This is a genomic window from Mucilaginibacter corticis, assembly GCF_007558865.1.
Lineage (GTDB): Bacteria > Bacteroidota > Bacteroidia > Sphingobacteriales > Sphingobacteriaceae > Mucilaginibacter > Mucilaginibacter corticis.
The window spans coordinates 1,035,278-1,092,948 of sequence record NZ_VLPK01000001.1; the positions used below are offsets into that span (position 1 = coordinate 1,035,278).

58 protein-coding genes (1 of these 58 cut by a window edge) are annotated in these 57,671 nt (G+C 43.8%); 22 read left to right on the forward strand and 36 right to left on the reverse strand.

All coding sequences use genetic code 11. From position 1 onward, the window contains the following. Positions 1-14 precede the first annotated feature (14 nt). The 4 genes from FO440_RS04450 to FO440_RS04465 all read left to right on the forward strand — a co-directional run bounded on the left by FO440_RS04450 (position 15) and on the right by FO440_RS04465 (position 3,352). Positions 15-1,130, forward strand: coding sequence for a DUF6515 family protein (locus tag FO440_RS04450; RefSeq protein ID WP_144247013.1), 1,116 nt, complete (start codon positions 15-17; stop codon positions 1,128-1,130). A gap of 138 nt (positions 1,131-1,268) precedes the next feature. Then, positions 1,269-2,045, forward strand: a complete 777-nt coding sequence (gene modA / locus FO440_RS04455; protein WP_144247014.1) for a molybdate ABC transporter substrate-binding protein — start codon at positions 1,269-1,271, stop codon at positions 2,043-2,045. Positions 2,046-2,066: 21 nt separating this feature from the next. Next, on the forward strand, positions 2,067-2,738 hold the full coding sequence (gene modB / locus FO440_RS04460; protein WP_144247015.1) for a molybdate ABC transporter permease subunit: 672 nt from the start codon (positions 2,067-2,069) through the stop codon (positions 2,736-2,738). Then, positions 2,735-3,352, forward strand: a complete 618-nt coding sequence (locus tag FO440_RS04465; protein ID WP_144247016.1) for an ATP-binding cassette domain-containing protein — start codon at positions 2,735-2,737, stop codon at positions 3,350-3,352. The genes modB and FO440_RS04465 overlap by 4 nt, the downstream gene beginning before the upstream one ends. 115 nt (positions 3,353-3,467) lie before the next feature. Here the strand turns inward: FO440_RS04465 and FO440_RS04470 are convergent, their stop codons facing one another. The 4 genes from FO440_RS04470 to FO440_RS04485 form a co-directional block, all read right to left on the reverse strand. After that, positions 3,468-4,046: a peroxiredoxin-like family protein gene (locus FO440_RS04470; protein ID WP_144247017.1), complete on the reverse strand. Its 579-nt coding sequence runs from the start codon at positions 4,044-4,046 to the stop codon at positions 3,468-3,470. Positions 4,047-4,098: 52 nt separating this feature from the next. Further along, a complete protein-coding gene (locus tag FO440_RS04475) occupies positions 4,099-4,323 on the reverse strand; it encodes a hypothetical protein (protein WP_144247018.1) in 225 nt (74 codons plus the stop codon). Between the two features lie 67 nt (positions 4,324-4,390). Continuing rightward, the gene (locus FO440_RS04480) at positions 4,391-4,666 is read right to left on the reverse strand and encodes a hypothetical protein (RefSeq protein ID WP_144247019.1); all 276 of its coding nucleotides are present in this window, start codon (positions 4,664-4,666) and stop codon (positions 4,391-4,393) included. Position 4,667: 1 nt separating this feature from the next. Continuing rightward, positions 4,668-5,231: a sigma-70 family RNA polymerase sigma factor gene (locus tag FO440_RS04485; protein WP_144247020.1), complete on the reverse strand. Its 564-nt coding sequence runs from the start codon at positions 5,229-5,231 to the stop codon at positions 4,668-4,670. Between the two features lie 149 nt (positions 5,232-5,380). Here FO440_RS04485 and FO440_RS04490 point away from each other — a divergent pair, with 149 nt between their 5' ends. Genes FO440_RS04490 through FO440_RS04500 form a run of 3 tightly spaced genes read left to right on the forward strand, consistent with a single transcriptional unit; the run spans position 5,381 to position 7,643 of the window. Further along, positions 5,381-6,166 (forward strand): DUF1223 domain-containing protein, encoded by a 786-nt coding sequence (locus FO440_RS04490; protein ID WP_144247021.1) that lies wholly within the window; start codon positions 5,381-5,383, stop codon positions 6,164-6,166. Positions 6,167-6,184: 18 nt separating this feature from the next. Continuing rightward, entirely contained in the window at positions 6,185-6,883 is a 699-nt protein-coding gene (locus tag FO440_RS04495) for a cytochrome b/b6 domain-containing protein (RefSeq protein WP_186292565.1), read from the forward strand. Continuing rightward, positions 6,864-7,643 carry a molybdopterin-dependent oxidoreductase gene (locus FO440_RS04500; protein ID WP_144247022.1) on the forward strand — a complete coding sequence of 260 codons (780 nt, stop codon included), beginning with the start codon at positions 6,864-6,866 and terminating at the stop codon, positions 7,641-7,643. The genes FO440_RS04495 and FO440_RS04500 overlap by 20 nt, the downstream gene beginning before the upstream one ends. Before the next feature lie 8 nt (positions 7,644-7,651). Here the strand turns inward: FO440_RS04500 and FO440_RS04505 are convergent, their stop codons facing one another. From FO440_RS04505 to FO440_RS04520, 4 genes are all read right to left on the reverse strand, one after another. Next, positions 7,652-8,773, reverse strand: a complete 1,122-nt coding sequence (locus tag FO440_RS04505) for an alpha/beta hydrolase (RefSeq protein ID WP_144247023.1) — start codon at positions 8,771-8,773, stop codon at positions 7,652-7,654. 118 nt (positions 8,774-8,891) lie between these two features. After that, positions 8,892-9,503 carry a SprT-like domain-containing protein gene (locus FO440_RS04510; protein WP_144247024.1) on the reverse strand — a complete coding sequence of 204 codons (612 nt, stop codon included), beginning with the start codon at positions 9,501-9,503 and terminating at the stop codon, positions 8,892-8,894. 130 nt (positions 9,504-9,633) lie between these two features. Continuing rightward, a complete protein-coding gene (feoB, locus tag FO440_RS04515) occupies positions 9,634-11,748 on the reverse strand; it encodes a ferrous iron transport protein B (RefSeq protein ID WP_144247025.1) in 2,115 nt (704 codons plus the stop codon). 10 nt (positions 11,749-11,758) lie between these two features. After that, positions 11,759-11,974 (reverse strand): FeoA family protein, encoded by a 216-nt coding sequence (locus FO440_RS04520; protein ID WP_144247026.1) that lies wholly within the window; start codon positions 11,972-11,974, stop codon positions 11,759-11,761. A 268-nt stretch (positions 11,975-12,242) separates the two neighbouring features. On the opposite strand from FO440_RS04520, the gene FO440_RS04525 reads away from it, so the two are divergent. Together FO440_RS04525 and FO440_RS04530 are read left to right on the forward strand one after the other, a co-directional pair. Next, complete coding sequence (locus tag FO440_RS04525) at positions 12,243-12,695, forward strand: 3-oxoacyl-ACP synthase (protein WP_144247027.1); 453 nt, start codon at positions 12,243-12,245, stop codon at positions 12,693-12,695. Between the two features lie 79 nt (positions 12,696-12,774). After that, a complete protein-coding gene (locus tag FO440_RS04530; RefSeq protein WP_144247028.1) occupies positions 12,775-13,425 on the forward strand; it encodes a YceH family protein in 651 nt (216 codons plus the stop codon). Positions 13,426-13,498: 73 nt separating this feature from the next. Here FO440_RS04530 and FO440_RS04535 read toward each other — a convergent pair whose 3' ends face one another. The 3 genes from FO440_RS04535 to FO440_RS04545 all read right to left on the reverse strand — a co-directional run bounded on the left by FO440_RS04535 (position 13,499) and on the right by FO440_RS04545 (position 18,479). Continuing rightward, a complete protein-coding gene (locus FO440_RS04535; RefSeq protein ID WP_144247029.1) occupies positions 13,499-16,417 on the reverse strand; it encodes a TonB-dependent receptor in 2,919 nt (972 codons plus the stop codon). A 26-nt stretch (positions 16,418-16,443) separates the two neighbouring features. Continuing rightward, the gene (locus FO440_RS04540; protein WP_144247030.1) at positions 16,444-17,235 is read right to left on the reverse strand and encodes a DOMON domain-containing protein; all 792 of its coding nucleotides are present in this window, start codon (positions 17,233-17,235) and stop codon (positions 16,444-16,446) included. 158 nt (positions 17,236-17,393) lie between these two features. Beyond that, entirely contained in the window at positions 17,394-18,479 is a 1,086-nt protein-coding gene (locus FO440_RS04545; protein WP_144247031.1) for a sensor histidine kinase, read from the reverse strand. 118 nt (positions 18,480-18,597) lie between these two features. Between FO440_RS04545 and FO440_RS04550 the strand changes: the two genes are divergently transcribed. Further along, positions 18,598-19,308 carry a LytR/AlgR family response regulator transcription factor gene (locus tag FO440_RS04550; protein ID WP_144247032.1) on the forward strand — a complete coding sequence of 237 codons (711 nt, stop codon included), beginning with the start codon at positions 18,598-18,600 and terminating at the stop codon, positions 19,306-19,308. A gap of 4 nt (positions 19,309-19,312) precedes the next feature. Here FO440_RS04550 and FO440_RS04555 read toward each other — a convergent pair whose 3' ends face one another. From FO440_RS04555 to FO440_RS04635, 17 genes are all read right to left on the reverse strand, one after another. Beyond that, positions 19,313-19,678: a response regulator gene (locus tag FO440_RS04555; RefSeq protein ID WP_186292566.1), complete on the reverse strand. Its 366-nt coding sequence runs from the start codon at positions 19,676-19,678 to the stop codon at positions 19,313-19,315. Between the two features lie 131 nt (positions 19,679-19,809). Then, complete coding sequence (locus FO440_RS04560; RefSeq protein ID WP_144247034.1) at positions 19,810-20,439, reverse strand: NAD(P)H-dependent oxidoreductase; 630 nt, start codon at positions 20,437-20,439, stop codon at positions 19,810-19,812. A gap of 68 nt (positions 20,440-20,507) precedes the next feature. Beyond that, a complete protein-coding gene (locus FO440_RS04565; protein WP_246104172.1) occupies positions 20,508-22,736 on the reverse strand; it encodes a transglycosylase domain-containing protein in 2,229 nt (742 codons plus the stop codon). Positions 22,737-22,826: 90 nt separating this feature from the next. Then, entirely contained in the window at positions 22,827-24,218 is a 1,392-nt protein-coding gene (locus FO440_RS04570; protein WP_144247035.1) for a hypothetical protein, read from the reverse strand. 84 nt (positions 24,219-24,302) lie between these two features. Further along, entirely contained in the window at positions 24,303-24,695 is a 393-nt protein-coding gene (locus FO440_RS04575) for an HYC_CC_PP family protein (protein WP_144247036.1), read from the reverse strand. An 87-nt stretch (positions 24,696-24,782) separates the two neighbouring features. After that, positions 24,783-25,451, reverse strand: a complete 669-nt coding sequence (locus tag FO440_RS04580) for an OmpA family protein (RefSeq protein ID WP_144247037.1) — start codon at positions 25,449-25,451, stop codon at positions 24,783-24,785. Positions 25,452-25,632: 181 nt separating this feature from the next. Next, positions 25,633-26,946 carry an APC family permease gene (locus tag FO440_RS04585; protein ID WP_144247038.1) on the reverse strand — a complete coding sequence of 438 codons (1,314 nt, stop codon included), beginning with the start codon at positions 26,944-26,946 and terminating at the stop codon, positions 25,633-25,635. 116 nt (positions 26,947-27,062) lie between these two features. Then, the gene (locus FO440_RS04590) at positions 27,063-27,902 is read right to left on the reverse strand and encodes an FkbM family methyltransferase (RefSeq protein WP_144247039.1); all 840 of its coding nucleotides are present in this window, start codon (positions 27,900-27,902) and stop codon (positions 27,063-27,065) included. Between the two features lie 48 nt (positions 27,903-27,950). Further along, a complete protein-coding gene (locus FO440_RS04595; RefSeq protein ID WP_144247040.1) occupies positions 27,951-29,495 on the reverse strand; it encodes a YifB family Mg chelatase-like AAA ATPase in 1,545 nt (514 codons plus the stop codon). An 85-nt stretch (positions 29,496-29,580) separates the two neighbouring features. Next, complete coding sequence (locus FO440_RS04600) at positions 29,581-30,930, reverse strand: glycoside hydrolase family 140 protein (RefSeq protein ID WP_222103927.1); 1,350 nt, start codon at positions 30,928-30,930, stop codon at positions 29,581-29,583. Positions 30,931-30,967: 37 nt separating this feature from the next. Continuing rightward, positions 30,968-32,551 carry a M1 family metallopeptidase gene (locus FO440_RS04605; protein WP_144247041.1) on the reverse strand — a complete coding sequence of 528 codons (1,584 nt, stop codon included), beginning with the start codon at positions 32,549-32,551 and terminating at the stop codon, positions 30,968-30,970. A 108-nt stretch (positions 32,552-32,659) separates the two neighbouring features. Further along, the gene (ffh, locus tag FO440_RS04610; protein ID WP_144247042.1) at positions 32,660-33,985 is read right to left on the reverse strand and encodes a signal recognition particle protein; all 1,326 of its coding nucleotides are present in this window, start codon (positions 33,983-33,985) and stop codon (positions 32,660-32,662) included. Between the two features lie 116 nt (positions 33,986-34,101). After that, positions 34,102-35,139, reverse strand: coding sequence for a DUF3078 domain-containing protein (locus FO440_RS04615; RefSeq protein ID WP_144247043.1), 1,038 nt, complete (start codon positions 35,137-35,139; stop codon positions 34,102-34,104). Between the two features lie 44 nt (positions 35,140-35,183). After that, positions 35,184-35,966, reverse strand: coding sequence for a hypothetical protein (locus FO440_RS04620; protein ID WP_144247044.1), 783 nt, complete (start codon positions 35,964-35,966; stop codon positions 35,184-35,186). 64 nt (positions 35,967-36,030) lie between these two features. Beyond that, entirely contained in the window at positions 36,031-36,912 is an 882-nt protein-coding gene (locus FO440_RS04625) for a glucosaminidase domain-containing protein (protein ID WP_144247045.1), read from the reverse strand. Between the two features lie 27 nt (positions 36,913-36,939). Further along, the gene (locus FO440_RS04630; RefSeq protein ID WP_144247046.1) at positions 36,940-37,500 is read right to left on the reverse strand and encodes a glucosaminidase domain-containing protein; all 561 of its coding nucleotides are present in this window, start codon (positions 37,498-37,500) and stop codon (positions 36,940-36,942) included. A gap of 2 nt (positions 37,501-37,502) precedes the next feature. Next, the gene (locus FO440_RS04635; RefSeq protein ID WP_144247047.1) at positions 37,503-38,141 is read right to left on the reverse strand and encodes an O-methyltransferase; all 639 of its coding nucleotides are present in this window, start codon (positions 38,139-38,141) and stop codon (positions 37,503-37,505) included. Between the two features lie 84 nt (positions 38,142-38,225). Between FO440_RS04635 and FO440_RS04640 the strand changes: the two genes are divergently transcribed. Then, positions 38,226-38,714, forward strand: a complete 489-nt coding sequence (locus FO440_RS04640) for a molybdopterin-dependent oxidoreductase (RefSeq protein ID WP_144247048.1) — start codon at positions 38,226-38,228, stop codon at positions 38,712-38,714. A 4-nt stretch (positions 38,715-38,718) separates the two neighbouring features. Here FO440_RS04640 and dinD read toward each other — a convergent pair whose 3' ends face one another. After that, positions 38,719-39,537 carry a DNA damage-inducible protein D gene (gene dinD, locus FO440_RS04645; RefSeq protein WP_144247049.1) on the reverse strand — a complete coding sequence of 273 codons (819 nt, stop codon included), beginning with the start codon at positions 39,535-39,537 and terminating at the stop codon, positions 38,719-38,721. 24 nt (positions 39,538-39,561) lie between these two features. Then, complete coding sequence (gene ruvX / locus FO440_RS04650) at positions 39,562-39,975, reverse strand: Holliday junction resolvase RuvX (RefSeq protein WP_144247050.1); 414 nt, start codon at positions 39,973-39,975, stop codon at positions 39,562-39,564. A 148-nt stretch (positions 39,976-40,123) separates the two neighbouring features. Between ruvX and FO440_RS04655 the strand changes: the two genes are divergently transcribed. The 6 genes from FO440_RS04655 (at position 40,124) to FO440_RS04680 (ending at position 46,140) form a co-directional block, all read left to right on the forward strand. Then, the gene (locus tag FO440_RS04655; protein ID WP_144247051.1) at positions 40,124-41,269 is read left to right on the forward strand and encodes a DNA polymerase III subunit; all 1,146 of its coding nucleotides are present in this window, start codon (positions 40,124-40,126) and stop codon (positions 41,267-41,269) included. Positions 41,270-41,271: 2 nt separating this feature from the next. After that, positions 41,272-42,633 (forward strand): PSP1 domain-containing protein, encoded by a 1,362-nt coding sequence (locus FO440_RS04660; protein ID WP_144247052.1) that lies wholly within the window; start codon positions 41,272-41,274, stop codon positions 42,631-42,633. 3 nt (positions 42,634-42,636) lie between these two features. Next, a complete protein-coding gene (locus FO440_RS04665) occupies positions 42,637-43,125 on the forward strand; it encodes a gliding motility lipoprotein GldH (protein WP_144247053.1) in 489 nt (162 codons plus the stop codon). A gap of 75 nt (positions 43,126-43,200) precedes the next feature. Further along, positions 43,201-43,461: a hypothetical protein gene (locus tag FO440_RS04670; protein ID WP_144247054.1), complete on the forward strand. Its 261-nt coding sequence runs from the start codon at positions 43,201-43,203 to the stop codon at positions 43,459-43,461. Positions 43,462-43,549: 88 nt separating this feature from the next. Then, positions 43,550-44,938: a DNA recombination protein RmuC gene (rmuC, locus tag FO440_RS04675; protein WP_144247055.1), complete on the forward strand. Its 1,389-nt coding sequence runs from the start codon at positions 43,550-43,552 to the stop codon at positions 44,936-44,938. A gap of 122 nt (positions 44,939-45,060) precedes the next feature. Continuing rightward, entirely contained in the window at positions 45,061-46,140 is a 1,080-nt protein-coding gene (locus FO440_RS04680; RefSeq protein WP_144247056.1) for a serine hydrolase domain-containing protein, read from the forward strand. A gap of 36 nt (positions 46,141-46,176) precedes the next feature. On the opposite strand, the gene FO440_RS04685 is transcribed toward FO440_RS04680, so the two are convergent. Continuing rightward, the gene (locus FO440_RS04685) at positions 46,177-46,659 is read right to left on the reverse strand and encodes a hypothetical protein (protein WP_144247057.1); all 483 of its coding nucleotides are present in this window, start codon (positions 46,657-46,659) and stop codon (positions 46,177-46,179) included. Positions 46,660-46,753: 94 nt separating this feature from the next. After that, on the reverse strand, positions 46,754-47,503 hold the full coding sequence (locus FO440_RS04690) for a zinc ribbon domain-containing protein (protein ID WP_144247058.1): 750 nt from the start codon (positions 47,501-47,503) through the stop codon (positions 46,754-46,756). Positions 47,504-48,016: 513 nt separating this feature from the next. Here FO440_RS04690 and FO440_RS04695 point away from each other — a divergent pair. The 3 genes from FO440_RS04695 to FO440_RS04705 all read left to right on the forward strand — a co-directional run bounded on the left by FO440_RS04695 (position 48,017) and on the right by FO440_RS04705 (position 50,150). Next, positions 48,017-49,105 carry an Mrp/NBP35 family ATP-binding protein gene (locus FO440_RS04695; protein ID WP_144247059.1) on the forward strand — a complete coding sequence of 363 codons (1,089 nt, stop codon included), beginning with the start codon at positions 48,017-48,019 and terminating at the stop codon, positions 49,103-49,105. A gap of 25 nt (positions 49,106-49,130) precedes the next feature. Then, positions 49,131-49,409 (forward strand): NifU family protein, encoded by a 279-nt coding sequence (locus tag FO440_RS04700; RefSeq protein WP_144247060.1) that lies wholly within the window; start codon positions 49,131-49,133, stop codon positions 49,407-49,409. 114 nt (positions 49,410-49,523) lie between these two features. Further along, positions 49,524-50,150, forward strand: a complete 627-nt coding sequence (locus tag FO440_RS04705) for a peptidase associated/transthyretin-like domain-containing protein (RefSeq protein WP_144247061.1) — start codon at positions 49,524-49,526, stop codon at positions 50,148-50,150. A 47-nt stretch (positions 50,151-50,197) separates the two neighbouring features. Here the strand turns inward: FO440_RS04705 and def are convergent, their stop codons facing one another. Both def and FO440_RS04715 read right to left on the reverse strand, forming a co-directional pair. Beyond that, a complete protein-coding gene (gene def / locus FO440_RS04710; protein ID WP_144247062.1) occupies positions 50,198-50,770 on the reverse strand; it encodes a peptide deformylase in 573 nt (190 codons plus the stop codon). Positions 50,771-50,788: 18 nt separating this feature from the next. Continuing rightward, a complete protein-coding gene (locus FO440_RS04715) occupies positions 50,789-52,018 on the reverse strand; it encodes a M16 family metallopeptidase (RefSeq protein WP_144248202.1) in 1,230 nt (409 codons plus the stop codon). A gap of 211 nt (positions 52,019-52,229) precedes the next feature. On the opposite strand from FO440_RS04715, the gene hpt reads away from it, so the two are divergent. Next, on the forward strand, positions 52,230-52,769 hold the full coding sequence (hpt, locus tag FO440_RS04720; RefSeq protein WP_144247063.1) for a hypoxanthine phosphoribosyltransferase: 540 nt from the start codon (positions 52,230-52,232) through the stop codon (positions 52,767-52,769). Continuing rightward, on the forward strand, positions 52,766-53,404 hold the full coding sequence (locus FO440_RS04725; RefSeq protein WP_144247064.1) for a hypothetical protein: 639 nt from the start codon (positions 52,766-52,768) through the stop codon (positions 53,402-53,404). The genes hpt and FO440_RS04725 overlap by 4 nt, the downstream gene beginning before the upstream one ends. Positions 53,405-53,448: 44 nt before the next feature. On the opposite strand, the gene mfd is transcribed toward FO440_RS04725, so the two are convergent. Together mfd and FO440_RS04735 are read right to left on the reverse strand one after the other, a co-directional pair. Beyond that, entirely contained in the window at positions 53,449-56,802 is a 3,354-nt protein-coding gene (gene mfd, locus FO440_RS04730) for a transcription-repair coupling factor (RefSeq protein WP_144247065.1), read from the reverse strand. 45 nt (positions 56,803-56,847) lie between these two features. Then, positions 56,848-57,671: the 3' portion of a tetratricopeptide repeat protein gene (locus FO440_RS04735; protein ID WP_144247066.1), read on the reverse strand. Its footprint extends 487 nt past the window's final position; the window shows 824 of its 1,311 coding nt (coding positions 488-1,311); its start codon lies beyond the right edge, outside the window — the gene reads right to left on this strand; it ends in the stop codon at positions 56,848-56,850.

Genomic DNA, 57,671 nt, shown 5'->3' on the forward strand with positions numbered 1-57,671 from the left:
ATCATAACCAAAACATGAAAAAGATATATAAAAACGTAATTGGGCTTGCCTTTAGCACTATATTGGGCTTAAGTGTGGCGCTGCCTGCAAGTGCGCAAAGGGGCAGTGATCATAGCGATAACAAATCTTCCCCACCGCCTGCCGCTCCGCAGCGCCAGTCGGCACCCGCGCCAGCTCCGGTACAGCGTTCTGCTCCCCAACAGCAGGTGCAACGCTCTGCTCCGCAGCAACAACAACAGCAACAGGTACAACGCGCTACTCCACAACAGCAGCAACGCCCAGTTCAGCAGCAGCAAACTCAATACCAGGGGACGCAGCAACAGAATAACTCTTATAACAGGCCGCAAAGAAACCCTAACGCGATAGGTTCTAATACGCCGCCATCTGCGCCACGAGGCATACAACACAGTACACCGCCATCTTTTGGCCGGGAAAGTCAGCAATCGCGCCATTTTCCGGCTATCGGACAAAGGCCTTATACCTATACACCAAGAGGAAATGGAAATTCATACAGTATCGGCGGTTACCGCAGCTATCCGGGCCTGCCATATGGAAGAAACCATATAACTGCAAGGCCGCAAGGCTTTTATTACCGTAACCGGGGTTATTATGCAACGTATTACAGGCCGCAACTGGGCTTTAGCCTGACTGTGTTGCCTACCGGGTATTATCCGTTTTACTTTGGCCCCGACCAATATTACTACAGCGACGGCCTGTACTACAGGCAGGAAGATGATAACTATACAGTAGTTGAACCACCTGTTGGCGCAACCATAGACAAACTGCCATCCAAAGCACAGGCCATCGCCATAAATGGTATGCAGTATTATGAGTTGAACGGGGTTTATTATCAGCCGATAACAAAAGATGACGGTACCCTGGTTTACCAGATCGCGGGTAAAGACGGCGAGTTAAATACCGATGATGGCGGAGCTACGGCATCACAGGATGACCTGCCACAGGTAGGCGACCTGGTTGATAACCTGCCTGAAGGCTGCAAAATATTAAAGCTGAACGGTCAAAAATATTACGTATCGCAGGAAGGCTATTACTTCCAGGACGCGGTTGATACCAATGGCGACAAAGTATTTAAAATTGTTGGTACCCCAACCGAAGAGCCGACAAATTAAGAATAACCGGTTTGTAAGAATTTTAAGGGAGAGGGCATTAGCTTTCTCCCTTTTTTGTTTTTTAATAGTATTTACCCTTAAGGATATGGCACTATTGTTTTTAATAATTCGTTTATATTTATAGCTTAAGTTTACTTTATGAATTTCAGAGCCTATTTTGCCGGTCCAATCAAACGCGTTTCTTTACTGCTGAGCTTTTGCCTTTTCGCTTGCATGGCGTCTTACGCCCAAAGTTTAAAGGTTGCCGCCGCAGCCAATCTGCAATCTATTATAACCGTTCTTCAAAAAGATTTTAAACAGAAAACCAACATCGATATCGATCCCATCGTGGGTTCGTCAGGTAAATTGGTGGCACAGATAAAGAACGGAGCACCGTTTGATGTTTTTTTGTCCGCAGATATGAGTTTCCCTGATGCTTTGTATAAAGATGGGTTTTCGGCAAAAGCGCCGGTTGTTTACGCTTTAGGCAACCTGGTTATTTGCAGTGCTACAAACATCGGTTTTGAAAACTGGGAGCGTACCATGCTGACCCCGCGTATCAAAAAAATCGCTATAGCTAATCCATCCGTTGCGCCTTACGGCCTTGCAGCTGAAGAACTTTTAAAGAAAAAAGGGGTATTAGATAATGTAAAAAGCAAAATGGTTTACGGCGAAAGCATATCGCAGGTAAATACTTACATCACTACAGGTGTGGTCGATGTTGGCTTTACCACCCAGGCGCTGGTTAAAGACCCGGCCAATAAAACAACGCTTTTCTGGAAACTGATCGACCCCAAAACATACACCCCTATACAACAGGGAATGGTAATTTTAAAACACGGGGAAACAAACCCTGATGCCGAAAAATTTTACCGCTATATTTTAAGCGAAGACGCTAAGAAGATCTTTGAGCAATATGGGTATCGTGTTCAATAAACCCCAGCCAACACATAACTGATGGACCTGTCACCAATTTGGCTCACCTTAAAGCTGGCTGCAATTACAACATCGTTGTTATTTATTGCGGGCTTACCTATTGCCGGGTGGTTGTCAAAAGGGCGGTCGTTTTTTAAAACCATTGTCGAGGCCATTATTACTATGCCATTGGTTTTGCCGCCATCGGTATTGGGCTTTTATTTACTATTGGCTTTTAGCCCGCAGCACGGTCTGGGCAAGTGGCTGCAGGGCACCTTCGATACGCAATTTGTTTTTTCATTTAAGGGATTAGTGTTAGCCTCATTCATTTACAGTATGCCGTTTATGACGGGGCCGATTAAATCGGCTTTGCAGCAGTTGCCTGTTTCGCTGACACAAGCATCTTACACATTGGGTAAAACCCAGTGGCAGACATTTAAAAGCGTTTTAGTACCCAATATCAAACCTTCATTGCTTACCGCTATAGTGCTGACCTTTGCCCATACGCTGGGCGAGTTTGGCGTGGTGCTGATGATAGGCGGCAATATACCCGGGGTAACACGCGTGGCATCGATTGCTGTATACGATTCGGTAGAGCGGATGGATTACGCGGCGGCCAATGCCTATTCGCTGATTTTGTTCGGCATCACCTTCGTGATGGTGATAAGTGTGTTTGTTTTTAATAAATACCAGGCTAAATCCCCCTTAGAATGATAGACCTGTCGATAGAGAAGAAGCTAAAGGTTTACCAGGGGAAACAGGTTTTAAAAATAAGCCATCAGTTTGACCCCGGTAGCATTACAAAAGTCTATGGGCCGTCGGGAGCGGGTAAAACCACGCTGTTAAAGATCATTGCCGGGCTGGTATCACCCGAAAAGGGGAAAATAGTGGTGGATAACAAAACATGGTTAGATACCGGTAACAAAATAAACCTGCCGCCACAAAAAAGAATGCCGGGTTTTGTTTTCCAGGATTATGCCCTTTTTCCAAACATGACCGTTAGAGACCATCTGCAATATGCCACTACCGACGTGGATTGGATAAAACGTTTGCTGTTTTTAGGTAAGCTGGATACGCTGACGGATCATAAACCCATCCATCTGTCCGGTGGACAACAGCAACGATTAGCCATATTAAGGGCATTGGCCATAAAACCAAAATTGGTTTTGATGGATGAACCTTTTTCGGCACTGGACTCGGATATGAAAACCGAATTAATTGCCGACCTGAAATTGATATTTAAAGAATTAGGAGCAACTGTTTTAATTGTAAGCCATAACCCGCAGGAGTTGGAAGGGTTGGCTGATGGGGAGTTGTATATCCCCTAAAAAAAAGTGTCATTTCGACCAACGGGAGAAATCTTAAACGCATTGCAAATGATCGCGCGTTTAAGATTTCTCACTCGTACCTCGTTTCGAAATGACAATTTTACGGTTATTGAGCTTACAATACCTCTGCAATAGATCTTATTGACGGGCGGTTACGGTAATCTTTGTCAAAATGAACAAAGATCAGTTTGCCGGTTTTGTCAATAACATATGTGGCGGGAACCGGCAGCACATGGTCTGTATTGCCATTGTTTTGCTCAAGATCAATGCCGTAGCCTTTGTATTTGGTTACCATATCCTGGTCCATCACATAGTTGACATCGTACGCCTTCATTATTTTATATCCTTTATCCTGTATTATAGAAAAAGAGGCGTGTGTTTTACCAACGGTTTTACTTATATTTTCGCTGGTTTCGGGCGTTACGCCAATAACGTAAGCGCCTTTGCCGGTGAGCAATTGAAGCGAATCCTGCAACCGCTGGATATGTTTGTTGCAATACGGGCACCATTGCCCGCGATAGAAAAATAATACCACTGATTTATTGGTTTTTAACAACTTTTTCAAATCAAGCGCTTTGCCGTAGTTGTCTTTGCCCGTAAATTCAGGGGCCTGTTCGCATTTCTTTAAGCCCGCTTGTGCAAATAATGAAGCAGAGCCGAACAGTAAGAAAGTTATAAGTATAAATTTTTTCATTTTTGTTTTATGTTTAAATTAAGCGGGAGGACAAGCCTCCCGCCCTGTCAAATTACATTTTGCCCATTTTACCGGTGTCTTTTGCCATTTTCTTGGCAGACATTTTTTTGTCCATCTTCTTTTTATCCATCTTCTTGTCCATTTTAGACATCTTGGACATTTTACCCATTTTGCCGGTATCGGCTAATGACGGATGGATTGGGCCGGCCAGTACGTTTAAAGAAAAGGCGGCTACGATAGCACCTGTTACCAGGATTTTTGAAATAATTGATTTCATCTTTGTTGTCGTTTTAATGTTTGATTTCAGGCTTAGTCGCACATCTAAAACAAACCTTACAACAAGATCAATTTTTATTTAATTCATCTTCAATACGGTGCTGCAGCTCCTGTTTAAAGTTGTCGTCAAGGTGTGCGCCGTCGTCTTTAGGGGCCTTAAAAAGCTGTTGAACCATTTTATTGATCAACGCGCTTTGTTTATCAAATACCCGGCACACCGAGCAACCAAACAGGTGAATGCGTAACTCCATTTTTTCGCGCAGGGTAAGGCGGTCAATTAGCTTTTTCTCGATCAGGAAAGTAGCTCGCCGGCAGTTGTATATGATCTTTTTTAGTGGGCCCATTTTAAATCCAGTTTTTTTGAAGGCAAGCCCTCAGGTTAAGTTTAGTACGATGAATGATCACCCAAAAATTGGCTGACGAAACTTTCAGCTCGGTACAGATATTTTCAGTCGGCTCATCTTCCATGTGTTTCATTGTAAAAACAGCCAGCCATAGTTTCGGCAGTTTTTTCATGCACCGCTGTAGTACCTGGTTAAATTCTTTGTTATGAAGCGGATCGGTATCTTCAAAGCCTAATTCTTTTGGCCAATGCTCTTCGCGCCAGTGCCCGTCTTCATAAAAGAAGTCCTCCTGCTCTTTTTCGGCAACCTTAACAGCATTGTTTAATCCTGATGAGCGTTTACGATAAATATCGATGATCTTATTTTTTAATATTGCGGTGAGCCACGTTCGCTCGCTGCTTTTGCCCTCAAATTTGTCGGCTTTCTCTAAGGCCGCCAAAAAAACCTCCTGCACCAGGTCGCGCGCCTGCTCGTCGTCGCTTATCCGGCTTATCGCGTAAGCATAAAGGTAATCGGCATGATTGTCAACCCATTTATGCGGGTTTAATAATGAGGTGGCTAACATTTATTTGATATCATTTAAATAATCTTAGTCGCACATACGCGCGAAACCTTACAAAAAATGTCAGATCAAATAAAATTATTAAATTTATTGTAAGGAAAAGCCCTAAGCCACGACCAATTGCGTATATAACTTATTAAACGTTTTGTAAAATGAGAACGATCAAAATATTTATACTGTCGCTGTTTATAGCAGTAATTTCTTTTTCGACATCAGCTTTTATCAATGCTAAACCAACTAAACATAACAACACTGTTGCCGGAAAAGGCTTTGCCGTTATCGAACTGTTCACGTCCGAAGGATGTTCAAGCTGCCCGCCAGCCGATGAGCTGGTGGCAAAGATCCAAAAGGAATATAAAGACCAGCCCGTGTATATCCTGGCTTTTCATGTAGATTACTGGAACCGTTTGGGATGGAAAGACGGGTTTAGCAACGCGGCATATTCGGCAAGGCAAAACGCTTACGCGCAATACCTGCACCTTTCGCAGGTTTATACGCCGCAAATTGTAGTGAACGGCAAAAAAGAATTTGTTGGATCTGAAGAAGGTACTTTACGTAACGCCATTAAATCAGGGTTACAAAAACCATCATCGGCCCAAATAACATTGAGCGATTTAAAGGCCGGCCCTAATAAAGCAACTATACATTACCAAACAGACGGCAATGCAGCAAACAGCGTACTGCTGCTGGCATTGGTAGAAAAAGCCGCCAGGACCAGTGTAAAAGCCGGCGAAAACAGCGGTCGCAATTTATCGCATGTACAGATCATCCGCCAGTTTCAAAGCAGTGCTTTAAATGATAAAAAGACCGGAACAGAAAGCATAGCTTTACCTAAAGATTTTAACAGTCAAAATTGGGAAGTCATTGCTTTGATACAAAACACGCAGACCGGCGAAATTACCGGGGCCGCCAAACAAGATTTCCCATCAGCCAGTTAATCATAATATTTTTGACCAATGAAAGAGATCAAAGAAAAGCATTCCTTAGCCATGCGGTGGTGTCATTGGGTTAATTTCCCGATGCTGAGCATCATGATCTGGAGTGGGATGCTGATCTATTGGGGCGATGATGAATATAAGATCAAACTCTTTGGCCACACTTATTTTGTGTTTTTCCCCGAGTGGTTTTACAAATTCTTTAACATTACCCACCGGTTGCAGGAGGGCATGGCTTTCCACTTTTTGTTCATGTGGTTTTTTATTCTTAACGGGGTATTTTATGTTGCCTATACCCTGATCTCGGGCGAGTGGCGTGAACTGGTCCCGCAACGAAAGTCATTTAAAGAAGCCTGGCTGGTTTTACTGCATGACCTGCATATCCGCAAGATGGCTCCTCCGCAAAAAAAATATAATGCCGCGCAGCGGATAGCTTACACCGCGATAATCGTAATGGGCATAGGCTCGGTAATTACGGGGTTGGCTATTTACAAACCGGTGCAATGTTATTATTTAACCAGGCTGTGCGGCGGCTATCATTTCGCGCGGATATTGCATTTTGTGCTGACACTGGGTTATGTTTTCTTTTTTGTGATCCATGTGGTACAGGTTTTCCTGGCGGGATGGAAAAATTTCAGTTCGGTGATCACCGGGTTTGAGGTTGTTAATAACAAACCAAAGCCCATTATTGAAAAAGGACATGACGAAGAAGCAAGCTAAAAAGCCCCTCACTACCGAGCAAAAAATTAACCGGCGCACATTTATTTCGTTTGGAGTATTTGGCGCGGCCGCGATTGGCGGCGTGTTTGGGTGGAAATGGCTCTATAACTCGCCCGAAGAGGTAACGGCAATTACCGGGGGCACCCGTGTACCATTGCGCCGGGCACTAAATAAAACCGAGATTGCGGTACGCCGCCTTTTATACAGCGAGAAACATTTGGTAAGGACCTATCCAAAATCAATGGCGGCCAAAAATGTACGTCAAAATAGCGATGTAGGCGTTGAAAGCCCGATAGATCTTGCAGCCTGGAAACTTCAGGTAACCAAAGGTAACGGAGAGAAGTTATTGATCGGTATTGAGGACATCAAGGCGCTGCCGAAGACCGAGATCGTTTATGACTTTAAATGCGTTGAGGGCTGGGACCAGATCCAATACTGGGGTGGCCTGTCTTTTGTTGATTTTGTAAAACACTTTAATCTTGACTCCGAAACCAAAATGGACTACGTAGGCATGGAAACCCCTGATAAACTATACTACGTCGGCCTGGATATGGATAGCGCCCTGCACCCGCAAACCCTGCTGGCTTATGAAATGAATGAAAAGCCGGTGCCTTTAAACCACGGCGCGCCGCTAAGGCTGATCATCCCGGTTAAGTATGGCGTTAAAAATTTAAAACGGATAGGCTCCATCAGCTTCAGCAACCAACGCCCCCGCGATTACTGGGCCGAGAAAGGGTATGATTATTTTTTGGGGTTGTAATTGAAAGGTTACGGCTTCGTTACCGCCGACAAAAAATGCGTCACAGCATAAGTTGATAACTGTCCGCCCGGTCCGTTTAAGTTATAATCGAAACCATGTGTTGCCCATGTAAGTTTGAGCCAATAGTGCGCAACACCTGCATCATTCAGTTTATTGTTCAATTTATCGCTGTGCTCATAAGCCACCAGCACATCGTTTTCACCGTGGATGATCAATGTCGGCACAGAAGACTGGTCGACAAACCGAATGGGTGAGCTTTGCTCATAGTTTTGCGGCACTTTTGTATACGTGCCCCCAAGATAAGCTTCCATCACGGCACGTGAATTCAAAACCAATGGGTTTGCCGGGACTGAATACCCCCAAACCATATCGGCAGGGCCGTAAAAATCAATTACACCTTTAATGTTTTTATTGCACAGGGTATAAGCAGAAAGCAGCGCAATCTGCGCCCCTGCCGAGCGGCCCAGCAAAACAAAGTTGTTGGTGTCTATTTGTAATTCGGCGGCATGTGCGGTAAGATACTTTATGGCGTTCTGAACATCCTCGCGTGGCGCAGGGTCCAAATGCTTTGGCGCCAGGCGATAATTGATGGACGCCACGTTATAGCCTTTGCCGGCAAGATAGCTGTTTAACTCGGGCAGTTGTTTGCTGTTGCCACCGCTCCACGATCCGCCATGGATCACAACCACACATGGCTTTTTTCCTGCAATTTGCGATGGGTAATAATCAAGGGTTAAAGCCGTGTCGGCATAAGTGATATACGTTAACGATTTATTGTCCACAACCATATTACCGGCAAACAATTTTGAAAAACTGAACGGTGGCTGGTTGTCATTTGTATTCGTATAAAATGCTTTGTTCAGGTCGTTTTTAAGATCATACCCAATAAGGTAAGCCTTAATTACCGGTGATAAAAAAACAATGATGGTTACAATCCCTGCTATAGTGCCTGCCAATTGATATTTTTTTACCCAAATACCTGATATGGTCAGCGCCGCGGTAATCCCCGCAAAAATTAAGGGATACTCTGTAACCAGAATTGCCAGCAGCCAAAAATAATAAGCCGGGGCCTTAAACACAGATAACAGCGATACTACAAAAAAGAGAATGATCAATAAGAACCTGGTCATATATACCTGTGTTATTAATAAAGTGCGGCTTTACAGCCATTTAAATTTATAATTATACGTGTTTTTAACCAAATCCAAGTGATTTGATGAATATTATACCATTGTTAGCAACAACCGGTTATCCTTCTACCAGTTCAACTTCGGCAACGGGGCTAAACAGATAAACACGTTTGGTTTTTAGTTCGGTGCATTTGTAGCGCTTGCGCAGCTTTTCTTCCTTTCTGAAAACCCGTCCGTCTTTCAATTTAAATACCGCGTTAATGGGTAATTTCTCTACCGTGTGGATATCCTCTTTTGGCGCGTCATACTTGCGCAGCGAGCGGTACAAGGTCAAATCAGAACAGCTGGATGCCGCCGGGTTGTTCAAATAGCTTACTATGGCATGCTTAACATCAGGCGGAAAAACGTCCTTTTCAAAAAAAGGCTGCATCATTTTTTTGAAATTGTTTTTCCATTCGGTACCATGCGGTTTGGCTTTATGCTTATGCTCGTTCCAGGTATGCAGGTGCGCAAACTCATGTACGGTAGTTACCAAAAACGCGTAGGGGTTTAAATCGAAATTAACAGAGATGCGGTGCCCTTTGCCCTGGTGCGGGGCCCGGTAATCGCCAAACTTGCTGCCGCGATTGCGTGAAATCTTAAACTCACATTTAAAGTAATCTATCCACCGGCCTATCAACGGGGCGGCCTCGGGCGGAAGATACTTTTCTAAAACTTTTACTTTGTCCAATGCTTACCTCTGTATCAAAGATAGCTCTTTAAGGGAAAAGGTCAAAGGTTAAAGGCGAAAGGTTTGTGAATAGTTGAAGCGATATATCTAAAATTTGCGACAATGCCTTTTAGCTTTCAGCTTTAACCTTTTACCTCAATAAATTATACGCCACAAAGCTGGCCACATAAGCCAATACCGTCATATAGGCAAATTGTATGGCCGGCCAGCGCCAGCTTTTGGTTTCGCGGTAAACTACAGCTACGGTACTTGCGCATTGCATAGCAAAGGCATAAAACATCATTAAAGAAAAAGCTACAGCCAATGAAAACACCGGCTGCCCGGTTTGTGTATTTTTGGCATCGCGCATTTTTTCCTGTACCGATTGCATATTATCCGCATCGCCGTTTACGCTGTATATGGTGGCCATGGTGCCCACAAACACCTCGCGCGCGGCAAATGATGTGATCAACGCTATCCCGATCTTCCAGTCGAACCCTAAGGGGCGAATAACCGGCTCAATAACATGACCCAGTACCCCGGCGTAAGAGTTTTCCAGCTTTTCTGAAGCGATATCTTTATTCACCTGGTCCGCGCTAACACCTTGTGTATATTGCGGCTGTTTGTATTTAGCTTCAATTTTTTCAAATCGGTCGCCCGGCGCGTATGATGCTAGTACCCATAATACGATGGACACCGCTATGATCACCTTACCCGCCTGTAAAACAAATGATTTGGAACGGTCATACATAGAAAAGGCCACGTTGTTCCACCTCGGCATACGGTACACCGGCAGCTCCATGATAAAATAACCACGCTCGCGGCTCTTTAAAATAAACTTGAATACCCAGGCCACTACTACTGCCGATATTAAGCTGAACACATACATGCCCGTTAACGCCAAACCCTGCAGGTTAAAGAACCACCAGATATTTTTATTGGGTACAACCAAAGCTATCAATAAGGTATAAATAGGTAGGCGGGCAGAGCAGGTTACCAATGGCGTAACCATAATGGTGATCATGCGATCTTTCCAGCTCTCAATGGTGCGGGTACTCATGATCGAAGGTACCGCGCACGCAAAACCACCGATCAGCGGTACTACAGATTTTCCGTTTAACCCGACTTTGCGCATCAATTTATCCATCATAAAAGTAACGCGCGACATGTAGCCGGTATCTTCCAATATGGATATAAAAGCAAATAAAATAGCTATCTGCGGTATAAACACCATCACACCACTTAAGCCGGCAATTACACCATCAACCAACAGGCTAACCAACGGCCCGGGCGGTAATACGTGGTTCAGTGTGTTTTGTATCCACACAAAAGCGTCGGCTATGCGGTCCATCGGGTAGGAGGCCCATGAAAATATGGCCTGGAACATGAACAGCAAGACGGCGAAAAATATAATAAAGCCAAAAACCTTATGGGTAAGGATCTTGTCTATCTTATTGCTTAATGTTTCATCATGGGCTGTAACCGGCACCTTAACCGTATCATATAACAACTCGTTAATAAAGCTGTACCGGGCAATGGTTTCGCTGCCCTGCGCTTTTTGCGAGTGAAAAGAATGTTCCTTTTCAAGTTCTTCTATCCTGTCAGACTGTTCGGCCGATAAAAACTTTAAGGTTTCATGCTGATGTGCAAGCTGTAAGGCAAAGTAAGGGTTTTCAATACTTAGCTCATCGCTGATGCTTGCTATCAGTTGCGGGGCGATAGATCTTACATCGATACTATCTTCCTGTAAAGCAAACTTATTAGCGTATGAAATGGCGGTTTTGAGCTGATCTATCCCATCTAATTTACGAGCGGCGATAGGCACTACCGGAACACCCAGGCTCTTTGAAAACCGGTCGACATCAATAGCTATCCCTGACTTTTTGGCCAGGTCCATCATGTTAAGCGCTATGATCACGGGGATCTTCAGATCGGCAACCTGGCTATATAGCAGTAAGTTTCTTTTTAGATTTGTGGCATCCAGGATAACAACAACCAGGTCGGGCGTTAATGGGTTATGCCTGTCGGCCAGTACAGAAAAAACGATGGATTCGTCCTGACTTTTAGGGTAAAGGCTGTAAGTGCCCGGCAGGTCAACTATTTCTGCGGTACGGCCATCCGGAAGTTTGGCATAGCCAACTTTTTTATCAACAGTAACCCCCGGAAAATTTCCTATTTTTTGATTTAGCCCGGTTAATACATTAAAGAGTGTGGATTTACCGGTGTTTGGATTTCCAACAAGCGCAACTCTTATATCAGCTTTCAATTACTTAGTACTACTGCAATATAATAGTTGAAGCTTCGCGTTTGCGCAGGCTCAACTGGTATCCTGATACGTTTATGGCAATGGGGTCGCCAAGGGGGGCAATGCGGTCAACTCTGATCTCTTCGCCGGGTAAACAACCCATCTCCATTAATTTAACGGACATTTCAAGATCTGTGAATTCTTTTACAATACCTTTTTCTCCTACTTCAAGTTGCGAAAGCCTCATATAAAAACGTTAACCTAACAAATGTATGGCTTATTTAAATTAAATCCAAATAAGCATAATAAATTAATGTAAAGTGCTGACTTATTGTAAAATTTACACCCATGCGAAAAAAAAATTGCATGTATAGACAACTCTTTGTTAAAAAATTACGTTCTTTGTATATTATCTGTAAGCTCACGCTTACAATGTGATAAGGTTTAGGTTGAAAGCCCCCAAACAGCGAGTGTAAGGGGGCTTTTATTTGCCCTATAAATTTTACATTTACACCGTGAGCAAATTAAAAGAAGTTTTATTCCGGCAATGCCTTGATTATGTGCAAAAACGCATGGATGCCGCACAACAGGGAATTGATGAAGCGCAACAGGCATCAAAAGAGGACACCAAAAGCAGCGCCGGCGATAAATATGAAACAGGCCGCGCCATGATGCAACAGGAAACCGACCGAAATATGGCCCAGCTTAATGAGGCCAATAAATTAAAGGTCGCTTTAAATGCTATTACCACAAATCTTTCGTCTAAGCAGATAGAAAATGGCAGCGTTGTAGTTACCAACAACGGCAATTTTTACCTGGCCATAAGCGCGGGTGCTTTAGTTGCCGATGGCGAATCTTATGTTGCGATATCGCCGGCATCGCCAATCGGGTTAAAGTTGAAAGGGCTTAAAGCCAATGATCAGTTTGCTTTAAACGGCAAGGATTATAAAATAATAAGCATTTTATAAGTTTATCGGCAGATAATGTTTGGTATTTGATATTAATCTTGTTTCTTTAGCTACCAAACAAACCAATCATTTTTTTACGATGGATACTCCGCAAACCCTGCCCGTACTGGATGCTGTAGAATTACGTGTTTTAGGCGCATTAATTGAAAAAAGCAGAGCTACACCCGATTATTACCCTATGACGCTTAACGGGCTTACTGCGGCCTGTAATCAAAAAACATCGCGTAAGCCGGTGGTGCAGTATGATGATAACACGGTAATAGAGGCATTGAATACGCTAAAAAGGCGGGGTTTAACTTCTACGGCGACAGGTGGGTCTATCCGCTCGGTTAAATATAAACATAACTTTGCTATCGTGTTCCCGCTTATCCCGTCTGAACTGGCAATTATGTGCCTGCTGATGCTTCGCGGCCCTCAAACCCCAGGCGAAATCAACACAAACGCAGGCAGGTTATATGAGTTTGAATCGATAGAAGAAGTACAGGAGATGCTGGATAAACTGGCCGGCGGCGATATGCCTTACATTGTGCAGCTACCTAAGCGCCCCGGACAAAAAGAAGCCCGTTATGCCCACTTGTTATCAGGCGTACCTGAAATAAGTGATGATGATTTTGATGACCAACCCACCGGCAGATCAGACAGTGGACTTGAAGCGCGTCTGTCAAAAGTTGAGCAGGAACTGGCCGAGCTTAAGGAAGCGTTTGATAAATTGATGCAGGAACTATCTTAATCAGCAGGGTAAAAATCGGCATAAAAAAAGCGATGGGCTTTCGCCCACCGCCTTCCCCTAATTATAATTGTTGTTAATATATAAAGCTACCATCGCCGCGGCGCTGCATATTGCGGCCATTGCGTTGCGGCGTACCGCTCCATTTTTGCAGGTTAATACGCAGCCCTACCATAAAGTAACGGCTTAGTGTGTTTGACAAGGTGTTTGTAACCCCGGTAGATGTGACAGTTTGCTGGATATAATTGTTTTGGTGTAAGATGTCATAAACATTAAAGGTTAGCACCAGGTTTCTTTTAGCCAGGAACTCTTTTTCAAACCCGGCGTTTAAAATGAGCGGTGTTGTGTTACCGCCGCTTATCCCGGTGATATATTTCTTGGTAGCATCATAATTTATTTGCCATGTTTTTAAGAAATACATACGTCCGCTAATGCCTAAAGAGGTTGTTTGCAGCTGATTTGACTGCGCATTTAACAGTGTAGTAAATGATCTCGAAATATCATAGCCAATAAATGGATTGATCTCGATGTTATCATTAGGATTTATGCGTGGGCCAAAACGTTCGTCAAAACGCCAGGTTGTTTGGTGATACAGCTGGTCATTACTCTTGGCCGGTGTATAGGTATAACTTACGTTACCGTTTAAAGCAAGGTTTACCGTACGCTCGTTTGATTGTTTTGAGATGGAATATCTTCCTACTATCGATTTTGCCCCGTTTATATTTTCATATTTAGTGGTGTAAATGTTTTTGTAGCTGTTATTATGCGAGTTTAAAGAGTCGATATGAATAGGGATAGCGGTTTGTATGGTGTTCTGCGCTATTGAGTTATCGATCTCGCTTGCGGTTATACCAAACGAAAGATTAAATTTAGAATTAGCAAAGTAATTATTGTATTGCGCGGTTAGGGTGTTTGTGAATGATGGCTTTAAATTGGGGTTACCTATAACAATGTTGGTTGGGTTCGACCTGTCTGTAAAGGGTTGTATTTGTGTAAAACTTGGCTCCTGGTTACGGCCGGTATAGTTCAAAGTAAAACGTTCTGTGCGCGACCATGAATAGGCAAACCTAAAGGCGGGTATTATTCTAAAGTCATACCGAGATGTTGATGCATTCTCACCAACCGCGGCGTTAAGCTTGGTCCCGTCCAGCCAGAAAGGCACCGCCGCGGCGCCAATAGAAACGTTAACTTTTGTGCCGGCATACCTGTAATCAACAGTAGCCCGGGTATCTGTTACATCATAGTTATAAATACTGCTGTAACTGGCAACCGGGTAAACCGTACCATTAGCCGAAACAGTATCCTGCAAAGACACCGAACTGTTATTCCGCTGGCTCAGATTTCCGCTAAATTCCAATAACGAAAACTTACTTAGCGGCTCAACATAGGTTACTGTTGCCTGGTAGTTGGTTGTAGTATTTGTTCTGTTATTAAGTACATGTGCCAGTGAATCTACCGGTGTTCCGTTTTGTGTCGAATCTGGGTAGTTTAAAAAATGGGTGTTTTGTTCACCGTTTGCTTTTGCAGTGGTACGGGTAACCCCTAATTGTATAGAAAAGTTTCTTTTGGGTTTTTTAAACAAATGCAGGTAAAAAGCGGTCATGCCATAGCTACTGCTGGTATTTAGATTGGAATTCGTTCCCTTGTTAACCACATGCTCAAAACCGGTGTCGTAATTGTTAATATTGTCGCTATAAATATTATTAAAGCTTGTAGCGCTGCTGTAAGTAAAAGATGGGTTTACCTGTAAATAATTGGCGCTATCAAGGTTAAAATCCAGTTCATAGTGAAACGTATGTGATTTACTGTCGTTTTCTGATGTGCTGTTACTTTTAAAATCACTGGTACCATGGCTGGTATAACGTTGGCCGTAACTATCATTTATGGCATTGTTGTCGCTAAAGTTATAAGCATAACTGCCCACAACCTGCACGTTTTTGCTCCACTGGTCGCGATAGTTAAATGATGGCGACCCCGAACGTGTTGTACCCGGGCTGCCCCCACTGCCGCTGCCTCCCCTGGCATTGGCCCCGACACCAGTACCCCCGCCGCCATCGTTTGTAGCGCCGCCTTGTATCCCTGTTGATGCTACCCCGTTAACGGTATTGCGTAAACCGCCAATTATACCCAGTTGCTGGTTGGCGTTAATGCGTTGTATAAATAGTTGCGCGTTGTACCGGTCGTCGCTGCCGTATTGCGTGGTTAAACGACCGGTTGTACCGACAGAGCGATCGGCTTTAGTTGTAACGTTCAGCACCTTCTGCGGATCGCCGTCTTTTATGCCCGTCCTTGCAGCCTGGTCGCCGTAATCATCAACGATCTGTACCTTTTCAATAATATCCGCGGGCAGGTTTTGAATAGCCTGCGCCACACTGCCGCCGGCGTATTCCTTGCCGTTCAATTTAGCCTTCACTACCTGTTGCCCCTGGTGGGTTAAAGAACCATCGGTGCCTACTTCCATCCCTTCCATCTTTTTAAGTAATTCGTCAAGGGTGGCGTTTTCGCGAACCTTGTAATCGCTGGCGCGATATTCGACCGTATCTTCTTTGTAGGTTACACTTGGCGTACCGTTAATATTTACAGTAGCCAGCTGGTTTGATTCTGTTTTAAGTACAATAGGATCAAGTACAACGTTTTTCTTGGTGTCGCTAAATGCGTATTTCTGCACAAATAACTTTGATCCCAAACTTTTAACCGTGATGTTAAATGTATTTTGCTTAACGCCTTTTAAAATAAAGACCCCATCGGCATTTGTCGACACGCTCATGGTGTCTGACTTTGATTTCAAGGTCACCAACGCACCTATAACAGTTTGCCCGCTTTCGTCTTTTACAATGCCGCTCACATCCCTTGACGGAAGTGGCGGTGGCAGCGGCACCTTTGTTTGCTGCTGACGGTTCATTTGGCCCTGCCCGCCCCCTTCGCGGTCGCCTCTTTGGGCAAACAGTTGTGCCGAAAGCAGGATCAAAACAATTAGCGTAAACAAGTTTTTCATAGTATGTAAGTCATAGGTAGATGTCGTTATTGTTTGGCCAGGGTGTATTTGGCCCAAAAATCGCAGGGACTTACCAGGTCCTGGAAATCCAGCGCGTTGCGGCCACCGCCTCCTCCGCCACCACCACCGGGTGGCCCTCCGCCGGGGTTGTTTAGCTGCAGGCCATTTAGCTTTATGTTATAAGCCATCTCTTTAGCGTCGTCAACAGAAATATCGAGCAATGGCAGGGGAACTTTCAACTCGTAAGTGATACCGTCATTGTCAAAATTTATGGCGGCTTTTATCCCATGTTCGTTGTATATAGAGATCAGTGTATCTGTAATGCCCTTTACTCCCAGTACCTTAATTACTTTGGCTGCATTTATGGTCCGTTCATGTACGGCTTTCATCATTTCAGAATCGGCACCGGCGTTTCTTTGTTCAATACGGTTGCCAAAACCACCGCTTAATCTTTGCGGGTTCTCAATTACCGGGAAAGTGAAACTATAAGCATCCTTCTCGCTCTTCTTATCCTGTTTGTTTAAAGCTAATGTCACACCGCCCGCAATGATCTTGGCGGTAGTGGTAAAGTCGGTCGACTTTACAGCGAGGTAAAGGTTTTTATCATCATTGGATATGATATAAAAGATCCGTGTGTTTTTATTGTAGGCCTGGAAATTGCCGTTCCACTCGTTTAACTTGCCGTCAATTTTTATAGGCGATGGTGCACGCATGTTGATAAGCTGTACTGTCCCTAATTTTTTAGGGGGCGATACCTGCGCCAACAAAGCAGTACCCGCAAGCAAAAGTAAACCCGGTAAAAGGATAAGTCTTTTCATTTTAAGTAGCTAAAATAGCTGCGGCCCTTAGTATGGCACAGACAAGGTTAATAATTGGTATGTAAAGTAAGAAATAAAGTATACCAGTAGCGTATTTGTAGCGACAAATTTACGCATTGCAGCGACCACAGAATTGGGTTTAACTGCTTAATTAAAGCTTAGTTAGACAGGTTGATAACCAGGCTGATGGTGAATGTATTGTTATCATTTGTGATATCAAGCTCGTGTTTATTGGGGTACAAGATAACCAGCCGACGTTTTACATTGCTTATGCCTATGCCCGAGCTGCTGTCCTTTGAAGCGTCAAGCGGGCTTACCTGGTTTCTTACCCGGAAAATTAACGCGTGGGTTTTTTCATCTATCGTTATGGCGATATCAATAACAGGTTTATCGATCATCCCTATGCCGTGTTTAAAAGCATTTTCAACAAATGGGATCAGCAACATGGGTTCAATGGCATTAAAGTCTGTGTTGCCATCAATATCTAGGTTTACGGTAACATTGCTGCCGTAGCGGAGCATCTGCAGGTTGATATAGCTCTTCAGGTAAACTATTTCTTTGCTAAGTGGCACCCGGTGATCATCGCTTTCATAAAGCATATAGCGCATCAGTTGCGACAGGTTCATTAAGGCAGGTTCCAGGTCGTCAGACTTTTTACGGGCCAGCGATACCAGGTTATTCAGCACGTTAAACATAAAATGCGGGCTGATCTGCGAGCGTAAAAAAGTCAGTTCTGATTGCAGATGGACATTTTCGCGCTCTTTTAAAAGCTGCTGCCGTATGCGGTTGTCCAGGATAACCCGGTAACAAATACTGCATAAAATAGCTACCAGCGGAGACAACACCGGGATAAAACCAACAGTGCCAAATTCATAGCCACGCCAGCGCGGGCGATTTCTAAAAGGTTCCCTGCCCGGGATATGGTTTTGAAACTGACCGCCGTGATGTGGCTCGAACCTGACAAATTTCCAGCAAAGCCAATATAATCCTAACGTTGCCAATAAAAGTAAGATGTACCAAAGCCACTTTTTATGGTTGATAAGCGGGTATAACAGGTAGGTATGGATGTAAAAAAGGCAAAGCAGCAGGGAGTTAGAGATGATCACATTGATCAGAAACCGGTGATGGATCTCTTCGGGGATATTGTTGTAGGCGCTGGGTAAAAAAGGCAATACCAAAAGCATGAACCAGATCACCAGTGGCATGGCAAAAAGAAACCAACGGTTATCTATCAGCTTTTTCATTGTACAAATAAAGACAGAAATAAGCACATTGTAACATCAATGAGACAAACACCCGCATTGTTGCGACGAATGCGAGTTACTTTATGACAATAACTTAGTAATATTGTATAGCCACTTTATGAACTGTATAATAATAGACGACGAACCCCTTGCCCTCGAACTTCTTGAGGATAATATCCGCATGGTAGATAGCCTTAAATTGGTGGCAAGCTGCCAATCGGCAGCGCAGGCCATACAAGTATTGCAGCAACAACAGGTCGACCTGGTATTTTGCGATATACAGATGCCGGGTATCAGCGGGCTGCAATTTGTGAAAAGCCTTACTCAAAAACCCATGATCATTTTTGTTACGGCTTATGAGGAGTTTGCGCTGGATGGTTTTGAGTTGGATGTGGTTGATTACCTGCTTAAGCCGGTGGCTGTTGAACGGTTTTTGAAGGCATGCAATAAAGCGATGGCAATTTTTGAGCAGGCCCAGCGCCATCCAGAGTTTGATACAGACAAAAAACGGAAGTATGTATTTTTATATGCCGACTACAACCTGATCAAAATAAACCACGATGATATTACTTACATTGAGGGCTTAAAAGATTACGTAAAAATTTACCTGGCAAGTTCGCCCAAGGCGATCGTATCAAGAGTAACTATTAAGTCTTTAGAAAGCCAGTTGCCGGCTGATGAGTTCTTCAGGATCCATAAATCTTTCATTGTTAACCTGGAGCATGTAAACTCCATCCGTAAGGGGAGAATAAAAGTAGCTAATGCAGAGGTTCCCTTTAGCGATAGTTATAAAGACACCATTACCCGTATGACGGGCAGATTGACCTAAGGTGTCACGCGGCTAATTGTACCGCCACCATATTTACCAATGAATCTACATCAAATGGTTTATGCAATACATCGTCCGGCGATTCCTGGCGTTTTATGCTTAATCTAAAGTCTTCATTACCCGTGCATAAAATTACCGGCAGGTTTTTAGTTTCCCGGTTTAGTTTTATCTCTTTGCAAATATCCCTGCCGTCGGCATCCGGCAATTGCATATCCAATATCACCAGGTCCGGATGATCGGTTCTGATATGATCTATAACGGCATTGCCTTCGTACAAAGCAATAACGTCATATCCTTTATTGAGTAATATATGGCTCATTACCTCAACCATAAACTCGTTATCATCAACAATTAATATCTTCTTAGTCATGACGTTACATTTTACATATTGTATTACAATAGCCATGCCGCTTTAACAATCGGTCAAAAATATTACGTAACAAAAAAGCGATAAGGCATTTACTCCCTATCGCTTTCAAACTTAAATCTACTTTTAAAATATTATACGTGTATAAACAGTTCTTCTTTTGGCCTGCGTACTTTGGCTGCCTTGCTCAAATGGTCATCTTCTGCACGGAAACCAATAGGCGCAATTACAGATGTAGTCAAACCTAAAGCCTTTAATCCTAATATTTCATCAAAACTGCCGGCTTCAAAGCCTTCCATCGGGCAGGCATCTATACCCAGATCGGCAGCGGCGCTTAATAACACACCAAGGGCAATGTATGATTGTTTATGGTTCCAAACAATTTTAACATCCTCGGTCATTAAGTTAATGTTGTGTGTAATATTTTTTTCGAAAGCCTCCAAATTAGCACGGTCGACACCACGGGTTGCGGCAATCCGGTCAATATAGTTTTTCACATATTCGCTATCCAGGTTTGTTTCGGCAGCAAATACAATAACATGCGATGCTGTGGTTAATTGTTGCTGGCCGCGTGCGGCTTCGCGTAATTTTTGCTTTACTTCAGGGTTTTCAACAACGATGATCCTGTAGGCCTGTAAGCCAGCAGATGATGGCGCAAGCTGAACAGCGGATAACAATTCATACAGTTGCTCCGGGCTGATCTTTTTGTTTTCGTCGAATTTTTTGGTGGCGTAGCGCCAGTTTAATTTATCAAGAAGTGACATTGTGTTTAATATTTAATTTCACCACAAAATTAAATGTTTAAACACGCATAATCGTCACGGCGGGGTAATTATAGCAATCCCTGGTCCTTTAACGCTTGTTTTTTCGCCTTGATATCATCTTTAATAGCCCGTTTTTCCTGCCTGATCTGTTTGTTTGTCTTACCTGTCGGGTCTATCGCATTTATTCTTCTTTCTTCCTCGTCTTTTAGTTTTTGCTCAGTTTTTTGTTCGGTAGTATCTTTTTTGCCGAATAAACGCTGAAAGAATGTTGGTTTCTTAACCGGTTCAGGCTCCTCAATAATTGGCATAGCCGAATCAACATCATCATCGGTAGGTGCGTTAAGGATCCTGTTAGCCGAAGCAGAGTCAACAGGCGCAACCCTGCGCCGTAAACTCGCTTTTAAAGACACCGTATAAAAGCCATAAGAACTACTGTCTGCCTGGGCAAATCCTTTACCCATCATCATCCGGCCGAGCGAGTTAAAATAGCGCTCCATGCCAGGCCTCAGGCTGCCGTCGGGCAGGAAGGCATATAGGCCAGTCTTGGGCCTTGGTACAATACTGGCCAAAAAGATACTTTCGCCCAAAGTTAATTCAGACGGTGCTTTGTCGAAATAATAATGTGAAGCTTCGCTGATACCGTATATGCCCGGACCCCACTCGATAATGTTAAAGTAAACCTCCAGCATCCTATCCTTGGTCATGATATTGTTATTCTCCAGCATCCATACGATCAGGATCTCCTCGATTTTACGGCTCAAAGTTTTTTTCCTGGTCAGGAACGAGTTTTTAACCAGCTGCATAGAAATGGTACTGCCGCCGCGTTTAAACTTATGGGTTTTAATATCGGTAACAATGGATTGCCTGATGGCTTTTTCCACAAAACCGTGGTTCTTATAAAACGTAGGGTCCTCGGCCGTCATTACCGCGTTACGCAGGTATGGCGACATTTCTTCCAGCGGAGTATATTCCGGGTTTTCAGGGCCTATGATATGCGGTTTCATTGGCTTGTCATTCTCATAAGGCGTGTAAACAAATGGTTTGTTTAAGCGGCCCAGGTCGGTTTTGCCATAACTTACTATCCTGAAAGCGGCATCCTTATCCATCCGCGAATCAAATTTCAGGCTATCCGGATTACTTTTGTCCAGGTAAAAGTTTAAAGAGTAATTAAGCTTACCAGCCAATTTTATACCTTCAAGCGACTCAAACACGCCCGAAGGAAAAGAATCAAAAATATCCTGCGCGTTTAGCCAGCCGGTATTTAATTTAAGTTCATAGATCTTTACCGGGTTAAGCGTGTATTTTATAAAAGGGTGCGCGCTGATCTTTTTTAAATGGATAACAGAAGAACTATCTAACGACACGTAATTTTTGCCCACAAAAACGTTGGCCGCTATTGAACCATCCGGCACCACAACGTCGTTGCCCGCCAGCCCCGGCTGGTTGATCAGTAAATTATGCGCGCTGCAATAGGTTTCTATACGGGTTTCGCCATCGCTGTGCTTAACGTTGTTGAGCTTTACGGTCAGGTTATCAAAGTTGACCGTAGCATGAAACCGCTTGCCAATGAATGGGATCTCCACCTTACCCTTATCCGCGTAAAGCTTAATATCTATCTGCTTGTCGCTGGGGTGCATGGTCCCGGCAAAATGCCAGGTAGCCAGTGTATCATTTATTTTTATAGTCGATGTGAGGTCGCCGTTGTCAATTTTAGCTGTTTGTGTAAGTACCTTTAGTTGGGTACTATCATTGGTGAACGATACCAGGAAATTATTTACCACCAGGTTATCGGGTATTTTGTACAGCACCTGTTTGATCAGGTTGTTTGACAGCTCGCTCAGGTCGACCTTGGTATGCGTGTCTGTCGAATCTTTTTTCTTTTTGAACAGGAAATCAAAGTTCTTAACGCCTTTCTGGTCCGTAAGGTTAAGGTGGCCGTTAAGCAGGTCGACATTAGCCAGCTTGACATTGCCAAACAAAAGCGGCCATAGTTTTATGCTGATATCAAAATGTTTGATGGTAAGCAGGCTGTCCCGGTTTTCAGGAACGATAGAAATGTCGGTACAGGTAACTGTAGTTAACCCGGTAAAATGTGCCGAGCCGATCTGCAAATCTAAGTGATAGCTTTTTTTAGCCTGGGCTTTGGCTTTGGCAATTTCGTGCTGTAAAATAGCCTCGCGTTTGGAAAATGCAATGTATCCGCCTATAAGCAGTATAACCAGTAAAACAGCAACTATAATACCCGCTACGCGGAGATATTTAGGATTAAGGCGAAGCATCAAAGAATTTTTATCCAAAACTAAACTAATTTGTATGGATACAAAACGTTACTATCAGTAAAATGTTCTGTGCCTTTAATGCATCGCCTTAATTTTAACCCGCTTGGCTTACATATCCATCATGGCTTTCATCTTCATCAGCGCCGGGTTTATGCGCAGGTAAACCTGGAATCCGATAGGCGCGGCACCATAATAAGTTTTTAAAGCCGATGGCGACACATTTACCGTGCCCTGCACGCCTACAGTAAGATTAGTGTTTTTAACCGTACTGATGATATAATTTGTACCTAAAGTAATAGCGTTGATATTAAAGTTAGGGTTTGACGGGAAAGCGGCTTGCATGTCTATCTCTTCTGCATCTTTTTGTACAAACTCGTAGCGGCCATATATGGCTACTTTGCTAAACTGCAGGCTGTTCTCTAACAATACCGATGGCTGGGTTTTACCATTGTCAGAATAATGATTTTGCCCGTAAACCAACGTGGTAGAGATATAACTGTCATCGCCCAGCATTTTAGTACGGATGGCCGACGCGGTAAACCGGTTAACATTTTGCTGCGGTTCGGCTTCTTCAGGGCTGTGAATGTAGCCGTCCGAAACCTGCAAAGCCCACTCCTTTGACGGGTTATAAGACAATCGTGCCGAATACGAATCGAACTTCATTTTGTCGAAGTTATACCGGAACTCGTCCGGTTCGCGACCGGTAAATGCCGAGCCTTCCAGTTTAACATCTTTGTACCTGAAACCCAGGGTAGCTACACCGAAGGTAATATGCGTGGCATCCTGGTAATGATGTCCCAACGGCGCGTTAGGATCATTCATTGCCGATAAACGGTGCATAAATACCGGTGGTCCCAAAGCGGGTTCGCCGGGATAACCAAACGAAGCCGAAATGTCCGCATCTTTAGCCACACGCTGGGTATAAGCTACGCTTAACTCGGCAAATAGGTCATGCGGGTGCTGACGGTCAACCAATTTATGCCCTTTGTAAGATTCGCCTGTTTGATACAGTAGCGGATATCCGCCAGGGCCAACTAAAAAAGGATCGAGCGAGAACATGGTGTTAACAGAGAACAGGCCGTTGTTGCCAACTTTGGTCTGCGTCATGGCCATAACCATATTGGGTACATCAAATTTCTGGCCTCCGCGATTGCCGGATTTAAAGATATCCTGGTTATTATAACGGGCAAAGAAACTGCCGTGGATCATGGTCATCCATTTTTTACCGTGGATCATGTAAGCATACATCGGCGACTCGTCAGGCATCCATGAAGTACCTGAGCCATCACGGTTCATGGGCAGATCAAGCGAGAACTGGCTGTTCATCTGCATGGAGCCGCTCATGTCCATGTTCATCATATCCATGTCGTCCATTTCCATGCCGTTCATCATATGGGTGTGTTTTTTGTGTTTGGTGGTATCCATTTTCATTTGCTGTGCAAATAATGGAGCAGACGTGGCTAAAAATATAGCCGCGATATATATCGGGAGAAATTTCATTTTTGAATCAAAAAAATAATCGTAAAAAAGTAGACACACGGGAATAATTATCACCGTGAAATAATGCGGACGATTAAATGATGATCAAATACGTAACGTGCAGTTTTTAATATACTGCGCCTCTTTGCCGGATGGCGGAGGCGGTGGTGGCGGAGCCGGGGTTGATAGTTTCTCTAAAAGCGATTGTTGTGCCGACAGGATATAATCGCCAAAAGGGATCTTTGAAATTTCAAAGCCAAACAACTTGCCAATAATTGAAGGCGTTTCTCCCTGGTGGGCATCCTTAACCTTTACATCAATTTGTTTGTCTTTGCAGCATTTTCTTGCAGTTATCGGCGATAATTTGCAGGTTTTTGCGGGGCCTTCAATTTTTACTGCTGCCAGTACCCCGCCACAATAATGAAGATTCAATGCAAAGCCAAGCGCGGTAATTAAATATACCTTGGCCAAAAACATCGCTGAATACTTCTTTATCATTATACAAAGCTAATCTTTAGCATTTTAAAAAACAATACCCCGCCGGTTATCGGCAGGGTATTAAGTCTTCGTAAATAAATTTGTCTCTTAATTGCCTTGTGCGGCTTGTTGTTTCATCTGGTCGTTAGCTACAATCGCTATCTCTACCCGGCGGTTTTGTGCACGGCCGTCTGCTGTACTGTTATCTGCAATTGGTTCAGACTCGCCTTTACCAACGGTTGTTAAACGAGACCCGTCCACATTGTTAGCCACAATAAAGTTTTTAACGGCTTGTGCCCTTTTTATAGAAAGGCCCATATTAAGGTCGTCGCTGCCGGTATTGTCAGTATGGCCCACAATGGTAATATTGGTTTGCGGGTTTTTTTGTAATGAAGCGGCCAGGTTAATTAAATTAGTTTGCGCTGCGCTTTTCAAGTCGGTTTTGTTCACGTCAAATAATATCCCCGAGTCAAATTTTACCACAATGCCTTCGCCCTGCCTTACTACGCTGGCCCCCGGTACGGTCTGTTTGATCTCAGCAGCTTGTTTATCCATTTTATGGCCGATAAGCGCACCTGCTGTACCACCTACGGCACCGCCAATGATGGCGCCCAATGCGGTATTGCCTGCACTATGCCCTATCAGCGCACCTATTGTGCCGCCGGCACCTGCGCCTATGGCCGCGCCTTTTTGCGTTTTATTAAATGAACTGCATCCCGCGCCTAATACACTTATACCAATGGCTACGGCTACAATGCTATTTCTTATTGCTTTCATGTTATGTTATTGTTATTTTGATGCAATAATAAGGCAAAGCGAGTGCCAACTGTATCATCAAATGTCAATATTGTCATATATCGAACCAATAGAAACTTTAAAAACATTTTTTTAATATTCACGAAAGCATCAGGCATTAAATAATAAAGATTGTTGGCTTGTTTTTAGTACAAGACCCATACTAAAATGATCTTCTCCATACCAATAACCGCCAAAAGACCTCGGCGCTAAGCAGGGCGCAAATAGCAAACAGGGCAGGCTTAATAGTTTCTGCGGATGAGGAGAATGCCCCGCCAAGCGCAATGAAATATACCGATGCCGGTAATACCAACAGCAAACAAAGCCCGGTAACATTAAGTGGGATTTTAAATGGCCGTGGCGTATGCGGGTTGCTCATGCGGAGTTTTATTAGTGAGATATATTCTAATGATAAGCCCGCACCGTACACGGTAACGTCAATGATCAGCAGGTCAGCAAAGGTCCACAGCACCATCAGACTGACAATTACCGAGCAGATAATGATTGATACATACGGTGTTTGAAAACGCGAATGCAATTTATTTAGCCGTGCCGGTAATAAACTATCCTCAGACATTACCTGCGGCACACGCGATACGGACAAAAGCACCGCGGCATAAATGCCTAACGTACTTGCCATGCCACCCAATGCCAGTAACGCGCCGAGCCAATGCCCCCCTATCATCGCGCCCAAAGCCGGGAAGCCCTTATCGGTCAAAACCGTGGGGCTGATGCCGTACAACTGCGCTATCCAGATCACCAGGAAATAAATAACAATAACCATCGCGAATGCAATAAACATGGAGATCAAATATGAGCGTACCGGTTTTTCAACCTCCTCAGCATAAGTGGTGGTATTGTCCCAACCCAGGCAGTTCCACATGACGGTATATAATGCCATTCCAAAGGACTGAAAAGCAATGTCTTTTAATGACGGTGAGGGAATAGTCAGCCCCCCTGTATGATGGTAAAAAGCCAGGCCGAAAAGTATAATAAACGGCGTAAGCACCGCCGCGCCCAGGATCAAAGAAACCCGTCCTACGGGAACAATCCCAAGTATATTTAAACCGGCAGATGCCCAGATGATGATCAAACAAACGGGTACTTTATAAACCTCAAGTCCGGGAAAGAAAAAGGACGCGTATTGAACAAACAGCACCGGGTAAATGGCCAGGTCGACAAAGGTGTAGAGCCAGGTCCACCAGCCCTCATAAAAACCCCAGCGCGTACCTAAAGCATATTTTACCCATTTATAATAGCCGCCGGTTACGGGCATCATGCTGTTTAATTCAAGCACGGTAAAGATCGCGGGAACATCCCACAACAATGGCGTAACTAATAATATCAACAATGCGCCATGCTGCCCCGCATAATCCAACAAAGGCTCTAAACCATAAGGCCCGCCGGATACCGTAAAAAAGATAACAGCGATAAGCTGTACAGGGCGAATCTTTTTAAGGTACTTGGTTGATGGCATACGGCCTTAAAAATAGAAGTTTATCTTTTAATTTCAAGGTAGGTAATGTCAATATGGTTTACCAGATCGTTTTGCGGTCGACTGTTGATTTGATGTTTGTAAGTAACCCACTAAGCCTACATACAAAACAAGTTGCCGCTCTCAATTTCCTGCCACGATTCAATCTTTCCGCAACCCGCTTCGGTAACCTGGTAAAACGAATAACCCATATCAGCTAAAAACTCATAACAGTTTTTTATGTCCTGCCCGGTCCTTGCCCAAAGCGGGGTGTCATATTCAAATATGAGCCGGGGTTTGTGTTTTTGTAAAAGACCTTTCATTCCACGCAATACCTGTAACTCGAAACCTTCCACGTCTATTTTAATGAGGTGCAACGCTTGCAGGGTAGATAATTCAGGCAGTAAGTCGGCAATTTTAACATCGACCCTTTGTTTTTCTGCCCCCGGGCCTGTATCTGCCAGGCTAAATGTGCCCTGGTTATCGCCTCCCGGATCAATCGTAAATTCGGCTGTGCTTTCGGTATCCGACAGGGCCAATGGTAGTAATGTTACATTAGCTACACGGTTTAACGAGATATTTTTTTTGAATTTTTCCTGCAGGTAATTTAAGGGCTCAAACGAATAGACCCTGCCGTTGTCCCCTACAGCCTGCGACATACGGATACTTTGTAAACCGATATTGCCGCCAACGTCAACAGCAATGTCACCATGTTTTAAAGAGATCCGGATCAGTTTATTGATCTCATCCTCGTATGCGCCCATGCTGGCTACCTGCCATTCAATGAAACTGTTTGGGTCGGCAAATATGGCAATGTCTTCGTTGGTTAACCATGCGATGTTGCTTTTGGCGGACGCGTTTTTCTTGTAGCCCTTGAGCAAGTATGACGATAGCCGCTCCTTTCCCGGTAATTTCCAGTTGCGGGTAAAAACAAGCTTGATGCGGTCGCGACGGTTCATTGATTATTGAATTATCAGGCAGATAAAAATACGTTTTAATTTGAAAGATTACCCGGCCCAGCCTTCCCTGTCTAAACTCCTGAACTGGATGGCCTCGGCCAAATGCTCTATCTTGATCTCTTCGCTTCCTGCGAGATCGGCTATGGTGCGCGATACTTTCAGGATGCGGTCATAAGCACGGGCAGACAGGCCCAGTTTTTCCATGGCTTTTTTAAGCAGATTTTGTCCCGCTTCGCTGATCTTGCACAGATCACGCACCATTTGCGTACTCATCTGGGCATTGGCATGCAGGTCGGGCTTTGTGCCGAAACGGGCTATCTGTATCTCTCTTGCTTTTATTACGCGGTCGCGGATCTCTTCACTTTTTTCGGCCAGTCGATCTGATGCCAGTTCACTAAAATTTACGGGCGTTACCTCAACATGCAGGTCTATACGGTCTAACAACGGGCCAGAGATTTTGCTCAGGTATTTCTGTACCATTCCCGGTGGGCAAATGCATTCTTTTTCGGGGTGGTTATAATAACCGCATGGGCAAGGGTTCATACTGGCCACCAGCATAAAGCTGCTGGGGTAGTCCACAGTAAATTTAGCGCGAGATATGGTTACACGGCGTTCTTCCAACGGTTGGCGCATCACCTCAAGGGCGCTGCGCTTAAACTCGGGCAATTCATCTAAAAACAAAACACCATTGTGCGCCAATGAGATCTCACCAGGCTGCGGATTGCCCCCGCCGCCAACCAACGCCACGTCAGAAATAGTATGATGCGGCGACCTGAACGGCCGGATAGTAACTAATGCATCAGCCGCAGAAAGCTTACCCGCTACAGAGTGGATCTTGGTTGTTTCTAACGACTCATACAAACTTAGTGGCGGCAGTATGGATGGCAGCCTGCGGGCCAGCATGGTTTTACCTGCTCCCGGGGGGCCAATTAAAATAACGTTATGCCCGCCTGCGGCGGCAATCTCTAAAGCGCGCTTTATATTTTCCTGCCCTTTTACTTCGCTAAAGTCACTGTCGTAATTGCACAGGCTGTTATAAAATTCTTCACGGGTATTAACTACCTCACGCGGCAGCTCTATATCGCCGTTAAAAAAGCCGGCTACTTCTTTTATACTTTCTACCCCGTAAACTTCAAGGTCATTAACAATAGCGGCTTCGCGGGCGTTTTGTTTGGGAAGGATAAAGCCTTTATAACCGTCTTTCCGTGCCTGTATAGCCATTGATAATGCACCTTTAATAGGTTGAAGACTACCATCAAGAGAAAGCTCACCCATTATGATGTATTTATCTAAATTCTCGCTCGAAATTTGCCCTGACCCGGCGAGTATTGATATTGCTATAGGTAAATCATATGCCGAACCCTCCTTGCGTATATCAGCAGGCGCCATATTCACGATTATTTTTTGGCGAGGCATGCGCAAACCATTAGTTTGCAACGCAGCCTCAATACGTTGTATAGACTCCTGAACTGCTTTGTCGGGCAAGCCCACGATAAGGTAGAACGGTTTGCTGCCGCCGCTAATATTAACCTCGACTGTAATGGTGATGGCCTCTATGCCATAAACGGCGCTGCCAAATGTTTTAACTAACACTAATGATAAAGTTTTACAATAGCGAAAGATATAAATTTATAAAGACAACGCGCAACTTATTGCTAAATCGAATAGCATCAGTTTATTACAGCGAATATTCTTTTGAACTGTCATCAATCACCAACACCCAATCGTTGCCATAGCCCGATGATGGCGGGGTATATTTTTTACTCCCATGATTATCCGCTTCTCCTGCAGGTGTTGTTTTACCGCTTCGCGGATCAAACCATGTTGCTTTAACTTTGTCACCACTTATTTTACCCATAATTACTGTAAAGGGTTTTCCTTCTGATGAATAGATAAAAGCATAATCCTTTCCTCTTGTCGCTTGGATGCGCGACATAGGCGGCAAGTCGTTTTCTACAATAATGCTTTGATCTGGTATTCTGTCAAGCATCGGGTGCGATTCTATCAACCGTCGTACAAACTGCATTTGTTTTGCCCCGGGCAGATCTAAAGCCTTTTGCCAAAAAACATGCGGTCCGTTTACCGGCTCGTTTTTAGGTGAATACATTTGCCACACATCATGACAACCATAAGTATGCCCGAACGCGCCGGAAAAAAGGTCGGTATAAGCATAGTGCCTTACGTCGTAAGCGCTTGATGTACCCAGGTCGGTTACGTTAAAACAAATTGGGTGATCCTCGTAAAGTGGTTCGCCATCTATAACCGGTTTTAGCGGCTGCGCGTTATACGCGTCAAATACTTTTCGGTAATTGTCATTATCGCGGCAATGCCCGTTTTGAAACATGTTGAAATCAAACCAGCTTTCATTCCTGAACCATTGCGCCGACCCTTGTTCATTGGGCTGACAATGGTAGGTGATCAGCGCTTTATTGTCCGTCGCCTTTTTAATAGCCAATCCCATCGCCCGCCAAATCGCGATATCCTTTTCATCGCGAGGGTTTCTGTCACCGCCTAAGATCCAGATGATGTTTTTCCGGTTTTTGTAGCGTTTAGCCAGCCATTCGGCATATATCGCCGCGTTTTTAACGTTAAAGATTTCAGGCCCTACACCCCATGAGCTTTTATTTATTTTATCGCCCCAGGTTGGCAATAAGGCAACGGTTAAATTGTATGATGCCGCTTTATCTATAATATAATCTACATGCTTAAAGTAATTCTCGTTAGGCGTTGCCGGGTCGTTATTAATCAAAGGGATGTCGCCATAGGCATTAGGCTTGTCTAAGCCGTTAAATTCAGCCAGCGCCACTGCCTGGATCACTGTGAACCCCTGCTCGCTGCGGTGTTTTAAATAGAAGTCAGCATCTTCCCTTGTCAGCCGGTGAAAAAGCTCCCATGCCGTATCGCCCATCCAAAAAAAGGGTTTTCCGTCTTTAAGGATATAATGTTTATCAGGGCTAACGGTAAATTGCGCGAAGGCATTTGCCCACAGCGCTAATAAAAAAAGGCTTAGCAGATACTTTCTCATCATTCGGTTTTTTTGTATAGAGAAAGGTAATAAAAATTATTTATTGGCTCGTAACCGCAAATGTAGCCAGTAAATTGACATTAGGGTCGACAGTTATAACAGGCGCTTTTTTGCCGGCCAGAAAATGCCCTGTTGCCGATTGACCCGTCATCGCAATACTGTGCAATTCGCCATCTATGCTAATCTCCAACGGGAAGGTATACAAATTGCTTTGTTTCTGATCAACCTGCACATCAACCATTTGTGTTTTGGAGTCATATTTCCATTTCACATTTAAATCAGGATGTCCCGGTGTTTTTAGCCATTGTTTAAAAAAGCCATCCAGTTTTTGTCCGCTAATCTGTTCCATCACTACCCTAAAATCAGTAGTGTTGGCATTGCTGCCTTGATACTTATCAAAGTAAGTGCTGATGCCTTTCCAGAAAATTGCGTCGCCCAGTTTGCGGCGCAGCATGTGCAACGCCCAGCCACCTTTTTCATAACTGTTGGGGTTAAGTAGCGGCATATAATCAGTAGTAACTGTGCTGTCGACAATGGGTGTAAACCGAATCTTTTCAAACTTTAATACTTTAGTCCGCTGGTCGGCCATCCGCTTTTTCAGGGTATCCTGCCCGTATTTGCTTTCGAGGTAATAGTTTGTTAAATAAGTGGCAAAGCCCTCGCTGAGCCACAGGTGATGAAAATCTTTCTCGCTAACCGCATCGCCAAACCATTGGTGCGCTATCTCATGCGCCATTAGCTCTTCAATACCCTTGTCGCCTACCGAGTTTTCAAAGTAGAAAATAGCGCTGGCATTCTCCATGCCGCCAAAAATGGTTTTTGACTGCACGTTGGCCAGCTTTTTATAAGCATAAGGGCCTATATTTTTAATATAAAAAGGCAAAATATCGGCAGCTATTGCATAGCTCCTGAAACCGGCCATTGCATTCTCGGGAAATACATAGGTATAAACAGGGATGTTGTTAACATCTTTAGGATGGTCAACCGCGAAATCGGCAACGCCAATCACCATCACCTTGGTGGGCAGTTGCGCGGTTTCAGCCCAATGCGTTGTTTTTAACTTGCCGGGTAAAGCGGCTTCGCTAATCTTTAAACCATTCGCCACCACCTGGTAATGATCGGGCGCGGTAACTGTAAAATCAAGTGTCGCTTTATCGGCAGGGTTATCTACGCAGGGGATCCAGTTATGCGCGCGGTTGGGCCAGTTGTCGCCAAAAAAGGTACGATGGCCAAATTTATTTGTTGATATGATCAATCCATCGGCAGGCACGCCCTCATAAATTACGGTATAACGTTGCAGCTGATTCTGAATGGCCTTGGTATAAATATTTACGCCGTCGCTATCCTGTTTAAACTGGATCTCGTGGCCGTTGGTCAGCACGCGGCTAACCAGCATACCCTTGCCGGTAGTGTTTTTCTTAACCAGGTTAACCCTAAAACTTGTTGCCTTTTTTAGAAACAGCACGGTGATATCGGCTTTGCCTTTTATCAGGTTAGTGCTGTCGCTCAGCTGGATATTGAAACCATAATGTTGTACATCAATTACAGCGCCCGGGGTTTGCGCTTTTACAGCAAAACCAAGTGCGAGAAGCCCTACAGTAAAACATGCCCGAAGTTTATTCATAGCGTTACTATCTTACTGTAATTATAAGTTAAATTGTTCAAAATAACAAAGCCCTGAACACTCGTTCAAGGCTTTGCAATATTTCTCCCCCTTCAGGAGGCCGGTGGGCTATCTCGGCATCCGTTTCATCATGCTGGCCATAGCCGCAGGGTTACTCATTTGCTTCATCACCTTACGCATATCTTCAAACTGTTTTATCAGGCGGTTAACCTCTGCAAGGTCTGTGCCCGAGCCTTTGGCTATACGGTTGCGGCGGCTTTGGTTTATCGAGTCGGGGTTTTCCTTTTCGCCCGGGGTCATGGATTGAATAATGGCTTCAATGTTTTTAAAGGCATCATCCTGTATCTCCACGTCCTTCATCATTTTACCTACGCCCGGTATCATGCCCATCAGATCCTTCATGTTACCCATTTTTTTGATCTGCTGGATCTGGCTGTAAAAATCGTTAAAGTCGAATTTGTTCTTGCGGATCTTCTTTTGCAGCTCGGCGGCCTCTTTCTCGTCAAACTGCATCTGCGCGCGTTCAACCAATGATACCACGTCACCCATACCCAGGATCCGTGATGCCATCCTGTCCGGGTGGAAAACATCAATGGCTTCCATCTTTTCGCCGGTACCAATAAACTTGATCGGCTTATTTACTACCGACTTGATAGAAAGCGCGGCACCACCACGGGTATCACCATCCAGTTTGGTTAAAACCACCCCAGTAAAGTCAAGGCGTTCGTTAAACACCTTTGCGGTATTCACAGCATCCTGGCCGGTCATGGAGTCTACAACAAACAAGATCTCGTGCGGGTTAACAGCGGCTTTTACCTGCTCAATTTCCACCATCATGGCTTCGTCAATAGCTAAACGGCCGGCGGTGTCAATAATAATTACGTTATTGCCGTTTTGCTTTGCCTGTGCAATACCTTCTCTTGCTATCGCGATAGGGTCTTTCGACTCGCGGTTAACATATACCGGTACGCCAATCTGCTCGCCCAAAACCATCAGCTGGTCAATAGCCGCAGGGCGGTAAATATCATCGGCAATTAATAAAGGCTTTTTGTTTTTTTGCGTCTTTAAGTAATTTGCCAGTTTACCGGTAAAGGTGGTTTTACCCGCACCGTTAAGGCCCGCAATTAATATAATGGTAGGGTTGGTACTAACATTAAGATCGGCAGTTGTGCCACCCATTAATGCTGCCAGCTCATCTTTCATGAGTTTGGTGAGCAACTGGCCTGGCGAAACCGCGGTTAATACATTTGCGCCCAGTGCTTTTTGCCTTACATCGTCTGTAAAGGCTTTGGCTGTTTTATAGTTAACGTCGGCATCCAGAAGGGCTTTTCTAATTTCCTTCATGGTTTCGGCCACGTTTATTTCTGTAATAGTTCCCTGGCCTTTAAGGACCTTAAACGCCCTGTCAAGCTTATCCGAAAGATTTTCAAACATGTTTACCTTGTACTTTAATTAATCTTTTTGAGGTTACAAAGGTATGATTTTGTATGAATTATGCCTTAACCCGAGTACCCAGATCGTCAGAATAAAGAAAGAAATTTGATAAAGCCTTAATTAGGGAAGCGGTAATTTATCCCCATACCCAAACCTTCGGATCCCTGTGGCCCCGGTTTTTGGCTTTTGTCGTAAATAAAGGTGCTGTTAAATGACACACCGAACAAACGGGTTACCTGTGCAGTCAATGTACCATCTATACGGTGGCTGGTAAATTTGATGTTTTCCTGGTAGGGTACAAATAGCTGATAGCGTACGTTGATATTGATCTTGTTCTTTTTGTCAAGCGGTTTAATTACCGTGGTAACCAGCTGGAACGCAAGATCATTGTGGAAGGTTTTATGAATAGGTACGTTGTTGTTATTGCCGCCATTGTTGTGGTAAACAGTAGTATCTATCATAAAGGTTTGGCGGGCGGTACCTGTACCTATACGCAGGTCATACCAGTTATTGGGCTTGTATTCAAAACCGAGTGATTCTGTTAAATAGCCAGGTGCCAGGAAACGCGATATTAAAGCAGGCTTCAAACCAGACAAATAATCTGGTGCATCATAGTTATAACCTTTATCAAATTGTGACTGAAAGGTCAATGAACCAAAAAAGAACCAGCTTTTCGATAATTGGGTAGCTACTTTATTATCGAAAAACAGGTAATCATCAGTTTTTCGCGGGCCTTGCCCTTTATTTTTTGATTTGGCGTATCGAAATACCAGGTCAGGAACATAATCAAAGCTGCCTTTATGATATTCAGATTTATATTCAAAGAAACCGTTTACAGCAATCGCGTTAGCGCCACCCGCGGCAAAATTATTACTAAAGGCCGATTGATTGAAATTTATACTAAGCGTGATCCACTTGCGCCAGTAGTTCATCTTATAATCGAGCAAATTAACCGGGATGTTTTCTCGGTCAATTTGTATAACACGTGTACGTACCGGTAAGGAATTTTTTTTAGGCTCTATATGGTACCTGTTAAGAATAGCGGTGTCAATCTTTACGCTGTCTTTTTTCAACGAGTCAGCCTTTTGCGCAGCGGCAGACATCGCTGTCATTAATAATACTAATAAGAGATATCCGGGTACGTTTCTACTCATAGATAGACAAAGAAAAGCATTTTTCTTTTTACTATTAAGATTTTTTATTCACCATTTGGTTTAACCGCTGTAGAAGTTTTTTGTTTTTTCGGATCGTCCAACGGTGCCAAAGCATGAATAGCAGGGTTTCGCAGGTATCTTTTTAAGTTGGTACGGATAGATGTAATGAACTCGTACTCGGTAGCGTTCGACAGGAAAAAGTAGCCCGGCCTATACCTTCGCATAAAATCTGTTAATGCGGGGTCTTTTAACCCGGTTATCCGGCCCACCAGTGTTTTGTTAAAACGGTAATCTATCACGTCCTGCCGGTAATCGCCTTCAATGGTTTCGCGCAGGTGCGCGGCGTTGCGCCCGCTGCGGCTAAGTGCATTATATATGGCGTCAATACCCAAACCAACGCCAAGGCCGGGTGTAAGCGACAGGAAATCATTGCTCGCCAATGATCCATATGCTTTGCTATAGTCGCGCTTTTTGGCTTCCATGCGTTTTGCAGGGTCCATCAGCGTATCAAAAATGTTTACCTGTTTAAGCTGTATAGCAACCCGTTTTAAGTAAACCGCAAGGGGTACGTAATTTTGTACTTTTATAGTATCTGGATGGTGCTCCCATTGAGAAAATACCAGTTTATCGCCGGTTTTAGCATCAATGTTAAAGACCCCGTTTATATTGTTGTACACATCCACGCCGGTGGTCAGGTTCTTTACATTAACCCGCGACAAACGGTCTTTGCTGTCGGCATCAAATATAATACCGGCAACCGATGTTTCCTGGGCAAACAGCTTCGAGCAACATAAACAGAGAAAAAATAAAACTAATAAAGGTCTCATTAAAAGCTAAAACTAAACGTTTGCTTAGGTTGGGGCTTGATATTTAACAATAATTAACAAACGCTTATTTGGCAACAACCAGTGTCTGGCCTATTTTAATGGTATTGTCGGCCATGTTGTTTAATGCCTTAAGCTCATCAACTGTTAAACCAAAACGTTTAGAAATGTTGTATAGTGTGTCGCCTGTTTTAATGGTATACAATTTACCTGGCGGGGTGTTTTGCACCAGCGAGTCTTTTACGGCCTGGCCTATGTTTTGATTGATCTGCGCCAGTACCCTGTCTTCGCGCTTAATTTTTTGCACCTCGCCTTCCGGACGGTCATATTGGTCAAGGTGATATTTTTCTATAACGCCTATTATCAGGTCGGGATATTTTGGGTTGGTAGCGTATCCTGCCTGCTTTAAGCCGTAGGCCCAGCCTTTGTAGTCATTCTTATCCAGCTCGAACAAGGCTGCATATCTTTTTTTCTTTAAAAATTCAGAATGGTCACGGTATGAATCTTCCGGCCGGTCATAAACCCTGAAACAATCATTACCCAAGTCATCATCTTTATAATATGATTTGCCTTTCCAGTCGCTGTTGCATTTAATGCCGAAATGGTTGTTGGCAATTTTAGCCAGGTCGCCATTGCCGTTGCCCGATTCAAATAAGCCCTGCGCAAGGGTAATACTGGCCGGGATGCCGTATAAATTCATTTCCTGTATAGCAATGGTTTTAAAACGGTCTATATAAGAGTAAACGGTAAAGGGCGTATAATTTGAAATAGCTTCGCTGCGCGATTTTTGTATCGCTTCGTTATTTTTTCGCGCCTCGCGGCTTGAAATAAACGGGTTGCTGGTAAGGGCTGCACGGTGCGCGCTGCACGAGCTTAGTAATACCGCGGCAATAAATAAACAGCTAATATTTTGCTTTAAATTAAAAGCGCGAAAACTGGCATAAATCATTCTGCCAAAATAAGTTTTATTACTTTATTACTTTAAATAAGTACCAATAGAATCAGGTTGTGCAACCTGCGCGGTTTGAGCCGTTTCTGCAGGAGTTTGATCAAGGTCATTAAGCTGATATTTGTGGATAATGCCTAACACCTGCGATGCCCATTTGCGGCTGCTGGCATAGCCGCTGCGCTGGATGCCTTTAACCCATTTGGTGTAGTCATACTGGGTAAGCTGGTCTGATATGCGGCCCAGTTGCTGGCGCTCGGTAATGATGCGGGCAAAATCCTCGAAAGAGTCTAAAATAGAATCGTACTTTTTATAAGACGATCTTACTTTCTTTTTATGTTTATAAAATACAGCGCCGCCGCCGCCTTTTACACCAAACTGGTTATTTAAATTTTGAGCGATAGTGCTGTTGCCGTTGCCCGACTCGTGCATGGCTATACCTAAAATGATGCTGGCCGGGATACCGGTTTCATGCATAATTTGTATGGCATTATCTTTGAACTGTTCAATATACGATTGTGAGGTGTTCTTTTGGGCGAATGCTGCAACAGATGATATAAGCAGCGTTACAATCAGTAAGGTTTTCTTCATAATTATTTTTTTCTGATGATCAGTATGCCGTCGCGCACAGGTAAAATCAGTTTTTCAACCTTTGTGTCAACAGCGATCCTGTCATTTAGTTTGCGAAAACTTTCGGTATCGGCATCTTTTTCATCGCCATAAACCTTCCCTTTCCACAAAACATTGTCAATTATTATTAATCCTCCGGATCTGACTTTGTCAAATATTAAATCAAAGTAAAGTAAATTATTCTTTTTATCCGCATCAATAAACACAATATCAAACATTTCGGCGCTTAAACCGGCAATTACCTGTTCGGCAGGGCCAAAATGAGGCCTTATCTTTTTTTCCACACTTGTTAGCGAAAAATGTTGATTTAGCATTTCCTCTAATTCGCGGTTAACCTCAATGGTGTGTATGATACCGTCTTCAGTAAGTCCTTCTGCCAGGCAAATGGTTGCGTAGCCGGTAAAAGTGCCTATCTCCAAAATGCGTTTTGGCTGCATCATTTTACTCAGCAGGCTTAATACCCGGCCCTGGTAATGCCCTGATAGCATATTGGGCTTTAGTACCTTTAAATAGGTTTCCCTATTGATAAATTGCAGGGCCTCCGGCTCGGGGTCGCAATGGTCATTAAGGTACGATTGCAGGTCGTCTGGCAGAATTTCCATGCGGCAAAGATAGGCATTTTGAAATAAATGGGTTTTAAAGCCGCTTTTCACTAATTTAGGCAGACATAAATACCCTGCAAAAACATGAAAAATCTGCTTTATAAATTACTGATCGCCACGTTGATATTCGCGCCGTTTATTGTTTCTGCGCAGGTTGTTAAAGTGTCAGGCGAAGTGGTAACACCATTAGAGATCGATGCCGCCGCCCTGCACCAGTTTACGCAAACTACCGTAATACGTAAAGACAAAGACGGCAAAGTTGACCACACCTATACAGGTGTTACCTTATCAGATATTTTAAAGAAAGCGGGCGTTACCATGGAAGACGCGCTGAAAGGAAAAAACCTGACCAAATGTGTACTGGTTGATGCCGCAGATAACTACGAAGTAGCCTTTGCATTGGCCGAACTGGATAAAAACTATACCGACCGCCTGATCATACTGGCCGACACCGTAGACGGAAAACCATTACCCGCCGGCGAAGGCCCCTTCAGAATTATTGTGCAGGGCGAAAAAAAGCCCGCCCGTTGTGTAAGGCAGGTAGTTGGTTTGAAGGTGTTGTTTCTAAAATGACCGTTTATTTTTTTAGCTGATTCTTATTGGGGCTATCTATTTTCTTTATGCTTTCCTCGGTCGGTAACTCTTCGGGCATCGTGCCACCCAATTCAATAATTGTCTGCCTAACTTTCTTTCCAACTTCAAAATGTGCCTGATTAGCCTTCAGTTTTCCTTTAATTTTTTCGCGTTTAAGTTTTTCTTCTGTTTGTGTGGCCCGAAATAAGTTTGCGGCTAATTCTGTACTCCCCATGTGATCCAGGATATTTTGGCTCTTTTTCAGCCCTTTTTTAGCTTGAATTTCTTTTGCACCTAATCCATTATACAAACCCATGTAACCATGGTTTTGAAATATCGCGTATTCCCATGGTTGAATAACTCCTGCATCTTTTGCCGCATCAGCTAAATGCTTATTGTGTTCGGCCATTTCCTTTCTCAGAAAAATACGCTTTTCGTCTTCACTATTTAGTTGTTCAAATGCTTGTTCTAACACCTCTTGTTTCCGTGTCTGTACAGCAAAGTATGTTTGTCCAAAGGCAACTACTTCTTTTGAAGGGTCTGCATTTTGTATTACCAAATAACACGCATATCTCGATAGATGTAAATCCCCAATATCTCTAACAGCACCAGATCCTATTTTCACCATTTTCTCCACCCGGGGAAAATGGTCATCTGGTCCTTGACCTGAGTTTTTACAAGCCTCTTTTGCTTTATCTATGACATTTAAGAATTTGTCCCATTTTATATACTCTAAAACCTTAAATAATTCCCGGGCGCTCCAATATTCCTGGCCAATGTCATTAATATGTTTTATCTCTTCAAATTGATTTTTAGTAGTCATATTTTTTATATCAAATCGAATATACTAATAAATTTTTTTCTCCATCCAGCTCTGCAACAAGATCACCGCCGAAATATTATCAACCAGCTCTTTGTTCTGGCGCGCTTTTTTGCCCATGCCGCTTTGGGCAATGGTGGCCGATGCCATTTTTGATGTAAAACGCTCGTCGAACATTTCGACCGGGATAGCCGGAAAAGTTTTTTTTAGCAGTTTAGCAAAGCCTTTTACATGAATAGCCGATTGCGACGGGGTATTATCCATCTGCTTGGGTTCACCGACAATAAAGCGCTCTACCTGCTCGGTTTGCAGGTATGCTTTTAAAAAATCCAGGATCTTATTGGGGTGAACGGTATCCAGTCCTGTGGCAATGATTTGCAGCGGATCTGTCACCGCTATGCCGATACGTTTGGTGCCGTAGTCGAAGGCCATGATCCTCATGGTTTCGCAGAGATTAGTGATGAGCGATTAGAGATTGGTCCTGTCATAAGGCAAATATAGGTTTATTGACCTGCTTTTATTGTCAAAGCCGCCTAATCTCTAATCTCCAACCTCTAATCTTTTAAACATAATTATTACCTTGCACCAAATGCAGTTTAAACAAATAGTAGGGCAAGGGGCCATAAAGCAACGGCTGATCAATTCGGTTAAGGATAACCGGGTTAGTCATGCGCAATTGTTTTTAGGGCCTGAGGGATCGGGAAGTTTGGCGCTGGCAGTTGCTTATGCGCAATATCTATCATGTTTGGATAAGCAGGCCGATGATTCGTGCGGCGAATGTTCGTCTTGTCGTAAATACCAAAAACTAACCCACCCCGACCTGCATTTTTCTTACCCGTTTTTTGCCAAACACAAAGACGATACCGCGATAACTTTTATAGAACAATGGCGCGAGGCTTTTTTAGCATCGCCTTATCTTAACCTGGACATATGGCGCGGATACCTTGATGCCGAGAACAAACAAGCCAACATCAATATTGCTGAGTGCCACCAGATCATTAAAAAACTAAGCTTTAAGCCATTCGAGTCTGATTACAAGATCATGATCCTTTGGCTGCCGGAGTACCTGGATAAAGAAGGCAACGCGCTGCTTAAGATCATTGAAGAGCCGCAGCCAAATACCTTGTTTTTGTTAGTCGCCCAAAACCAGGACCAGATCCTAAATACCATCCTGTCGCGTACGCAGCTGATCAAGATCCCGGCTTTAGGGTATGATGAAATAAAAGATTACCTCATCAGCCATCAGCACCAGACAGATCATGCCGCCGCCGAAATTGCCTACTTAAGCAACGGTAATTTAACCGACGCGCTGATTATGCTGCAGCAGGACAATAAAAGCTACCATACACTTTTTGTGCAATGGCTTCGCTTTTGTTTTGCCAATAAGGGGATAGAGCTGGTTGGGTTTGTCGACCAGCTTTCTAAAATGGGCCGTGAAAACCAGAAGAACTTTTTACGCTACGGTATCAGTTTTATCCGCGAGTGCTGTTTGCTAATAGCCGGCGCCGGCGAGCTGGTGCATTTACCGGCAGCCGAACTGGAAACCGCGCAAAAAATGACAGCGGTAATGACGGTTTCTATGAACCAGGCCATAATAAACGAGCTTGAAAAGGCACATTATCACGTAGAAAGAAATGCAAACCCTAAAATTTTATTTTTAGATGTATCTTTACAAATTATAGGTTTTTTAAAACTTAAAACAAGCCCGCAAGGGAATCAATATATAGCGAATTAATTATGGGATGTGGAAGTTGCTCAACGGGGGGCGGATGCTCGCCGGCAGGCTGCAAAAGTAATGGGTCATGCCTTACCAACGGTTGCAGTAAATTAGATGTTTACGACTGGCTGTCGCACATGGATATGCCGGTAAATTATAAACCGTTCTCAATTGTTGAAGTAAAATTTAAGGGCTCGCGCAAAGAGTTCTTTTTAAATAACGATAACGTTTACCTTGAAAACGGCGATCTTGTTGTTGTCGAGGCTAACACCGGCGGCTATGACATTGGCCACGTATCTATCACCGGCGAACTGGTGCGCATGCAAATGACCAAGCGCCGTGTTAAAGAAGAGGATGTTTTAAAGAAGATCTATCGCCGCGCTACACCTGCCGATGTGGACAAGTGGAAAGCCGCCAAGGATATGGAATGGGAAACCATGCACAGCGCGCGCAAACTGGCCCTTAGCCTTAACTTATCTATGAAGCTAAGCGATGTGGATTACCAGGCCGATAAAAGCAAAGCCACATTTTATTATACAGCCGAAGGCCGCGTTGATTTCAGGGAACTGATCAAAAAAATGGCCGAAAGTTTCCGCATAAGGATAGAGATGCGCCAGATTGGTATGCGCCAGGAAGCAAGCCGCCTGGGCGGCATAGGCTCATGCGGTCGCGAACTTTGCTGCTCAACCTGGTTAACCGATTTTAAAACGGTGTCAACATCCGCTGCGCGGTACCAAAACCTGTCATTAAACACACTAAAACTGGCGGGACAATGCGGCAAGCTAAAATGCTGTTTAAATTATGAGCTGGATACCTACATGGATGCCTTAAAGCATATCCCTGATAATGTAAACTACCTGAAGACCTTAAAGGGCGACGCCCGCCTGCAAAAAACGGATATCTTTAAAAAACAGATGTGGTTTAGCTACCCGCGCGAAGAATCATGGATAGCCGTGCCGTTGGCCCGCGTTAAAGAGATCCAGCAAATGAACAAAGACGGCGTTTTACCTGATGATTTGCTGGTATTTGTTGAGGTGGAGAAAGAATTTGTTAAAGCACCGGATTACGAAAACGTTGTTGGCCAGGACAGCCTTACCCGCCTGGATGAGCGCAACCGTAATGCCAAAAAGAAAAACAAGAACCGTAATAAAAATAAGCCGAACCCTAACAATCAAAACGGCAGCCCTAATAATAACCAGCCTAAGCCGGCAAATGTAGCAGCGCCGCAAAACGCGGGCGTTCAGCCAAAGCAACAGGGGCCAAAGCCGGAGGGCGGCAACAATAACCCTAACCGCAACAGGAACCGTAATAACCGTAATCGCAACAGGCAAAACCGCCCGGATGGCAATAGCGGCGGTGGCGGCGATCAACCAAAACAGTAGGTAATGAAGGTGGCTTTTAAATATCTATGCATCGGCATTGCGGCTTTAAACTTGCTGTTATGGGCGGGTTGTAAAGATGCAAATACCGTGGTTGACCAGAATGTAGAGATCATTAACAACAACTGGGCCTATACCAATAAAATAAAGCAGGCTGTTAATATTGATAACGAGCAGGTACCATATAACCTGTACCTTAACCTGCGGGTAACTGCCGATTATAAGTACTCAAACCTGTTTGTGCTGGTCCGTCAAACCAATCCTGACAAGAAATCATCGGCTACCCGGTTTGAGTTTAAGCTGGCTAACCCGGATGGCGAATGGCTTGGCCAGGGTTCGGGCAATTTATACAGCTACCAGATCCCGTTCAGGTTAAACTATAAATTTCCTGCTAAGGGCAACTACACTATCGAGATAGAGCAAAACATGCGCGACAACCCGCTGCACGAAATAAGCGACGTAGGCCTGCGGGTTGAAAAAGCAACTGATAATTAAAGGCATTTAGTTTTACCCGGTTATTTTAAAAAAACCTCTGTCGTAAGTTGATGTTATCATATCAAAGCCCTTGATATGAAAAAGTTATTTGCCGTTTTGCTGGTGCCTTGCCTCTGTTTATTTTTTGCCTGCCATGGCGATATCCATAAAACCGGGGACGACCAGCCGGATACCGGCTCGAAGCACGGCGCATCGGGCGCTTCTGATACCATAAACGGATCCGCCGCACCATTTGCCGAGTCGACCGCTGGTACGGATACCAGTACAAACGGGCAACCCGTTGACGCGCCGCTGGTTGATACCACACATCCCCAACCTGTTAAAAAACATAAGTAAACGGACAGGCGCAGGCATATCTGTACATCTGCCTATTTGCACATTCGTACATTTTATCTACCTTCGTTTTGCTAATATTTTTATCAAAATGACCGTTGCCGTTTTAGTTGCTTCCCTTGTTATATTATTAATTGCAGTATTTCTTTTTTTAAAGAAGCCGGCCGCTGCCGATGGTATTTCGGCAGATGAGGTTGCGCGATTAAAGAATGAAAACACTGCGCTTAATATTTCTTTGGCCAAGGCCGAGGAACGTGCTTTGGGTTTAAGCCTGGAACGCGACAAGGCCGACAAACTGCTGCAGGACGAGCGCGAACGTTACGACGCGGCCACCGCTTTACTTAACCAGGAACTGGTGACCGAGAAAAACCGGATGGCCAAAGCCGAAGAATCATTCAAGGCGCAGCGCGAACGCCTGGGCGAACAGGAAAAAAGTATCCAGGAGATCCAGCAAAAATTTCAGAAAGAGTTTGAGAACGTAGCCGAGAAATTGCTGAAAGAAAAATCGAAAGAGTTTGTTGATGTTAACCGCAATAACCTCGATACCATACTAAGCCCGCTAAAAGAGAACCTGAAATCTTTTGAAGAGAAGGTTGATAAAGTTTATAAAGTTGAATCGGACGAGCGCAATTTATTGCGTGGCGAGTTAACCCAGCTGATGGCGTTGAATAAACTGATCAGCGAAGAGGCCAGCAGCCTCACCAAAGCGCTTAAAGGCGATAATAAAAAACAGGGCAACTGGGGCGAGGTTATTCTTGAGCGGGTACTTGAACGGTCGGGGCTTGTGAAAGACCGCGAATACCGCCTGCAGGCCAGTTTAACCGGCGCAGATGGCAGCCGCCTTCAACCCGACGTAGTGATTGACCTGCCGGATGATAAGCACCTTATTATCGACTCAAAAGTATCCCTGATAGCTTACGAGCGCCTGGTAAATTGCGAAACGGAAGAGGAGCGCAAACTATTCTCTAAAGCGCATGTCGAGTCTATCCGCAGCCATGTGCATGGCCTCTCGTCAAAAAATTATCATGATCTGTACCAGATCAACTCGCCGGATTTTGTATTGCTTTTTATCCCGATAGAATCATCGTTCAGTTTCGCGGTACAGATAGACGCCGAGCTGTTTAGCGATGCCTGGGACAAGCGGGTAGTAATAGTCAGCCCGTCTACCCTGCTGGCTACATTGCGCACCATTGCCAGTATCTGGAAACAGGAACGCCAAAACCGTAACGTGCTTGAAATTGCCCGCTTAAGCGGCGCCATGTATGATAAATTTGTAGGCTTTGTTACCGATATGGAAAGCATCGGCAAAAACATTAAGCAAAGCCAAAGTGCCTACGATAACGCCATTAATAAACTAACCGAAGGCAATGGTAACCTTACCAAAACCGCCGAAAAAATAAAAAGCCTGGGCGCCAAAGCCAACAAGCAACTGGATCAGAAATATATTGAGGCCGGGGATGATGTTGAACCTGAAGTTTAAGCTTCAATTCAAACCGAACATTGAGTGTATCACAAGCGAACACTTAAAAGGCCTTAATGCTTCATAACTAATTTAAAAACAGCTGTTTATGCAGGCGGCATATCGTTTGAATATCGCCGGATATGAAAAGGCTAATCCTGATTTTTTCTTTGTTGGTGTCCGGTGGTATAGCTGCCGCGCAGTCGCTTAAGGTCGATACATTTATTAACCGGTTTACCGGTAAGAATAACTTTAACGGTACTATTCTTATCGAACAGCATGATAAAGTCATTTACAAAAAAAGCTTTGGGTTTGCTAACCTGGCGTTTAAAATACCCAATACTCCCGATACAAAATATAAGGTAGCATCCATTACCAAGGCGTTTACTTCCGTGCTGGTCCTACAATTGGTTGAACAGGGAAAGATCGACCTTGATAAGCCATTAATTAATTACTTGCCCGATTATAAAGGGAATGGCGGCAGTAAAGTAACCGTGCGGCAACTGCTGAACATGACATCGGGCATGCGTAATTTTGATGAAAACGCGTCGTCTTTAGATGCTGTTTTGAAAAAAGGCATCCCGCAATACCAGTTGCCTTATACATCTGATGAGTTGCTGACTAAATTTTGCAGTGATCCGCTGGTTAAAGAGCCGGGTAAAGAGTTTGATTATAACAATGCGGATTTTATTATCCTTGGGAAGATTATTGAAAAAGTAAGCGGAAAAACTTACGAACAGAATTTGCAGGAAAAGATCCTGCAGCCTTTGCAAATGAAAAATTCGGGCCTTTTATCGCAGACAAAAATTACTGATAATTTGGCGGACACTTACTTTTACAGGGACGATATCAAAGCATTGGTAAGTGACCTGCCCGTGTATATGGAAAATTGGTATGCCGCCGGTGCAATGTATTCGACCGCCGATGATATCCTTAAATTTTCGGACGCGTTGTTTAAAGGCAAATTATTGAAACAGGAAACATTAAAGCAAATGTTTACATCCGGACTGGGTGAATACGGCTTGGGTGTTTGGGTTTATTTAAAGTACGATATCAACCATAAAATGTTCACCATTGTAAAAAGGCCCGGTTCTATCATGGGCGCGCAGGCCATGCTGTTCCATATCCTGGAAGATGGATCGACAATTATAATTTTGAGCAATACCGGCACGGTAAGCCTTGACGATTTTGCCGCAGAAATTGCAAAACAAATTATTCAATAAGCAAGTAAGACATAAGATAATACAAACCGTTTTATTCTAATATGGGATTTTACCAGCCTTGTAAAGTCGGTAAAAGAACAAGGCAAAAACCAGGCACAACATAATAAGATAGTACCCCATCTGTTTATTAAACTCTCTTTGTTTGACGTACATCTTATTACCTTTTTGCAGGAATTGTAAAAAACGGTTTATTCGCTCATCATGTGTATTATCGGTTTCGTAATAATAAGCCGTAACCATATCTCCTTTTTTTAAGCCGTCGATAAGCGGATTTTGATCGTCATTATAAATCTCAAAAGGGTAAGGGTAATTTTCAATGATAAGATAACGATAGGAGCCATAATCACTGTAAGGCAATTTTGGGGTAAGCCTTTTTGTTAATGTCAGTATTTTACCGGAGGCATGTGAGTAATCGCTTTTAGTGCCATTGTTTCTTATTATGAGCCATGTACTGATAATGATCATCACGGCTAAAAACGCAAGCAGAAAGCGTAATTGATGGGGTACATGTACATGCATAAAAGACAACTATTTTATATAGGTAATTATAATTATTTGTAAACAAGAAAAGCGCCTTTTGGGCGCTTTTCTGTAAAATATATATAATGCTTAATTAGGCGGTAGCGGTTTCGGCTTCTAAAGCCATTTGCTCGTCTATCAGGATACGGCCGCAATGCTCGCAAACAATAACTTTTTTGCGTTGACGGATATCAGACTGACGCTGAGGCGGGATCTGGTTAAAACATCCTGAGCATGAATCGCGCTGGATGGTAACAACAGCCAAACCATTTTTAGCATTTTGACGCAGGCGGTTATAAGCAACCAGTAAACGCTCATCAATAGTTACAATGGCTTTCTCTGCTTGTGTGTTTAATTCGTTTTCGTCTTTTTCAGTTTCGGCAGTAATTGTACCTAACTCGTCTTTCTTGGCATCAAGGTCGCTTTTGCGGGCCTCAAGGTCGGCAAGCGCTTTTTCGTAAACCTGGGTTTTTGATGTGATCTCAAAACCATACTCACGGATCTTTTTCTCACTCACCTGTATATCCAAACCTTGTATCTCTATTTCTTTTGAAATAGCGTCATACTCGCGGTTGTTCTTTACTTCGTTAAGCTGAGCTTCGTATTTTTTTGTATTGGCCAGCGCGTCTTTGATCAGGTTTTTGCGGGTAACAATATCGTCCTCCAAATCATCAAGCTCGCTTTTAATTTTTTGTATACGGGTTTCCAAACCTGCAACATCATCTTCAAGGTCGGCAACTTCCATAGGTAATTCACCTCTTATCTGGCGAATTTTATCAATTTTAGTGTGGATGGTTTGTAATTCGTATAACGCTTTAAGCTTTTGTTCTACGGTTTGTTCCATTATTTTGACGGGATTTATACTTGTTTCTTTTTATAATAAACGGATGGCAAAGATACAACTTTTTTAAATTATTTTATAATAGTATTGTAAATTGCTGTTTTTCACCGTCGTAAAGGCTGCCATTTGTTGAATTTCTGCAACAAAAAATTGCCACGGATAAATTTTTTAACTTAAAAATCGGCAGATTTTAAGAAGGCTTTCTTGCTACTGCCGCTACCGGTTTTCGATTAAAAATTGAATAAATCTGTGCCAAACTGTATCATGAGATCAATTTTACAAAATCAATTTACTAACTATCAGTTGTTTACAAAAACAGGTGTACCAAAGTGTTCCATTGGGACACATTCAGTTTGGTACACCTTACACCTGCGTTAAGCAAATAGCTGTTCCTTAAATCATTTGATCTGATAGCCATAATTCAAACACCTACCCATAAAAGCGCCATCAAAAAGTCATTAGTATGACAAACCATGTCGGTTGGTTTTAGTAATTTTGTTACTCGTATAACGTGTCATGACCATTACAAAAGAACAAGTACTGCAAGCATTAAGCAATGTTGAAGAGCCCGATCTGAAAAAGGACCTGGTTACCCTTAACATGATCCAGGATATCGTGATCGACGGCAACCGCCTTAGCTTCTCGGTTATCCTGACCACACCTGCCTGCCCCCTTAAAGCGCTGATAGAGAATGCCTGCCGCAATGCCATAGGTCATTTCATCAGCAAAGAGATTGAGGTGAGTATCAACATGACATCGCGCGTTACCACACAAAAGAACACCGGTGTGCCGGGGGTTAAGAACATCATAGCAGTGGCAAGCGGCAAGGGCGGCGTAGGTAAAAGCACCGTAGCGGTAAACCTGGCGCTTGGCCTGGCCAAAAGCGGAGCCAAAGTGGGCTTGATCGATGCTGATATCTATGGTCCGAGCATCCCCATTATGTTTGGCCTTGAAGGCGCCAAGCCGAGGGCCAGTAATGAAGGAGGCAAAACCCGCATTGAGCCTATAGAAAAGTATGGTATCAAACTGCTGTCGATAGGTTTCTTTACCGACCCTAACCAGCCCGTGCCATGGCGCGGGCCAATGGTATCGACTGCGGTAAAACAACTATTTAATGATGGCGATTGGGGCGAACTGGATTACCTGGTGGTTGACCTGCCGCCGGGTACCGGCGATATCCACATCACCATCACGCAGACGTTCCCGGTTACAGGGGCGGTAATAGTAACCACTCCGCAGGCTGTAGCACTGGCCGATGCCAAGAAGGGTATCGGTATGTTTTTGATGGAAAGCATAAACGTACCACTGCTGGGTATTGTGGAGAACATGGCCTACTTTACTCCTGCCGAGCTGCCTGATAACAAATACTATATATTTGGCCAGGGCGGCGGCAAGAAGCTGGCCGAGCAGTTGGAGGTTCCGTTTTTAGGCGAGATCCCGCTGATAAAAGGCATCAGCGACAGCGGTGACGCTGGTAAACCCATTGTATTAAATCAAGAACATGAGCTGATGGTAAGAGCCTTTACCGAGATGGCAAACCGGGTGGCGCAACAAATATCCATCAATAATGCGCAAGTATTATCTGGAGATATTATAAATAATTAATAACTTTACTTATAAATTAGTAAAAATGAGTTTATTAGAAAGGGTTGAAGCAGCGTTGGACACGATAAGGCCATATCTGGAAACAGACGGGGGCAATGTATCGATAGAAGAGATAACACCCGACAATGTGGTTAGGTTAAAACTGTTAGGATCATGCGGGTCTTGCCCCATGAGTATCATGACACTTAAGGCTGGTATTGAGGGTGCTATACAAAAAGCTGTGCCCGAAATTACAGGTGTTGAGGCCATCAACTTAACCGACATTGATGATCCGGACGCTGTATTGCCGGAGAACATGCGCTAAGTAATGTTAAGTATTGTTAAATCGTTATCCACATAGCGGCAGTACTATTTAGTTTAAAAACTAAAAACTATTTTTACCCGTTGTTAGTAATTATAGCAAAGGCTTAGTAGCATAATGAAATACCTTTTTGGCATATTATTTTTGTTGATATCTGTAACAGCGTTAGCGCAACAAACAGAGCGCCCGCTGGTGCAGTTTAGCGGCGTTACCCACAATGCAGACAGTGCCCGCGTTATTGTGCCTTATGTAAACATTACCAACCTTACTACCCACAAACAGGTTTTTATATCCAATTATGAAGGCTATTTTTCCTTCGTAGCGCATGAGCAGGATACCATCCGTTTTAGCAGTGTAGGCTATAACCCCGTTACTATTGTTTTGGATGCTAACGTACTTTCAAAAAGTATAATAAAAGACATTTTACTTAAACCGCAGATCATTAATCTGCCGGTGTTCCGGGTATTCCCATGGGCCACCACAGATGAGTTCAGGAAAGATTTCTTGTCGATGAAGATAGCTGATGACGACCTGGAAATAGCCCGTAAAAATCTTACACCTGCGTCTATCCGAGCGTTAGAGGCTTCTATGCCGCATTATGGTAACGAGGGTATCAACGTGCAGGATATGCATAACAACCTGGTTAATTCGCACTCTATCACCAATCCGTTGCTTAACCCTTTTGCCTGGGGGAGTTTGATCAGGGATATCTCTGCCGGCGATAAAAGCAACGCGGGTAATTAGTTCCGATCTTTATCGCAAACTGCTAACTAACAACTGCAAACTAAAATCTATCGTCCTTTTTTAACTGCCGGGAATTTCATTTTATAGTCCACGTCTACAATACCTTTAGAGATATCGTTCAGCCTTTTTTCAAGCAGGCGCTTGCGCAGCGGACTCAATTTATCTAAAAACAATTTGCCTTCTATATGATCGTATTCGTGCTGGATAATGCGGGCAGCCATGCCTGAATAAGTTTCTTCATGATGTTTCCAGTCCTCGTCATAATAAGAGATCTTTATGGTAGACAGACGAGATACGTCTTCACGGATATCAGGGATACTCAAACAGCCCTCGTTAAAAGACCATTCTTTACCGGTCTCTTCCAGGATCTGCGCGTTGATAAAAACCTTTTTGAAATCTTTAAGTTCCGGTTCGTCATCGTCAAAAACCGAAGCATCTATTACAAACAAACGCATGGATATACCCACCTGCGGGGCGGCCAAACCAACGCCACGGGCGGCGTACATGGTTTCAAACATATCCTCACACAGTTGTTTGATATGCGGATACTCGGCAGGCTCAATAGCTGTTGCTTTTCTTCTCAAAACCGGGTCGCCGTATGCAATAATAGGTAGTTTCATGAATACAAAATTACAGCTTTATTGCTTAGGCTCAAATAGCAGCGTCATCATTTTACTTTCATCAAATATTTCATTGCTGATGTCAAGCAGCTGATTGGCCGTTACATTGTTAATTTTCTCGAATAATTGCGGCAGCGTATCCACATAATTAAAGTCTACCAGGCTTTTAGCCATAGATATGATCAGGCTCATGCGGTTCTCTTCGGCCAGGGCTATCTGGCCTATAAACTTTTGCTTGTTTTGATGTAATTGCAGTGTGCCCAGCTTTTGCTCGCGCAGCTTCTTTAATTCTTTATGCACCAGTTTTGCGGCCTTCTCCGCCTTTTCGGCATCGGTACCAAAGTAAATGGAAAAGATACCGGTATCGGTAAGGGCAGTATAATTTGATTCTATGGTGTAGGCAATGCCATATTTCTCCCGGATCTCCAGGTTCAGGCGGTTGCTCATGCCCATGCCACCAAGTAGGTTATTTAACAACAGCAAGCCGGTTTTATTTTGGTGCGATGACGAATAGGCCTGGTTGCCAATAATGCAATGTGTTTGCGAAATTGGTTTATGAATGATCTGGCTGCCGCCGATATTGGCATTGGGCGTAACCCTGTTCTTTTTATTATAATTAGGCGCTATGCCGCCAAAATATTTATCGCCCAGTTTAGTCACCTTTTTAAAATCATAATCGCCTATGACGGCAAATATGATCTCGTTGGTGTTGTAATTGGCGGTTATAAATTGCTGCATATCATTGCGGCTAAGCGCGCCTACGGTTTCAGTTGTGCCTAGTATGTTTTTGCCGATGGGGTGATCTTTAAACAGCAGTTCTTCAAAATCGTCCTGGATAGCTTCTTCAGGCTGATCAAGGTATGAGGCTATTTCATCCTGTATCACGCCGCGCTCTTTTTCCAACTCATCTTCGGGGAAGGTAGAGTGAAACACAATATCCTCAAACAGGTCAATAGTACGTTCAAGGTACGGGTTTAAAAACGATGCGTGTATACAGGTATATTCTTTAGTAGTATAAGCGTTCAGGTCGGCACCTACAACTTCAAGTCGGTTAAGGATCTGGTTAGTGTTGCGGCGCTCGGTTTCTTTAAACAACAGGTGCTCGATAAAATGAGCCAGACCTTCCTGTTGAGGCAACTCATCGCGCGAACCGGCGTTAACCAGCAGGCAGCAATGTGTAACCGCCGAAGGCGCGTATTTATACATTACCCGGATGCCGTTAGATAAGGTGTAGAGCTGGTATTCCATCATTGGGTGGCAAAGATAGGGAATTAATAAACAGCTAATCATCAGCTATGAATCATAATAGCTTCGCTTAAAATAAATACATTTAATACTTTAATTTAAAATATAGCTTAGGTAATATTATATTTAAACTTAACTATCAAGTAACAAAACAAGTGTCCGGTTTGTCCAATATGACCCGGTGATTACTGGGCTACACCTTAATAATATAACGATGAACATAAAAATAGCCGATTTGGAATTTGAACCATTAATAACTGCCGAAGAGATCCAAAACCGGATCAAAGAAATTGCTGCCGAACTTAACGCTGATTATAAAGATAAAACACCCATAATTGTTGGTGTTCTTAACGGCTGTTTCATGTTTATGGCCGACCTGGTACGCCATGTAAATGTGCCTTGCGAAACCGCTTTTACCAAGCTATCGTCATATCACGGCGGTACCACCAGTTCCAGAAAAATAAGCCATGATGTTGAGCTGATGGTTGACATTGCCAATCGCCATGTTATAGTAGTTGAAGACATTGTAGACACCGGCAACACACTCGACTATTTTGTGGACAGGCTTAAAGAGCGCAAACCGGCATCGGTAACGGTGGTTGCCCTACTCTTAAAACCCGAAGCGGTTGAATATAGTGTAGAAGAACTGCAACATGTAGCTTTCCAGATCCCTAACGAATTTGTGGTTGGTTATGGTTTAGATTATATGGAGTTGGGCAGGAATTTGGACGGGATTTATAAGCGGGTGGTATGAACCTCAAAAGGTTCTTAATCGCGAGTTTTTTGATATACTGTGCTTTTATTGCTAATGCACAGATACCTAAATTGAAGCCAGATACAACGGCTTATTACATTGAGCGCTCACCTTTTTACAAAGAATTTGCCGGTAAATATGACCTGGTAATCTCACATCATCATGAAGGTGGTTGGTCAATGGATGAGTTTTATTATACGATCCTGGCGTTTAAAGGTAAAAAGCGTTACAAAATTGTATATAGTCTGCGAACAAATTTCAGTAACGACCCACCAAATAAGCCTCAAATTAAAAAGGAACTAATCAATAAGTACACGGCAGATAGCATTCTATCTATTTTTAGCAGCAATAATTTCTGGGGCTTAAATAACGACACACTTGCTATAACCAAATGGGGGAAATACTATGACGTTGATGCTCACCAATATTTAGATAAGGAATTTTATATCTCTGATGGAATTAGTGATGTCTTTGAAACCATTACCAGAGACGGATACCAAATGATATATAGTTATGAGCCCGAATATTATTTTCACAATTTGCCACAAATTAAACAACGCGGCCGGTTATTAAACGCCAAGAGAGCATTTCTATCCCTTTTTCCTAACATTTGGCAGCCGCCAACAAAACAGTAATGCTCAACTTTCTCTATTTGCGGCGTCAGGCAATAGAACGAGGCTTAGGCTTCCTCTACTTCCAACATCCCGCTCAACAACTCCACGGCTTCATCAATACCTTGTACCCCTTCAATACTTAAACGAAGCGTGTCTTTCACTTCTTTTAAATTGGTGCGGCGTGGGTTGGCCTGCACAAAATTGAGTACATTGCGGAAAGCGGCCGTTTCAAAGTACGGCGATTGCTGATTGGTAATAAAGTAGCCGCGCAGTATACCCTTTTTTAATGAGATCTTCTCGAAGCCGATTGCCCGGCCAATCCATTGCAGGCGCATGGTATTTAACAGGTCGTTTACTTGCGGTGGTATCGGCCCAAAGCGGTCATGCAACTGTTGTTGAAACGCCTGTAGCTCGGCCTCGTTTTCGAGTTTTGACAATTCCGAGTATAGATTATACCGTTCTGATAAGCTTGTTACGTATTCGTTAGGGATCAAAATTTCCAGATCGGTGTCTATCTGCGTGAACGCCACGAACGGTCTTGGTTTATCATCAGGGAACAGGCCTTTAAACTCGTCGTCCTTTAATTCATGGATGGCTTCATCCAATATCTTATGGTACATCTCGAAACCTATCTCGGCAATAAAACCGCTTTGCTCGGCACCTAACAGGTTTCCGCTGCCGCGGATGTCCAGGTCGCGCATAGCCACGTTAAAACCACTGCCCAGGTCGCTAAATTCTTCGATGGCGCTCAGGCGCTTACGGGCCTCGTTGGTAAGCGTTGATAGTGGCGGACTCAGCAAGTAACAATATGCCTTTTTGTTGCTCCGGCCCACGCGGCCACGCATCTGGTGCAGATCGCTCAGGCCAAACATGTGGGCGTGGTTAATGATGATGGTATTGGCGTTAGGGATATCCAGTCCGGCTTCGATAATGGTGGTGGTAACCAGTACGTCGTACTCGTTATTCACGAACTTTAACATCACGTCTTCCAGCGCGTCGCCTTCTAACTGTCCGTGCGCTATACCCACGCGCGCACCCGGCACCAGCCTGTGGATCATTCCACCCAGTTGGGGTAGATCGCTCACGCGATTGTGGATAAAGAATACCTGACCGCCACGTTCCAATTCGAACTCTACGGCTTCTTTTATCAGTTTGTCGTTAAATACATGCAGCTCGGTAACCACCGGTTGGCGGTTTGGCGGCGGAGTTGATATGATAGATAAATCGCGCGCACCCATTAACGAAAAATGCAAAGTACGCGGGATCGGCGTAGCGGTTAAGGTAAGCGTATCTACATTGGCGCGCATTTGTTTAAGCTTCTCCTTGGTGCTTACGCCAAATTTTTGCTCCTCATCAATGATCATCAAGCCCAGGTCCTTAAACTTAACGTCTTTACTCACCAGGCGATGTGTACCTATGATGATGTCTACCTTACCTTCTTTCAGTTTTTCTAAAGTTTCCTTGATCTGCTTGCTTGATTTGAACCGGTTAACATAATCAATATTGCAGGGGAACCCTTTTAAACGTTCGCTAAACGTTTTATAATGCTGTGCTGCTAAGATAGTAGTCGGCACTAAAATGGCCACCTGCTTACTATCGGCAACAGCCTTAAACGCCGCACGAACGGCCACTTCAGTCTTGCCAAAACCCACGTCGCCGCAAATCAGGCGGTCCATAGGGTGTGGCGCTTCCATGTCTTTTTTAAAGTCGGTAGTAGCTTTTTCCTGATCGGGAGTATCCTCGTAAATAAAGGAAGCTTCCAGTTCGGTTTGCAGGTAACTGTCCGGCGAAAAAGCATTACCCTGCTGCGATTTACGCACAGCATAAAGCTTGATCAGGTCGCGGGCTATGTCTTTAACTTTTTTTTTTGTGGTTTTTTTCAGCTTCTCCCAGGTGTCGGTACCCAGCTTGTTCATTTTTGGGATGGTACCCTCCTTGCCGCTGTATTTTGAGATACGGTTAAGAGAGTTGATATTGACATATAACAGGTCGTTATCGGCATAAATGAGCCGGATCATTTCCTGCTGCTTGCCGGCAACTTCAACTTTTTCAAGGCCCGCATACTTGCCTATGCCGTGGTCTATATGGGTAACGTAATCGCCGGGCTTGAGTTCGCGCAATTCTTTAAGCGTAATAGCCTGCGAGCGCTGGTAACCTTTTTTAAGCTTGTATTTATAATAGCGGTCAAAGATCTGGTGATCAGTATAAGCAGCCAGTTGCTGCTCGCGGTCAACAAACCCTTCGCGGATACTGATGCTGATCGGCGTAAATTTTACGGTTTTATCCAGATCCTCTAAAATGGCATACAAGCGCTCCACCTGTCGTGCCGAATCGGTGAGGATATAATTCTCGATCTTCTCGGCCTCGTTATTCTTAAAATTGTGGATCAGCAGGCTAAAATCTTTATTGAACGATGGCTGCGGGCGCATGTCAAAGCTCATGGTCGCGTCGGGCTGGTAAAAGAATTGCTTGCCAAACTCAACAACGGCATAGTCATGCAGTTGGTCGGCAATCAGTTTCTCGTCGGTAAAGCCAAATTTAGGGTCTATCCATTCGGGGTTTTGGTTCTTTTCGTCGGCCGATAACGCTTTCCATAACTGGGTAGCCTTTTTATAACCTGACTGGATAATATCGAACGTAAACTGTACGTCCTTTATCCAGATCTGGGTATCGTCGTCGATATATTCAAGCAATGAGATATTGCTTTCGGTTAAAAACTTCGACTGTACGTTTGGTACGATGGTGATACTTTTAACCTGCTCTACAGACAGTTGGCTTTCGATCTCGAACGTGCGGATCGATTCGATCATGTCGCCCCAAAACTCAACGCGATAAGGCAGTTCGTGCGAGAAAGAGAAGATATCTACAATGCCCCCGCGGATAGAAAATTGCCCGGGCTCATAAACAAAGTCAACCCGTTCAAAATCATACTCCACCAAAAACTCGTTGATAAAATCAATGCTGAGCTTATTGGTAACAGCTATCTCGAGCGTGTTTTTTTCAAGTGATGCACGGTCTATTACTTTTTCGGCCAGCGCCTCCGGGTAAGTTACAATGAGCTGTCCAAACTCTGATGAGTGGTTTAACTCATTCAATACCTCGGCGCGCGCTAAAACATTACTGCTGTCGGGCTGGGTAAATTCAAACGGTTTGCGGTATGAGGAAGGGAAAAGCAGAACTTCTTTACCGGTAAGGTTTTCCAGGTCGGCCTGGAAATAGCCGGCTTCTTCGCGTTCTGGTAACACAAACACCATGTGCTTGTGCTGCAAAAAATACAATGCTACCGCCATGGTCGCATCACCCGATCCGACCAAACCACGAAGCTGTATCCTTGGATTTTTTGACGCGTTAAGAGCGGTAGCCAGCGTCTTTATCCTGTCATCAGCTTTATATCTTTCTAATATATCACGGATGTTCAAAACTGCCGCAAATATACGCAAAAAGAGTTTGATACAAGCCTGTTGTTACCTGCAATATCTTGCCAGGCTGGTTTTAGCCCCCGAAAATCCTACAGAGGCTGCCTTATTAATATCGGCGCATGCCCCTTTTTTATCGCCAAAAAAGTATTTTGCTATACCGCGGTTGTTATATGCGTTACCATAATTAGGATTAAGTTTAATAGCCTCATTATACCATTGTATGGCCGTGCCATAGTTAGCCGCAAAGTTGTATGAGTTTCCTAAGTTTAAGAACGCAACCGCATCGTTTGGATTCATAGCAATAGCTTTTTTAAGATCAGCAATTGCTCCTTTATAATCTTTGTGCTGATTTTTTGCGACACCCCTGTTACTGTAGGCTATAGCCAGGGTGTCTGTTATGGAGATAGCTTTATTGCAATCAGCAAGAGCGGCATCAAAATCGCCCTTATAATTTTCTGCAAGTGCCCTGTTGGCATACGCTTCGGCATTATTAGGGTTTAGCGCAAGCGCCTTATCAAAATTAGTCATCGCATCATTAAAGTTTCCGGTCGAGGCCAGAAGGGCTCCAAGTTTAATATATGCGCCCTGGTGTTTTTCGTCCAAGGCAATGGCCTTATTATAATCAGCAACAGCACCCGACAGATCTTTTAAATCAGCTTTCATTACACCACGATTGTAGTAAGCATCAGACCTTTCCGGATCTTCTTCTATAGCTTTTGAAAAATCTGAAATAGCACCATTTTTATCGCTAAGTTTTACTTTTAATAATCCTCTCAGTAAATAAATATCTGCCCTGGGCTTTAATTCAGCGAGTTTGTCATAGTCGCTTATTGCTGCAGGATAATCTTTTATAAATTGTTCAGAATTGG

Coding starts and splice junctions, on each gene's coding strand:
- FO440_RS04450 (WP_144247013.1), top strand. CDS start 15: ATGAAAAAGATATATAAAAACGTAATTGGGCTTGCCTTTAGCACTATA.
- modA (WP_144247014.1), top strand. CDS start 1,269: ATGAATTTCAGAGCCTATTTTGCCGGTCCAATCAAACGCGTTTCTTTA.
- modB (WP_144247015.1), top strand. CDS start 2,067: ATGGACCTGTCACCAATTTGGCTCACCTTAAAGCTGGCTGCAATTACA.
- FO440_RS04465 (WP_144247016.1), top strand. CDS start 2,735: ATGATAGACCTGTCGATAGAGAAGAAGCTAAAGGTTTACCAGGGGAAA.
- FO440_RS04470 (WP_144247017.1), bottom strand. CDS start 4,046: ATGAAAAAATTTATACTTATAACTTTCTTACTGTTCGGCTCTGCTTCA.
- FO440_RS04475 (WP_144247018.1), bottom strand. CDS start 4,323: ATGAAATCAATTATTTCAAAAATCCTGGTAACAGGTGCTATCGTAGCC.
- FO440_RS04480 (WP_144247019.1), bottom strand. CDS start 4,666: ATGGGCCCACTAAAAAAGATCATATACAACTGCCGGCGAGCTACTTTC.
- FO440_RS04485 (WP_144247020.1), bottom strand. CDS start 5,231: ATGTTAGCCACCTCATTATTAAACCCGCATAAATGGGTTGACAATCAT.
- FO440_RS04490 (WP_144247021.1), top strand. CDS start 5,381: ATGAGAACGATCAAAATATTTATACTGTCGCTGTTTATAGCAGTAATT.
- FO440_RS04495 (WP_186292565.1), top strand. CDS start 6,185: ATGAAAGAGATCAAAGAAAAGCATTCCTTAGCCATGCGGTGGTGTCAT.
- FO440_RS04500 (WP_144247022.1), top strand. CDS start 6,864: ATGACGAAGAAGCAAGCTAAAAAGCCCCTCACTACCGAGCAAAAAATT.
- FO440_RS04505 (WP_144247023.1), bottom strand. CDS start 8,773: ATGACCAGGTTCTTATTGATCATTCTCTTTTTTGTAGTATCGCTGTTA.
- FO440_RS04520 (WP_144247026.1), bottom strand. CDS start 11,974: ATGAGGCTTTCGCAACTTGAAGTAGGAGAAAAAGGTATTGTAAAAGAA.
- FO440_RS04530 (WP_144247028.1), top strand. CDS start 12,775: ATGGATACTCCGCAAACCCTGCCCGTACTGGATGCTGTAGAATTACGT.
- FO440_RS04535 (WP_144247029.1), bottom strand. CDS start 16,417: ATGAAAAACTTGTTTACGCTAATTGTTTTGATCCTGCTTTCGGCACAA.
- FO440_RS04540 (WP_144247030.1), bottom strand. CDS start 17,235: ATGAAAAGACTTATCCTTTTACCGGGTTTACTTTTGCTTGCGGGTACT.
- FO440_RS04545 (WP_144247031.1), bottom strand. CDS start 18,479: ATGAAAAAGCTGATAGATAACCGTTGGTTTCTTTTTGCCATGCCACTG.
- FO440_RS04550 (WP_144247032.1), top strand. CDS start 18,598: ATGAACTGTATAATAATAGACGACGAACCCCTTGCCCTCGAACTTCTT.
- FO440_RS04555 (WP_186292566.1), bottom strand. CDS start 19,678: ATGACTAAGAAGATATTAATTGTTGATGATAACGAGTTTATGGTTGAG.
- FO440_RS04560 (WP_144247034.1), bottom strand. CDS start 20,439: ATGTCACTTCTTGATAAATTAAACTGGCGCTACGCCACCAAAAAATTC.
- FO440_RS04570 (WP_144247035.1), bottom strand. CDS start 24,218: ATGAAATTTCTCCCGATATATATCGCGGCTATATTTTTAGCCACGTCT.
- FO440_RS04575 (WP_144247036.1), bottom strand. CDS start 24,695: ATGATAAAGAAGTATTCAGCGATGTTTTTGGCCAAGGTATATTTAATT.
- FO440_RS04580 (WP_144247037.1), bottom strand. CDS start 25,451: ATGAAAGCAATAAGAAATAGCATTGTAGCCGTAGCCATTGGTATAAGT.
- FO440_RS04585 (WP_144247038.1), bottom strand. CDS start 26,946: ATGCCATCAACCAAGTACCTTAAAAAGATTCGCCCTGTACAGCTTATC.
- FO440_RS04590 (WP_144247039.1), bottom strand. CDS start 27,902: ATGAACCGTCGCGACCGCATCAAGCTTGTTTTTACCCGCAACTGGAAA.
- FO440_RS04600 (WP_222103927.1), bottom strand. CDS start 30,930: ATGATGAGAAAGTATCTGCTAAGCCTTTTTTTATTAGCGCTGTGGGCA.
- FO440_RS04605 (WP_144247041.1), bottom strand. CDS start 32,551: ATGAATAAACTTCGGGCATGTTTTACTGTAGGGCTTCTCGCACTTGGT.
- ffh (WP_144247042.1), bottom strand. CDS start 33,985: ATGTTTGAAAATCTTTCGGATAAGCTTGACAGGGCGTTTAAGGTCCTT.
- FO440_RS04615 (WP_144247043.1), bottom strand. CDS start 35,139: ATGAGTAGAAACGTACCCGGATATCTCTTATTAGTATTATTAATGACA.
- FO440_RS04620 (WP_144247044.1), bottom strand. CDS start 35,966: ATGAGACCTTTATTAGTTTTATTTTTTCTCTGTTTATGTTGCTCGAAG.
- FO440_RS04625 (WP_144247045.1), bottom strand. CDS start 36,912: ATGATTTATGCCAGTTTTCGCGCTTTTAATTTAAAGCAAAATATTAGC.
- FO440_RS04630 (WP_144247046.1), bottom strand. CDS start 37,500: ATGAAGAAAACCTTACTGATTGTAACGCTGCTTATATCATCTGTTGCA.
- FO440_RS04635 (WP_144247047.1), bottom strand. CDS start 38,141: ATGGAAATTCTGCCAGACGACCTGCAATCGTACCTTAATGACCATTGC.
- FO440_RS04640 (WP_144247048.1), top strand. CDS start 38,226: ATGAAAAATCTGCTTTATAAATTACTGATCGCCACGTTGATATTCGCG.
- dinD (WP_144247049.1), bottom strand. CDS start 39,537: ATGACTACTAAAAATCAATTTGAAGAGATAAAACATATTAATGACATT.
- ruvX (WP_144247050.1), bottom strand. CDS start 39,975: ATGAGGATCATGGCCTTCGACTACGGCACCAAACGTATCGGCATAGCG.
- FO440_RS04655 (WP_144247051.1), top strand. CDS start 40,124: ATGCAGTTTAAACAAATAGTAGGGCAAGGGGCCATAAAGCAACGGCTG.
- FO440_RS04660 (WP_144247052.1), top strand. CDS start 41,272: ATGGGATGTGGAAGTTGCTCAACGGGGGGCGGATGCTCGCCGGCAGGC.
- FO440_RS04665 (WP_144247053.1), top strand. CDS start 42,637: ATGAAGGTGGCTTTTAAATATCTATGCATCGGCATTGCGGCTTTAAAC.
- FO440_RS04670 (WP_144247054.1), top strand. CDS start 43,201: ATGAAAAAGTTATTTGCCGTTTTGCTGGTGCCTTGCCTCTGTTTATTT.
- rmuC (WP_144247055.1), top strand. CDS start 43,550: ATGACCGTTGCCGTTTTAGTTGCTTCCCTTGTTATATTATTAATTGCA.
- FO440_RS04680 (WP_144247056.1), top strand. CDS start 45,061: ATGAAAAGGCTAATCCTGATTTTTTCTTTGTTGGTGTCCGGTGGTATA.
- FO440_RS04685 (WP_144247057.1), bottom strand. CDS start 46,659: ATGCATGTACATGTACCCCATCAATTACGCTTTCTGCTTGCGTTTTTA.
- FO440_RS04690 (WP_144247058.1), bottom strand. CDS start 47,503: ATGGAACAAACCGTAGAACAAAAGCTTAAAGCGTTATACGAATTACAA.
- FO440_RS04695 (WP_144247059.1), top strand. CDS start 48,017: ATGACCATTACAAAAGAACAAGTACTGCAAGCATTAAGCAATGTTGAA.
- FO440_RS04700 (WP_144247060.1), top strand. CDS start 49,131: ATGAGTTTATTAGAAAGGGTTGAAGCAGCGTTGGACACGATAAGGCCA.
- FO440_RS04705 (WP_144247061.1), top strand. CDS start 49,524: ATGAAATACCTTTTTGGCATATTATTTTTGTTGATATCTGTAACAGCG.
- def (WP_144247062.1), bottom strand. CDS start 50,770: ATGAAACTACCTATTATTGCATACGGCGACCCGGTTTTGAGAAGAAAA.
- FO440_RS04715 (WP_144248202.1), bottom strand. CDS start 52,018: ATGGAATACCAGCTCTACACCTTATCTAACGGCATCCGGGTAATGTAT.
- hpt (WP_144247063.1), top strand. CDS start 52,230: ATGAACATAAAAATAGCCGATTTGGAATTTGAACCATTAATAACTGCC.
- FO440_RS04725 (WP_144247064.1), top strand. CDS start 52,766: ATGAACCTCAAAAGGTTCTTAATCGCGAGTTTTTTGATATACTGTGCT.